Consider the following 55262-nt stretch of genomic DNA (forward strand, 5'->3'; position numbering starts at 1 on the left):
ATGACCTGGTCCGCGGCCGCTTCCAGCAGCCCGCGGGCTAGCGTGGCCTGCGTGGGGGCGCGAAAGCCGATGGAGATGGTCATGCATCCGTCGCCCGCCGCGACGCCGTCGTGAGCGGCCTGGGGCGGCAGGTAGAGCATGTCGCCGGGGGCCAGGACGGCCGTCTCCTCGGGCTCGAAGCGGCTCAGGATCTTCAGCGGCAGGCCGGGCTCCAGGGACAGGTCCTTCTGGCGGCCGTAGCGCCATTCGCGCTCGCCCGCTGCCTGCAGCAGGAACACATCGTAGCTGTCGAAGTGCGGGCCCACGCCGCCGCCATGGCTGGCGATGCTGATCATCACGTCGTCCAGGCGGGCGTCGGGGATGAAGCGGAACAGTTGCATCAGTTCGGACGCGGCATCGCTGTGGAGGTCCACGCTCTGCACCAGCAGGGTCCAGTCGCCTTCGTCGTCCTTGGGCAGGCGCGCGAAGGGGCCATTCTCCATCTGCCATTCGCCGTTCTCGCGCCAGATGAGGCGCGATTCCACGTCGTCGCGGCGCGCGAGTTTCTTGATGGCGGCGATCGTGACGGGCGGTTTGAAAGCGGGGATAGCCTGCCGGATCAGCAGAGGCTTGCGCTGCCAATAGCGGCGCATGAAGTCATTGGGACTCTGGTTGCCCAGCAGCGTCAAGGGTTGGTCGAGGTTCATTGGAGGTGCTTCTTCAAGCGGTAGAGGGCATCCAGCGCTTCGCGCGGGGTGAGGCTGTCGGGGTCGATGCTGCCAAGTTCTTCGCGCAGGGCGTCCAGCGCCTCGAAGGCGTCGGAGCGTTCGGCGGCGGCATCCGCCTGGGCATCGGCCTCGGCCGCTGCCGAGAACAGACCGAGCTGCGGGGTGGGCGCGCCCTGGGCTTCCAGACGCTCCAGTTCGCGCGAGGCCTGGCGGATCACGGCGGCGGGAACGCCGGCGCGCTGGGCCACCTGGATACCGTAGCTGCGGCTGGCGGGGCCTTCGCGCACTTCATGCAGGAACACGATGCCGCCCGCGGATTCGGCGGCGGCCAGGTGTACGTTGGCGGCGGCCGGCTGCTCGGCGGGCAGGCGGGTCAGTTCGAAGTAGTGCGTCGCGAACAGCGTCAGCGCGCGGTTGTGCGACAGCAGGCGGCAGGCGATGGCCCAGGCCAGCGCCAGGCCGTCATAGGTCGACGTGCCGCGGCCGATCTCGTCCATCAGCACCAGGCTGTTGGGCGTGCTGGCCGACAGGATGGCGGCGGCCTCGGTCATTTCCATCATGAACGTCGAACGCCCGCCGGCCAGATCGTCGGCCGCGCCGATGCGGGTGAAGATGCGGTCGATCTTGCCGATGCGCGCGCGCGCCGCGGGCACGAAGCTGCCGATGCGCGCCAGCAGCACGATGAGAGCCACCTGGCGCATGTAGGTCGATTTACCGCCCATGTTCGGGCCGGTGATCAGCAGCATGCGGCGGGCGGGCTCCAGGCGGCAGCCATTGGGCGTGAAGCGTTCGATCGCGTGCTCGACCACGGGATGGCGGCCGGCGTCGATGTCGATGTCGGCCTGTTCGGACAGCTCGGGCGCGATCCAGTCATGGCGGCGCGCATGGTCGGCCAGGGCGGCCAGCGCGTCCAGCTCGGCGAGCGCGGCGGCGCAGTCCGACAGCGGGCGCACGTGCTCGGCCAGCACGTCCAGCAGCTGTTCGAACAGCCATTTTTCGCGGGCGAGCGAACGGTCCTGCGCGGACAGCACCTTGTCTTCCCAGGTCTTGAGTTCGGGCGTGATGTAGCGCTCGGCGTTCTTCAGCGTCTGGCGGCGGCGGTAGTCTTCCGGCACCTTCGCCGTCTGGCCCTTGGTGACTTCGATATAGAAGCCATGCACGCGGTTGAACTCCACGCGCAGGTTGCTGATGCCGGTGCGCTCGCGTTCGCGGGCTTCGAGTTGCACCAGGAAGTCGCCGCCGTCGGCGGCGAGCGCGCGCAATTCGTCCAGTTCAGCATCGAAGCCCGCGGCCAGCACGCCGCCGTCGCGGATGGCGACGGCAGGTTCGGCCGCGATGGCGCGCACCAGCAGCGCGGCCAGCGCCGGATCGACGGACAGGTGCGAGACCAGTTCGCCCAGCCTGGGCGAGTCGGCCATCGGTTCGACCTGGTCGCGCAGCGCGGGCAGGGCCTGGAGCGCGTCGCGCAGGCTGGCGAGTTCGCGCGGGCGCACCGAGCGCAGCGCCAGGCGCGTGGCGATGCGTTCGATGTCCGGGAAGGCGTTCAGCGCGCCGCGCAGGGATTCCAGCAGGCCGGCCGAGCCGAAGCCGGCCGCGCCGAAGGTCTGCTCGACGTCCATGCGGCCGGCCAACAGCGCGGAGATGGCTTGCTGACGGGCCTGCGCCTGCTCGTTCTCGCGCAGCGGATGGTGCAGCCAGCGGCGCAGCAGCCGGCTGCCCATCGGGGTGCGGCAGCCGTCCAGCAGCGAGAACAGCGTCGGCGAGTCTTCGCCGGACAGCGTCTGCGTCAGTTCCAGGTTGCGTCGCGTGACCGGGTCCAGCAGCACATACTGGCCGGGGCGCTCCGCGGACAGGCTCTGCACATGGGCCAGGGCCTGCGACTGGGTGCGGGCCGCGTAGCGCAGCAGGGCGCCCGCGGCGCAGACGCCGGCCGGCATGTCTTCGACATCGAAGCCCGCCAGTGTGTCGGTTTTGAAATGCGCCAGCAGGTGGGCGCGCGCGCTGTCCGCTTCGAAGTGCCAGTCGGGCACGCGGGTCCGGGCGCTTTCGAACGGGAAATCGAATTCCGCGCTATCGGCGCAGATGACCTCGGCCGGCGCAACGCGGTGCAGTTCCGATTCCAGCTGGGCCGGCGCGCATTCGGTCACGCGGAACTCGCCGCTGGCGAGGTTCAGCCACGCCAGCCCGGCGCGCGGCGCGCGCGCGGAGCCGGTGATGAACGCGGCGGCGAGGGCCCGGTCGGCCTTGGCAGGCAGCAGCGCGTCGTCCGTCAGCGTGCCGGGCGTCACGATGCGCACGATGCGGCGCTCGACGGGGCCCTTGGAGGCGGCCGGATCGCCGATCTGCTCGCAGATGGCGATGGACTCACCCATGGCGACCAGGCGGGCCAGGTATTGCTCCATGGCGTGCACGGGCAGCCCGGCCATGGGGATGGGAATGCCGTTGGACGACCCGCGCTTGGTGAGCGTCAGGTTGAGCAGGCGCGCGCCGCGTTCTGCGTCTTCGTAGAACATTTCATAGAAGTCGCCCATGCGGTAGAACAGCAGCAAAGGACCTGCCTCCGCCTTCAGGCGGAGGTATTGCTGCATCATGGGAGTGTGGCCCGAAAGGGCGTCGGCGGCGGAGTGTGGCGTTGCTGAATTCATGCCCGTGATTGTATCGGGCGGGCGAGCGGCTGCGGGCGCCGGTGGTTTTTTCGGGGCCGCGGCGCAGTCCGGAACCGCCCGCGGCACGATGCGCCCGGGAGGCTTGCAGCCGCTGGACGCCGGCGGCACAATCGCAGCGCGCGGCCCTGTTATTGCCGCCGGAGCCGTACAGAAATGCAGGATTTCCCCGTACTCGCGGCGCTGGACGCCAGCGTGCGCGTCACCATCGCCAGCGGCGCGCACCAGGCCGAGTTCGCGCCGGATGGCGGCGGCCGCCTGACGCGCCTTTCCACGGGCGGGCACGATTGGATCGTGCCGCTGACCGCCACCGAATGGCCGGCGGCGAAGTGGCCGCGCGCGGGGGCCTATCCGCTTGCGCCCTATGCCAACCGCATCCGGGACGGTGTATTCACCTTCGACGGCGCCAGGCACGTGTTGGCGTCTTTGCCCGGCCGGCCGCATGCGATCCATGGCGCGGGCCTCTATCAGTCCTGGCGGGTGCGCGACCACGCCGAAGACCGCGTCGATCTGGTGCTGGAGCAGCCGGCCGGCGTGCTGGGCTGGCCCTGGGCGTTCGAATGCGTGCAGCGCTACCGGCTCGACGCGCGCGGCCTGAGCGTGGCCCTGGCCATCGTCAACCTGGGCCACGCGCCGATGCCCTTCGGCCTGGGGCTGCATCCGTACTTCACGGCGCAGCGGGTCACGCTGCACGCGCGGCGCCTGTGGCCCGCGGATGCGGACGGCATGCCGGCAGGCAGCCAGACCGGGCATGTGCGCGAGCTGCGGCGGTCGGCCGAAGGCTGCGATACCTACCTATCGCAATGGGAAGGGCGCGCCACCCTGCACTGGCCTGACGGACACCAGTTGGCGCTGCATGCCGACCCGGCTTTTGCGCACCTTGTGGTGTATACCGCTCCAGGCGCCGATTTCCTGTGCGTCGAGCCGGTGACCAATGTGGCGGACGCCTTTAATCTGGCAGCGGGCGGCGACACGCGGACCGGCATGCGGGTACTGGAGCCCGGCGCGCGTTTCAGCGCGACCGCCTTGCTGGGCTTGGCCGTGCCCCGCGCGGCGCGCGGCTGAGCGGCGGGGCAAGGACGCATGCAGTGCTTTGAAAGCGCCGCCGCCTGCGGCGATAATCCGGGCAATCCAAGTCTAGGGAGTCGTTACGTGAAAAAGCTCAGCACCGAACAATTGCAGGCCGCTGCCGAGACGCTGCGCCGGGTGCAGGCAAGGATGGCCCGGGCCGGCAACCTGCCGCTTGGGCCCACTATCTACGCCTGCGCCAAGGGATTCCGCCGCAACGTGCCCGACTACGTCTGGTCGTGGCTGTCTGGCCTGCTGGCGCCGCACAAGAGCCTGTCCGCCTGGATGGATGCCCACCAGCCGGGCTGGCGTGATGGCAAGACGCCGGCCGCCGCGGTCTACGCGCGCAGCGAGAACGGCTGGTTCGAATGGCTGATCGCCGAACTGGAAATCGAGATCAAGGACCCCCACGCCCGCGCCAGGCGCGAAGGGCAGGGCTAGGCAGGAAGCCGCGCTCAGGCGCGCTCGGCGCCCGAGCGGCGCAACAGGTGGAACAGCAGTTCCAGCGTGGCGGCCGCGAGCAGGGCTGCCAGCACCGACCCCAGCACCATCGTGTCCCACATGCGGGGAGGCCCCACGCGGAATTGGATCGTGTCGAAAACCAGGCCCGCGGTGATTCCCGCGACGGCGGCGGCCTTCCAGCCTTGCAGCGGGGCGAGCCTGAGCATCAGCAGGGTGAAGGCCACCATTGCCCACAGAATGGGTTCAAGCATCTGGCCGAAAAGGTGATCAAGCAGAGGAAACTCCCTATGGCGTTGCGCGCAGACGAGTTTTTACTGCTTTCTTTCCGCAATTGCGAGATGCCCCGCCCATGCCGGGCGGGGCGCCGCCGCAGGCCTGGGGCTAGAACCCCTCCAGCACCACCTTGCCCCGCGCTTTGCCGCTTTCGATGAACGCGTGGGCGCGGCGCAGGTTTTCCGCATTGATCTTGCCGTAGTGTTCGCCCAGCGTTGTGCGCAGCGTACCGTTGTCGATCAGCCGGGCCGCCTGGTTCAGCAGCTCGTGCTGGGCGATGAGGTCGGGCGTATCGTGCAGGGGCCGGGCGAACATGAACTCCCAATACAGCGACGCCGACTTGGCTTTGAGCAGCCGCACGTCGATGGCGGCGGGATCGTCGATCAGGGCGACCCTGCCTTGCGGCGCGATCGCTTCGGCGATCTGCGGGAAGTGCTGGTCGGTGTGGGTCAGCGCGGCGATGTCGCTGACATGATCGAAGCCGATGCGCTTGAGTTCCTCGGTCAAGGGCTGGGTGTGATCGATGACGTGGTGCGCGCCCAGCTCGCGGACCCAGGCCTGCGTCTGCGGCCGGGACGCGGTGCCGATCACCGTCAGGCCCGTCAGTTGGCGGGCCAGTTGCACCAGAATCGATCCCACGCCGCCGGCGGCGCCGATGACGAGCAGGCTGCGCTGGCTGGGGGCGCGGTTGTCCAGCACGCGCAGCCTGTCGAACAGCAATTCCCATGCGGTGATGGTGGTCAGCGGCAGCGCGGCGGCCTGAGCGAAGTCTAGGCTGGCCGGCATCGCGCCCACGATGCGCTCGTCCACGGCGTGCAGTTCGCTATTGGCGCCGGGGCGGGTCAGCGCGCCCGCGTACCAGACCCGGTCGCCGGGCTTGAACAGGCTGGTTTTGGCGCCGACGGCCCGCACAACGCCGGCGGCGTCCCAGCCGATGATCTCCGGCTGGCCGTCCTTGGGCTTGCGGTTGGCGCGGATCTTCACGTCCACCGGGTTGACGGAGATGGCGCGGACCTCTACCAGCAGGTCGCGGTCGCCGGGAACGGGATCGGCGGCGGTAATGTCTTGCAGAGCCTCCGGGTGATCGGCGGGCAGGTTCTTGAAGTAGGCGATGGCTTTCATGGAGGGCACTCGGGCTAGGGTCAAAGGATGGAGCGGACGACGCCGCCGTCCACGCGCAACGCGGCGCCGTTGGTGGCGGAGGCCTGGGTCGAGCTGGCATAGACGACCATGTTGGCCACTTCTTCCACCGTGGCCAGGCGGCGCAGCAGCGACGTCGGGCGGTGCTGGGCGATGAAGTCGCGTTCCATGTCGTCCTGCGTGACGCCTTGCTCCTTGGCCATTTCGGCGAAGAAGTCCGCCACGCCTTCGGAGCGCGTGGGGCCGGGCAGCACGGCGTTGACCGTGACGCCCGTGCCCGCGGTCAGTTCGGCCAGCCCGCGCGACACGCCCAGCATCGCCGTCTTGCTGACGCCGTAGTGGATCATTTCGGCGGGAATCTGCACCGCCGATTCGCTGGAGATGAAGACGATGCGGCCCCAGCCGGCGGCCAGCATGCGGGGCAGGTAGTAGCGCGACAGCCGCACGCCGCTCATGAGGTTCACGTCCAGCATGTACTGCCAGTCGTCGTCGGTGATTTCCGTGAAGGACTTGGGCGCGAAGTAGCCGGCATTGTTGATCAGGATGTCCACGTCGGGATGCGCGGCCGAGATCGAGGCCGCGCCGTTGGCCGTGGCCAGGTCGGCCTGGACGGTGCTGATTTGCGCGGAGGGAAGCTGCCTGGCGATGGTTTCGGCGGCCTGCGCTAGCTTGGTGGCGTTGCGGCCATGCAGCACGACCTGCGCGCCCGCCTGGGCCAGGCCGAAGGCAATCGCCAGCCCGATGCCGCCGGACGATCCGGTGACCAGGGCTTTCTTGCCGTTGAGTTCGATGTTCATGCGGTGACTCCTTGCTTGTCGGGAACAGAAGCATGATTACCCAGTCCGCGGCGATGAAAAACGGGCTAGCATCGCAGTCAGTTTCAAACATTCGTTGAAAATGAGACCAGGCATGGTGCGGTTCGAGGACCTCAAGATCTTTCTGGCCGCGGCGGACCAGGGCAGTTTCTCGGCCGCGGCGCGCGAACTGGACCTGACGCCGGCGGCGGCCAGCGCCGCGCTCAAGCGCCTGGAGCAGGCCCTGGAGGCGCGGCTGTTCGTGCGCTCCACGCGCAGCCTGAGGCTGACGGGCGACGGTGAACGCTACCTCGAGTACGCCCGTTCGGCCATTTCGACGCTGGAAGCCGGCAAGAACGCCGTGGCGCGCAGCAAGACGGAGATCTCGGGCGCTCTTTCCGTGTCGATCCCGTCGGACCTGGGCCGGCACGTGCTGCTGCCCTGGCTCGACGAGTTCCAGCAGCGGCATCCCCGCGTCAGTTTCCAGGTGCGCATCAGCGACCGCCTGGCCGATCTGTACCGTCAGCCGGTCGACTTGGCGGTGCGCTACGGCAAGCCCAGCGACTCGGGGCTGGTCGCCCTGCCGCTGTCCGAGCACAACCGCCGCGTGGTCTGCGCCTCGCCCGCCTATTTTGCGCGCCACGGCATGCCGCAGGCGCCGGCGGACTTGCGCCGCCACAACTGCCTGTCGTTCGTGCTGGGTGAAACGCTGCATGACCGCTGGAGCTTCCTGCGCCCCGACGGCTCCACCCTGACAGTGCCGGTCAAGGGCGATCGCGTGGGAGATGACGGCGAGCTCGTGCGCCGATGGGCGCTGGCGGGCCACGGCGTGGCCTACAAATCGCGCTATGACGTGCTGTCGGATCTGCGCGCGGGGCGGCTCGTCGAGGCTTTGGCCGACTACACCAGCGAACCGTCGCCGCTGTACCTGCTTTGCGTGCACCGCATGCTGCTGTCGCCGGCCGTCCGGCGCCTGCGCGAATTCCTGCAGGAACGCTTCAGGCAGTTCGAGGCGGGCTAGCGCCGCCACCCGACGGCACGCGGTACGGCTCAATGGTGCGCATGGCTGGCCCGGTTGGCCGCGCGGGTGCGGGCCGCTTTCTTGGCGGCTGCCGACCGGCCGGCGGCGCCCTTGGTCGCGGCGCCTTTACGGGCCGCGGCCGAACGGGCTGCCGCGCTGCGCTTGGCGGCGGCGGTGCTGGCCTGCCGGGACAGCGCCGAACGCGACGCGGGCTTCGTGCCCTCACGTTTCAGCGCGGTCGTGGTGGACCGGGCGCGGGTGGCGGATTTGGCATGGCCATCGCTGGCCGCCCGGCTGTCTTGCGCGGCTTTGCGCTTCGTGGCGGTGCTCGCCTTCTTGGGGGCGGGCAGCTTGACGCCGGCGCGGCGGGCCTTGGACAGGCCGATCGCGATGGCCTGTTTGGTGGATCGGACGCCGTGCTTGCCTTCGCGCACGTGTTCGATTTCCTCGCGGATGAACTCTCCCGCCTGTGTGGACGCGGATTTGCCCTGACGTTTGTCGCGCGCCGCTCGTTCCAGGGTTTTTCGTTCAGGCATGGCGATACCTCCTTGCTTGCGTTGCGGAAACCCGCTCCGCCTGCGCCGAGTCCGGCGCGACGGAACTCGTAACACCACTCTAGCGCCGTGGGCGTATGCTGTGTGTTCGAATGGATTGCCGGTCGTAAGCGCCGGAACATCGCCGCCAGGCCGACGATTCACGACTCACCCCCCTTCGCGGAGACGAGCTATGTCGAATCATGTCTACAAGCAAATCGATTTGGTGGGTTCATCCACCAAGTCCACCGATGACGCCATCTCTCAAGCCATCGAGCGCGCATCCGAGACGCTGCGCAATCTGGATTGGTTCGAGGTCACCGAGGTGCGTGGCCACATCAAGGACGGCAAGGTGGCGTACTGGCAGGTCGGCTTGAAGATCGGCATGCGCCTGGAGGGGAACAGCTGAGTCCGCGCCGCTGCTTCTTTCTTGCGCATGCCTTCCAAGTGATTGTCGGATAAGGGCTTTTCCGGCTTGTTAGCGGACTGTTCATAGGCTTGTCCACATTCAGTGGGGACAAGCGGGGCGTGGTCTTGGCGCGCGCTTGGCCGCTCCGCCGGCAGGCGGGCGAACAGGCGGTGTTGCGCGTTTCTTGCCCGACAGTTCCAAGTCATTGGCCCGTAAGGCTTTTTGCAGGCTGCCCGCAGGCTGTCCTCAGGCTTATCCACATTTCCCGGGGACAACCGGCCTGCCGCGCAACGGCGTTTGAGCCTTTCTTGACCACCCCTTGCAGGCCATTGATCTGCAAGGGGAATCCCGACCTGCCCTCATACTGTCCTCATGCTTTTCCACAGAACGCGGGGACAAATCCACATGGGCGGCGGGCGCGCCCCCAATGCGCCTGCGCGGCCGGGGTTTTAGTGGATAAGTGCGCCAAAAGTCATCCAAAAGCAGGATTGCGCATTTTTTGACCGGCCCTTGCAAGTGCTTGCTGCGACAGGGGATTTTGGGTCTGCCCCAAGGCTGTCCTCAAGCTTCTCCACAGTTGGCGGGGATAAGTGGCCCCGCGCCATCGGCGCGGGGCCACGGTCGGATCTTGGATCGCGCGGTGTCCGACGCCTGTGCAGTCTCCGACATCTCGGCAGTGTCTGACACCCTTACGAGACGCTTACCCAAGCTGAAGCCAGTGCTTCCGGGTGTCTGACACCAGCATCGTTCCCGGGGTGTCTGACACCAAGTCTGGTTCCTGGCCCGCCAGCCACGTCGGGTGCCTGGGATGCGCGGGTCCACGATTGCGGTCCGGAGCCTTCGCTCCGGACTTCCCCTGCGTCATCCTCGTCCGCCTTCGGCTCCCTTCGGATTCCCTCGGGCTTATCGACGCCCCGCGCATCTCAGGCCCTCGCCGCGTCCGGCTCGGGCGGCGTGATTCCTCGGCCGCCGGGGCGGTTGGTGTGCTTGGGTTTTAGCCAGCGGCGGTTTGGCCGCGGACGATCTCGCGTCGCCCGCCCCAGGCCGGCCGCGCGGGCGGCCTTTTGGGGCTTACGCGGTTGCTTACGGTCGAGGTTGCTGTTGAGGTTGCTGTTGCTGTTGAGGTTGCTGTTGCTGTTGCTGTTGAGGTTGCTGTTGCTGTTGCTGTTGCTGCGGTTGCGGTTGTGCCTGTGCCTGCGCCAGGCTCGAAACGATCGGTTCTTCACGCGCGGCCGTTTCGGCCTTGATGATGCCCTGAATCGAGCAAGTGTCTGACACCCTTACGAGACGCGCGTTCAAGTTGATGCCAGTGCTCCCGGGTGTCTGACACCCGGCCCAGTTCCAGGCCCGCCAGCCACGCCGAGTACCTGGTCCACGCGAGCCGCCTCGTGGCGTTTGCGCGATGTCTTGCGGTCGCAGGCGGACCTGCCGCGACCCGCTCAGCGGGCGTCTCCCATGTGAGCGCATGCGCGCACTGCACAAAAAAAAGCCCCCCGACGTATCGGGGGGCTGGATCGCCTGGAGGTAGGGCAGGCGATCTCTGCCGGCCGGAGCGGCGCTCCTGGCCGGCAGCGGCGGCGATCAGGCGTTGAACTTCTTGACCCAGTCCACGTAGCGGTCGATCCAGCCTTGCAGGAATTTGCGCGTGCCTTCGTTGGTGATGTTGTACTGGTCGTCGATGAGGCCTTCGGTGTACTGCAGGAACACTTCCGGCGTGGTCAGGACGTTGGCGCCTTCGGCGGCCAGGATGTTGCGCAGGTGCTGCTGCATCAGGGCGGTGCCGGCGGCGCTGGGCGAGGTGCCGAGCAGGCCGACGGTCTTGCCCGTCCAGGAGTTCTGGCCCCAGGGGCGCGAGCCCCAGTCGATGGCGTTCTTGACTGCGGCGGGCAGCGAGCGGTTGTGCTCGGGCGACACGAACAGAATGCCTTGGGCATCGGCGATCTGCTGTTTGAGCTTGGCGGCGGGAGCGGGCAGGTTGTTTTCGTTGTCCTGGTTGTATAGCGGCACGTCGCCCAAGCTGACATAGTCGAACTTGAAGTCGGCGGGCACCAGCTTTTCCAATGCACGGGCCAGGCGCAGATTGAACGAAGCGGCACGCAGGCTTCCGACGAAAACAGCGATCTTGTAGGTGCTCATGGGGCGCATGCTCCAAGGGGGAACGGGAATGTCAGTGTAGACCTGTCCGCACTGCTGCTCAATCACAATGCCGCATATGTTTATCCGGGACCATGACGCGCTGATGTCAGCATCCCGGTCAGGCCGGCGCGGCCCGGCGTCCCGGGGGAAAGCCGCGCGCCCTGGATGACCACACGATGCCCAGGGCCAGGAGGGCAAGGGCGGCCAGCGCCCAGGGAAGCGTCCGGGGGCCCGAGCTTTCCAGCAGCAATCCGCCGGCGATGCCGCCGCCCGCGACGGCCAGGTTGAAAACCGTCACCAGCATGGATTGCGCCACATCGGCGCCATCTCCCGCGTTGTCCGCCAGGGCGGTCTGCAGCAGGGTCGGCGCCCCGCCAAAACTCAGGCCCCAGGCGGCAATGCCGCCCAGGACCAGCGCTGGCGACGAATTGGCAAAGCCCAGCGTGCATGCCGCGATCGCGAACAAGGCCAGGCTCGCCAGCGTCAGCGCGCGCAACCAGCGATCCACCAGCAGCCCGGTTGCCCAGATCCCGGCCAGGGACGCCAGTCCGAACAGCAGCAGCATGGCGTCTACCCGTTGCCCCAACCCTGCGGAGGCAAGGAAGGGAGCGATGTAGGTATAGAGGATGTTGTGCGCCAGTATCCAGGCCAGCAGCGCCAGCAGCACCGGGCGGATGCCGGGCATCGTGGCGATGCGCCGGATGCTCAGGCGTTGCCGTGCCGGCTGTCCCGCGAAATCCGGCACCGCCAGCCGTATCCAGGCCAGCAGCAGCAGCGACAGCGCCGACATGATCCAGAACACCCCGCGCCAATCGAGCAGCGTTCCCAGCCAGGTTCCCAGCGGCACGCCGATGCAGAGCGCGATGGGCTGGCCCACGCCGGCAACCGCGAGCGCCCGGCCCTGCAGGCGCGGCGGCACCATGCGCCGGGCATAGCCGGCCAGCAGCCCCCACACCACGCCCGCTGCCATGCCGGCGACAAAGCGCGCCGCCAGCGTGACGCCGTAGTGCCCGGACATGGCGGTGACCGTGTTGAACGCCAGCAAGCCGCCGATGGCCGTCAGCAACAAGGGGCGCCGGTTCCAGCTGCGGGTGGCGGCGACGACGGGGATGGCCGCCAGCACCGATCCGAGGGCGTACACGGTCACCAGTTGGCCCGCCAGCGCCTCGGAGATGCCGAGTCCCCGCCCAATCTGGGGTAGCAGGCCTGCGGGCATGGTTTCGGTCATGATGGCGAGAAAGCCCGCCATCGTGAACGCCAGCAACTTCCATACCGGCAGGCCCGCAGGCCGGGCGGAGCCGGCCGTCATGTTTGCTTGAGTGCTCATCTGTATCGCTCCCGGACCGTTCACACGAGATAGGACGCGGCCATGTCCTTGTCGCCATGCCCGGCGGCGGCCGCGCGGTCGAAGCGCCATAGCGACGCCTGTGCCGCATCGAGCTGTACGCCGGCGTGCGCGGCGGCGTCCACCACCAGCCGCGCATCCTTGGCTGCATTGGCGATGGAAAAGCTCGGTGCATAATCACCGGCCAGGATGGCCTTGGCCTTGGCCTGGAAGTAGGCGCTGTCCATCGGGCCGCCTGTCACCACATCCACGACCAGCGCCGGATCGATGTCCAGCCCCTTGGCGAGCGCCAGGCTCTCCGCCAGCCCGTGAGTCAGGGCGAAGGCCCAGTTGTTGAGCGCCAGTTTCAGGCGGCTGCCGGCGCCCGGCTGCTCCGATACCCAGACGGTGCGCTTGCCGATGGCGTCGAAGAGCCGCGCCGCGGTGTCCCGGTGCGCCAGCGGACCGGACGCCAGAATGATCAATTGCGCCAGTTCCGCGGGCTGGCGCGTGCCTTGCACCGGAGCATCGTAGAACACCAGCCCCAGTAGTTCGGCCAGGGCTGCCAGCGTGGCGATGGCTTCGATTCCGACGGTGCTCGACTGCAGCCAGATCGTGCCTGGCCGCAATGCGGGCGCGGCGGCCTGCATGACGCTGTCCACCGCGGGGCCATCCTTGAGCGCCGTCACCACGACCTCCGCGTCCCGCACCGCGTCCGCCGGGCTGGCGCATGCTTCGATACCGTCCGCCGACAGCGCCTGCGCTTTGGCCTGACTGCGGTTCCAGGCTCGCACCGCGAAACCGCGTTTGTGCAGATTGCGGGCGATTGGGGCGCCGATGAGGCCGGTTCCCAGGACGGCGACGATGGGCAGGTTTTCCGAGTTCATATGCATTCCTTGAGAGGATCAGGTTTAGTGGAACGATCGTTCCTGAAAAGAGAAAATAAAAGCCCGGGGCCTGCGCGGATGCGCAGCGGCCCGGGCCCGACTACAAGGCCGCCAGCGCGACGTCGATCACGTCCGCCAGGCACTGGCGCCGTTGCGGCGCAGAGCTGCCTTTGCCCAGCACCCTCATGCCTTGCATGGTGTTCACGAAGAAGCGCGCCAAGGCGCGCGGGCTCTTGGCCGTGGAGATTTCGCCGGCTTGCTGGCCGCGTTGGATCAGCTTCTCCAGCGCCTTTTGCAGCCGCAGGAAATTGTGCGCCACCAGATCCGCCACGGCCTGGTCGTGCGCGGCGAGTTCCAGCGTCGCGTTGGCCACCAGGCAGCCGCGCCGTTGCGGATCGTCCAGTTCGCTGTCCGCCACGCCCTGCAGCAATTGCCGGATCAGCGCCCGCGGCTGGCCGGGGCCCGACAGCAGTTCCACATTGGCGGCCGTGATCGCCGAGTAGCGTTGCAGGGCCTGCTGATACAGCCCCTGCTTGTTCTCGAAGGTGCTGTAGAGGCTGCTGCGCGACAGGCCCGTGCCTTCGACCAGGTCTTGCACGGAGGTCGCGGCATAGCCACGTTGCCAGAACACCCGCATGGCGGCGTCGGCAATTTCGTCGGGTTCGAATTCCTTGGTGCGCATGAATACCACTTGATTGGAATGATCGTTCCCGAACTCTATCGCCTGCGCCGGCAGGCAGTCAAGCGGGATGGGTTTCCTGCGGTGGGGAAACCGGGCGCAGATCGATGCGCGGTACGCGCGAATGGAACCGTCCGCACCGCAATGGTGCGAAATGCCGGGAAGGTCACCAGCAGGGTGTGCGGCGTGGTGCATGGCATCCACCGCGCGGAAGGCGGCGTTGCGCCGCCACGGGGGGGAAGTGTCCACGACGCTCCTGGCACGCGGCTTGCTTGGGGTTAACACTGCATCACAAGTTGCGCGCCGTTCCAGGAGTTCCGCCATGTCCAGTTCCGCCATTTCCGCCCCGGTCACCCTGTTGGTCACCCGGCATATCGCACCCGAGCGCTATAGCGATTTCCTGTCCTGGATGCGGCAGGGAGAGATCCTGGCCGCCGGCTTTCCGGGGTTCCTCGGATCGGGGGTGCTGCAGCCGCCGGAAGGCGGGGACCAGTACCAGGTCGTGCTGCGCTTTGCGGACGCGGCCAGCCTGGGCCGTTGGGAAAAATCGCTGCCGCGCCGCATGTGGCTGGAGCGCGGGGCAGCGCTGGTGCACGCCAGCCACGAGCGCCGCGTGAACGGCACGGAAGATTGGTTCGCGCCTCGGACCAGCGCGCCGCCGCGCTGGAAACAGGCCGTCAGCATCTGGCTGGCCTACTTCCCGGTGCTGCTGGTGTTCTCCATCCTGGCCAGCGAGCCTTTGAGCCTGCTGCCGGTGTTCTGGCGAGTCCTGATCACCAGCGTGGCCCTGACGCCCGTCATGGTGTTCGTCTGCATGCCCCTGGTCGCGCGCATGCTGCAACGCTGGCTGCGCGCGGGCTGAAGCGGAGTTCGCGCTGGCCCGCGCGCTGGCGGCGCGGGCCGGCCTCAGGCCGCGCGAGCGTCGCGGGTGGAATACAGGCGGTGCAGCGTGATCTCGCGCACCGCCGCCTGGCTGCCCTGGATGTGGGCGCGCAGCAGCGGCACCGCGCGCGCCGCGTCACCCGCCAGCGCGGCGTCGAGTATCGCGGCGTGTTCTTCGTAAGTCTTGCCGATGCGCTCGGGTTGGGTGAAGTCCAGGCGGCGCACGATGCGGATGCGTTCCGTCGCGGCGCGATGCACGCGCGCGATTTCCGGGTTGCCGGCCGCGGCGACTAGATCGATGTGGAAGCGTTCGTCCAGATCCGCCAGGCGATCGCAGTCGCTGGAGCGGCTGCTCTCGTCCACCAGCCAGGTGTCGGCCAGCGGACGCAGCGCGCGCTGCCGCTCGGCGGCGTTGGCGCAGGCGCAGAGCGCTTGCACCGCAGCCGCTTCGAGCACGCTGCGCAGCTCGTAGAAGTGGTCCAGCGTGTTGAAGTCCAGCGGCTTGACCAGCCAGCCATTGCGCTGCCGGACTTCCAGGTAACCTTCGCGTTCCAGGCGGAAGAGGGCTTCGCGCACCGGCGTGCGGCTGACTTGCATACGGTCGGCGATCTCGGTTTCGGTGAAGCGGTCGCCGGGCGCCAGCCGGAAGTCCAGGATGTCCCGCTTCAGCGTGCCGTAGGCGGTGTCGGCGAGGGTGCGCGGTATGTCGATGATGGCGTTGAAGGCAAAGGACGCGTTTCGGTCGATCATGTGAGGCTCCTGGTCGGCATGGGAGATGGCGCTGGTGGACAAGCTTGCATACCAGGCATCAAGCAAGCGCCGTGCCAAGTCGTTTTTGGGCGGCTCCGCCCGCGGCGCGCAAGCGGCCGGCCTCGGCCTGGTGCCGCGCGCGATCTGTTTTGGTGCATGGCGCACCATCGAAGGGGACGCAACGCCGCCGGACGCCGCGGCGGGCGTTATGGCGGTAGCATGTGGGCGGGCCGGCGTGCGCCGCTCCGATGCTCCACGACATTTCGCGACGCTTCGCCGCGTCGTACCGCGATGAATACCCGCTTTGTTGAAGCCTTTCTTTGGTTGGCGCGCCTGGGCAGTTTCCGGGCGGCCAGCGACCGCCTCCACATCACCCAGGCGGCGGTGGCCAACCGCGTCGCGTCGCTGGAGGAGGACATCGGCGCGCGTTTGTTCGCACCCCGCGTGCCGGCTGAAGATGGTGCCTTCCGCAACCGAAGGAACCTTCCGTTTTCCGCCCATGAGCACGCATACCGAATCTTCCCTCCCGCCCAACGGCCTGCTGTTCGTCGCTTCTGACGTCGACGCCGCCGACGAGGCCGATTTCAACCGCTGGTACGACCGCGAACACGTGGAAGAGCGCGTGCGCATCCCCGGCTTCCTGTCGGGCGCCCGTTATCTGTCGCGCGATGGTGGCCGCAAGTACCTGGGCCTGTACCGCACGGAGTCGCTGGCCGCTTTCACCACGCCTGACTACCGCCAGGCCTTCGAGCGCCAGACGCCCTGGTCGGTGGCCAACCTGGGCCGAATGCGCGATCCCATGCGCCGCGTGTGCGCCATGCAGGCCGTGACCGGCTTCGGCAGCGGCAGCCAGATCGTCGTGCTGCCGCTGCCGGGCGCCGCAGGCGGCGATGCGCTGATCGCCCGGGCGCGGCGGGCGGGCGCCGATCTGGCGGAGTCGGACGGCTTCGTCCAGTCCTATCTGCTGGTGCCGGATACGGGGCTCAGCACGCCGCTGCCGCGCGAATCCACCGAAAACCGGCAGCTGGCGCCGATATTCATGGTCGAGGCCAGCACGGCGCAGGCGGCCCAGGCGCTGCGCGGCCGGGCCGCCTCTGCCTTCAAGGCCAGCCCGTCGGACGCCTGGCTGTTCGAACTGGGCTGGAAGCTGAACGCAGCAGACTTGCGCTGAGCGCCTTGCCTGACGGCATCACATAGATTGAAACAGGGGAATCCCATGGCTGAAGAAACGTTGTACGGCGGCGCGACCGTCAAGACCGCGGCCGCGCCCGACAAGATGCGGCGCCTGGCCTTGGCCAGTTCGGTCGGCACCACGCTGGAATGGTACGACTTCACGAATCAAGGAAGTGCTGGGCCGGCATTGGCGGCAATTGCTGATCGCGGGCGGCTCGCGCATCGGCTCCGACGTGCTCTACGCGCTGGTGGTCGTGTTCACGCTGACGTATGTAACGACGGTGCTGCACCTGTCGCGTCCGATGGCCCTGGCCGCCACCACGCTGGGGGCCGCCCTGAATGCCATCGCCGTGCCGCTTTGCGGGCATCTGTCCGACCGGATCGGCCGGCGCCCGGTATACCTGGCCGGCGCGGTGCTGGGCATGGTCTGGGCGTTCGTGTTCTTCGTGCTGATGGATGCGGCGCACCCTGTCGCCATCTGCGCGGCGGTGGTGGTGGGGCTGCTGATCCACGCCCTGATGTACGGCCCGCAAGCGGCCTTCGTTACCGAGCAGTTTCCCGGCCGCGTGCGCTACGCCGGTTCGTCCCTGGCTTATACGCTGGCCGGCATCGCGGGCGGCGGGTTCGCGCCGCTGATTATCGCCAGCCTGTTCAAGACCTGGAACTCGACCCTCGCGATCTCCCTGTACGTGACGGCCGCGCTGGCGCTGACCGCCGTGGCGGTGCTGGCGGCCAGCGAAACGGCCAAGTCGCCGCTGAAGCGCTGAAACGCTGAAACAGGGCGGGCAGGCCGGCCTCCGGGGGCCGGCCTGCCGCTGCGTATTGTGTGGAGGTAAACCCGCCCGGAGGCATTCAAAGGAATGTCAGGTATCTGACTTTATTCTGAACAACAAACGAAAATTGTTTACACTCTCATCCTCAAAATTCGAGGATGAGGGGGCCGCCGTGGGGGCGGGCTTCGTTCCTGTTACGGGAGAAAGTCGATGCGCAAGTTGCTATTGGGAGCGGTGCTGGCCGCTGCGGTATTCGGAGGAACGGCCCAGGCGGCCGTCGAGCCCAAGGCCGTGGTCGCCACGTATTCGGACCTGGCGCTGGCCGGTTACGAAGATTCGCTGACTTCCGCCAAGGCGCTGCGCAAAGCCATCGATGCGCTCATCGCCAAGCCGAGCGCCGACACGCTCAAGGCCGCGCGCGAAGCCTGGCTGGCGGCCCGCGTGCCGTACCAGCAGACCGAGGCCTATCGCTTCGGCAACCCCATCGTCGACGACTGGGAAGGCCGCGTGAACGCCTGGCCGCTGGACGAGGGCCTGATCGACTACGTCGACGCGTCCTACGGCACCGAGAACGACGAGAACGCCTACTACGCGGTCAACGTCATCGCGAACTCCAAGATCTCGGTGGGCGGCAAGACGGTCGACGTCAGCAAGATCACGCCGCAGCTGCTGTCCGAAGTGCTGCACGAGGCCGACGGCAACGAAGCCAACGTGGCCACGGGCTACCACGCCATCGAATTCCTGCTGTGGGGCCAGGACCTGAACGGCACCGGCGCCGCGCCGGCCGACCGCAAGGGCACCCCGCAGGAGCGCCACTCGGGCAACCGTCCCTATACGGACTTCGATCCCAAGCAATGCACGGGCGGCCATTGCGAGCGCCGCGTGGAGTTCCTGAAGGCCGTCACGGACCTGCTGGTGACCGATCTGGAAGAGATGGTCGGCAACTGGAAAAAGGAAGGCGCCGCGCGCAAGGCCGTCGAGGAAGATCCCAAGGCGGGCATGATCGCCATGCTGACGGGCCTGGGCAGCCTGTCGTACGGCGAGCTGGCCGGCGAACGCATGAAGCTGGGCCTGATGCTGCACGATCCCGAGGAAGAGCACGATTGCTTCTCGGACAACACGCACAACTCGCACTACTACGACCAGATCGGCATCCGCAACGTCTACATGGGCTCCTATACCCGCATCGACGGCAAGACCGTCTCGGGCGCCAGCCTGTCCGAATTGGTCAAGGCCAAGGACCCGAAGCTCGACGCTGAAGTGCGCGCCAAGCTGGACGCCACGGTCGCCGCCATGCAGGCCATGAAGACGCGCGCCGAAACGGTGGAAACCTACGACCAGATGATTGCCGACGGCAACAAGGAAGGCAATGCCGTGGTGCAGGCCGCCATCGACCGCCTGGTCGACCAGACGCGCAGCCTGGAGCGCGTGATCGCGCTGCTGGAATTGGGCAAGGTGGCTATCGAAGGTTCCGACAGCCTGGACAAACCCGACGCCGTATTCAAGTGAAATTCGCATTAGCCGCCGTACTGGCGGCGTCGGCCCATGCCGTCGCCGCCGCAGCACCCGCAGCACCCGCCGCGCCCGCGGGGCGCGACGATCTGACGTCCGAAGACCTGAAGCGCGTAACCGCCATCACCGCGCCCACGCGGGATTTTTCGAAGGCCGAGACCTTCGAGACCATGCAGGCCGGGGCGGCTACCACCAATAAACTCATCAACGCCGACATCTTTTCCCAGCCTTCGGCCAACATGAGCTTCGAGGGGCGCCAGGAGTTCCAGGTCGGCAACGGCCTGTTCCGCAAGGACTGGGTGTCGTCGCCCGCCTCCACGCAGGCTTCGGACGGGCTGGGGCCGCTGTTCAATGCGCGGTCCTGCCAGGCCTGTCACACCAAGGACGGACGCGGCACCGTGCCCGGGTTCGATCCGCTGGAGCGCACGGACGCCGTGGCGCTGCTGCTGCGCCTGGCCGTGCCGCAGGGGCCGGACCGCGGCCACCCCAAGCTCGCCGCGGGCGAGATCGCCTCCTTGCCGGAACCGGTCTATGGCGTGCAGCTGCAGAACTTCGCGGTTGCCGGCCTGCCAGCCGAGGGGCGCATGGAGATCGAGTACGAACCGGTGCCGGTGGCGCTCAACGGGGGCGAGACCGCGACCTTGATGAAGCCGACGTATCGTATCGAGAACCTGGGCTACGGTCCCATGCGCGCCGACACGCAGGTCTCCCCGCGCCTGGCGCCGCCCATGATCGGGCTGGGCCTGCTCGAATCCATCCATGAAGCCGACATCCTGGCCAACGTGGGGGCGGACAAGCGCGACGGCATCGTCGGCAAGGCCAACTGGGTGACCGACGTGCGCACCGGCGCCCGCGTGCTGGGCCGTTTCAACCTGAAGGCCGGGCAGCCTACGGTAGAGCAGCAGAGCGCCGCCGCCTTCTCGAACGACATGGGCCTGTCGACGCCACTGTTTCCCAAGCACTCCGGCGATTGCACGCCCGCGCAGCAACAATGCCTGGACATGCCGCATGGCGCGCAGCCGCGTTTCGGCGCGGAAGAGGTGCCGGGCAAGCTGATGGACTTCGTCACCATCTATTCCACCAACCTTGCCGTGCCGCAGCGCCGCGACGCCGATGACGCGCGAGTTCTGGCCGGCAAGAAGCTGTTCTACGAAGCCAATTGCGTCGCCTGCCACGTGCCGAAATACGTGACCAGCCGCAACGCCAAGCAGCCCGAGCACCGCTTCCAGCTGATCTGGCCCTACACCGACATGCTGGTGCACGACATGGGCGACGATCTTGCGGACGGCGTATCCGACGGCGAGGCCAACGGCCGCGAATGGCGCACGCCGCCGTTGTGGGGCGTCGGCCTGACCAAGACCGTGAATCCCAACGCCACCTGGCTGCACGACGGGCGCGCCCGCAGCTTGCTGGAAGCCGTGCTGTGGCATGGCGGCACCGCCAAGCCCGCGCGCGACCGCGTGGTGGCGATGACGCCCGAAGAGCGCGCCGATCTGATCCGTTTTCTGGAGTCGCTGTAATGGTCGCATTCGCCAAGCAAGTGTCGAAACTGGCGGTGGCCGCCGCACTCGCCGGATCGCCGGCCTGGGCCGCGGGCGCCGGTTTGCCCGCCGATCTGGGCGAGCGGCTGGCGCGCGACTATGCGCGCCCGGCCGCGGCCAGGATGGTGGACGCCGCCACGGCGCTGGACGGCGCGCTGGGCGGCTGGTGCGCCCAGCCGGGCGCGGCGGGGGCCGCTCGCGTCGGCAAGGCGTTCGAACAGTTGGCGCTGGCCTGGTCCGGCGTCGAAATCCTCCGCTTTGGACCGCTGGTGCAGGCCAATCGCTATGAGCGCCTGGCCTTTTGGCCCGACACGCGCGGTGTGATGCCCAGGCAGGTGCAGGCGCTGATCGCCGCCCAGGACGAGGCGCTGCTCGCGCCTGGCGCGCTGGCGGGGCGCAGCGTGGCGGTGCAGGGGCTGCCCGCGCTGGAATACGTGCTTTACGGCGAGCCGGCGCTGCTTGAGCAGCGCGCCGCGCCGGGCTTCGCCTATGCCTGCGGCTACGCCCGCGCGGTCGCCGCGAACGTCACGGCCATTTCGCGCGACGTGGCGCAGGCCTGGAGCGCCGAAGGCGACTTCGGCCGCCAGTTCGCGCATCCGCAGGCGCGGAACGATCTTTACCGGGATCCCCAGGAAGTGGCGGCCGAGGCTATGAAAGCCTTGTCGACCGGCCTGCAGTTCGCGCGCGATGTAAAGATCGTGCCGGTGCTGGGAGAGAGCGCCGCGGCGGCGCGCCCCAAGCGTGCGGCGTTCTGGCGCAGCAAGCTATCCACGCGCCTGCTGGCCGCCAACGTGGACGGCCTGAAAGCCTTTTACCTGGCGGGCGCCTATCCCTTGCCGGCGGGCGACGCCTGGATGGATGCGTCGGTCCAGGGCGAACTCGCCAGCGTCGCGCAAACGCTGCGCGCCGTGCCGGTTCCGCTGGAACGGGCGCTGTCGGACGAGGACGGGCGCCGGCTGCTGACGCTGGCATCCCTGACCCTCAAGAATGCCAAGGCCATCGTCGACCAGGACCTGGCGCCCGCCCTGGGCGTCATGATCGGATTCAATGCGCTCGATGGTGATTGACCGGCGCCGCTTCCTCTCGCTGGCGGGCGCGCTGGGCCTGGCGCACGCGGCGGCGCTGGCCGCAGCGCCCGAGGAGGGCGCTGCCCTGTACCTGAGCGCGCGCAAGCGCGGCGGCCGCGACGAAGCCGTGCTGCTGGATGAAGCGGGCGGCGACCGGCTGGTAGTGCCGATGCCCGCGCGCGGCCACAGCTTCGCCATCGATCCCGCCGGCCAGCGGGCTGTCGTGTTCGGGCGGCAGCCGGGTTTCTTCGCGCTGGCGTTTTCCTTGCGGGGAGACGGCGGCCCCCAGCCCCTGCCGCTGCATGATGAGCGGCATTTCTTCGGCCATGGCGCCTATGTGGACGGCGGCCGCCTGCTGGCCGCCACCGAAAACGACTTCGAGGCGGGGCGCGGCGTGCTGGGGCTCTACGACGCTTCGCCCGGGGGCGCCTACCGCCGGGTCGGCGAGTTCGATACCGGCGGCATCGGCCCGCACGAGGTCGTGCTGATGCCCGACGGCAAGACGCTGTGCGTGGCCAATGGCGGCATCCTGACGCATCCCGACTACGGCAAACTGGAACTCAACCTCGACACGATGCAGCCGTCGCTGGCCTATATCGACGCGGCCAGCGGCACGCTGCTGGAAAGGGAAGCGCTCGCGCCCGCGCTGCACCGCCTGTCCATCCGCCATCTGGCGTTGGCCGCCGACGGCAGCGTCTGGTTCGGCTGCCAGTACATGGGGCCCGCGGCCGACCGTCCGGCGCTGGTGGGCCGGCACCGGCGCGGCGGGCGGCTGGAATTGTTCGAAGGGCCGGCGCAGGCGCTGCGCCAGATGCGCAACTACGTCGGTTCGGTCGCGGTGGACGCGGCCGGCGCCGTCGTGGCGACGTCGAGCCCGGTGGGCGGGCAGGTGATCTATTGGGATGCCGCCAGCGGCCGCTGCCTGGGCACGACCGAACTCGCGGACGGCTGTGGCGTGGCGCCGGCCGCGGACGAAGGTTTCCTGCTCAGCAGCGGCCTGGGCGCGATGCTGCGCGTCGACGCCACGGGCACGGAAAAGAAACCGGTGCTGGCGCCGTCGCGCGAGGTGTCCTGGGACAATCATTTCCGCAAGGTTGCGGCGCGGGCCTGAGCCGCCTTCTTACAAACCTTGACACAACAGGGCCGCGACGCGGCCCTTTGCGTTGACCGCATCTGATAAAGTTTTCGGTCGTTTTTTTCCAAGCCCCGGCGCCCGGCATCCGGCAGCCCGGCGCCCGCAACTTTTTCGCAGGAGATTCCATGGAAGAGGCCTTGAAAGAATTTAGCACCTGGGGTCCCAGGCTGGTGGACCTGGGCACCAATCTGCTCGTCGCCCTGCTGATCCTCATCATCGGCTGGTGGGTATCGTCCCTGCTCGGCGGCTGGGTGCGCCGGGCCGCGTCGCGGTCCAGCAAGATCGATCCCACGATCATCCCCATGTTCTACAGCACCGTGGTCTGGACGGTGCGCATCTTCACGGTGATCGCGGTGCTGGCGCGCTTCGGCGTGCAGACGGCCAGCCTGATCGCCGTGCTGGGCGCCGCTGGCCTGGCCGTCGGCCTGGCCCTGCAAGGCACGCTGCAGAACATCGCAGCCGGCATCATGCTGCTGATCCTGCGCCCCATCCGCGCCGGCGAATACGTGGCGCTGAGCTCCGGTTCGGACGGCACGGTGGAAGAGGTCGGGCTGTTCCTGACGCGGCTGGTCCAGGTCGATGGCATCCACCTGACCTTGCCCAATAGCACCGTCTGGAACGCCACCATCACCAACTACAGCCGCAACAAGACGCGCCGCCTGGATATCCCCGTGCCCGTGCGTTACGGCGACGATCTCGGCGTGGTGCTGGCCAAGCTGAAGACGCTGGTGGATGCCAATCCGGACGCGCTGAAGGATCCCGAACCGCAGGTGAAGGTGTTCGACTACAAGGAGAACGGGATCATCGTCAACGTGCGGGTGTGGGCCGAAGCCAGCAAGTACTGGGATCTGCGCTGGGGCCTCTACCAGCAAATCCGCAGCGCGCTGGAGGAGGCAGGCTTCCAGCCTCCCATCCCGCTGCGTGAGATCCAGAACCCGAAGACGGGCGCGGCCGCCTGAACGCGGCGCCTCGGCGGGCATGAAAAACGGGCGCCTTGGGCGCCCGTTTTTCATTTTCCGCGCAAGTGAGGCGCGTTGGGTTCCGGGTCGCTGGCGCCGTCCCCGAGAGGGGCGCCGCGCCAGCGGGTAAGGGGTCAGGCCTGTATCGCCAGGCGCGCCAGTTCGGCCTTGATCCAGCCGGCGATCTCGCGCTGGCGCTGGGCCGGCATGCGGTCGATGATGGCGGTGACGCTGACCGCGAGCTGCGGGGCGCCCTGGACGTCCAGCAGCGCGCAGCCCACGCCCAGGGCGCCGCGCACCGCATGGTTGCCGACGACGGAATAGCCGCGCGCGCGGGTGTTGTCGATGAGCCGGTACATTTCCTGCGGCGTCATGCCGCCGTATTCGTCCAGGCGGCCGGAATTGCGCTCGACGATGCCGCGCGCGACGTCGTCGGGCAGCGCGGCCAGCAGGGCCATGCCGCCGGACCCCACCCCCAGCGGCTGACGCTTGCCCGCGTAAGTGGCCAGGATCTGCACGGGGTAACTGCCGATCTCGCGATGCAGGCTGATCGAATCGTCATCGTCGCGCACCACCAGGAACACGGCGTCGCCCGTGCGGTCGGCCAGGCGGCGCAGCACGGGCAGCAACTGGCGCACGCGCGGGTCGCGCGAACGCGTGTCTGGGTCCACCGCCAGCTGGGCACGGTATTTCTTGGTGCCGGCCACGGGCAGGACCAGGCCGGCATCCAGCAGGGCGGCCAGCAGACGGTAGATGGTGGGGCGCTGTATGCCCGTCAGGCGCGCGATATCGGTCACGCTGAGGCCATCGGGACCCTGGTCCCGCAGGGCGGCCAGGACGGCCAGTCCACGCCGCAATGTGCGTGGGCCTGCGGCCGCGGCATCGCTGTCTTGCATGCAAATCTCTGAAAACTAGGGGTTATTCCGGAACGGTCAAGGGAAAACCATTGTCCGTACCGTGGACTCTACCTTGATGTGCCGCCCGTGTATAGCTCAGAATGCGTCATCCAATAATTCGAATCGTCCATTTCATGGACAGTACCTGCACGGAGACACTATGACTACAGGTCACAAGCCTGGACTGCGGCGTTTCGCCGCCACTCTTCTGGCTACCGCCGCAAGCGCATTCGCGATGGGCTCCGCCCACGCCGCCTATCCCGACAAACCCGTACGCATCGTGGTCGGCTTTTCTGCCGGTGGCACCACCGACGTGATCGCTCGCATTATGGCCAAGGAACTGACCGAGAGCCTCGGCCAGTCGTTCGTGGTCGAGAACAAGCCCGGCGCCGGCAGCAACATTGCCACCGACCAGGTGCAGCGCGCCGCGCCGGACGGCTACACGCTGCTGTTCGTGGCCGTGACCAGCGCCATCAACCAGACGCTGTACAAGAACATCAACTTCGACCTGACCAAGGATTTCACGCCGGTCGCGCTGGGCGCCAAGGTGCCGAACATCCTGGTGGTGAATCCCCAGGTGCCGGTGAAGTCGGTGCAGGAACTGGTGGAATACGCTAAGAAGAACCCCGGCAAGCTGGCGTTCGCGTCCTCGGGCAGCGGCACCTCCATCCACATGGCGGGCGAGCTCTTCAAGATGCAGACCGGCATCGACGTGCTGCACGTTCCGTACAAGGGCAGCGCCCCGGCCGTGACCGACCTGATCGGCGGCCAGGTTCAGTTCATGTTCGACAACATGCCTTCGTCCTGGCCGCACGTGCAGTCGGGCAAGCTGCGCGCCCTCGCGGTGACGACGGCGGAACGTTCCAAGAGCGCTCCGGACCTGCCCACGATGAAGGAATCGGGCTTCGCCAACTTCGACGTGTCGTCGTGGTTCGGCCTGATCGCCCCGGCCGGCACGCCGCCCGAGGTCGTGAACAAGCTGAACGCAGCCATGGTCAAGGCGCTGGACAAGCCCGAAGTGCAGAAGAGCTTCGAGAGCCTGGGCGCGGTGGGCGTGAAGACGACGCCGGCCGAGTTCGGCCAGTTCATCAAGTCGGAAGTGGAAGGCTGGGCTCCGGTGGTCAAGGCCTCCGGCGCCACAGTAGACTGATCTTCGCGTCCCGGGCGGCATGCCGCCCGGAGACCGATGCGTGGGGACGGGCTGATGCCTGTCCCTATTTTTTTGCGCCACGTTTGCCGGGCTGGATCGAAGCGGGGGCGGCCTATTGGGGTTTACGCGGCGTCTTGCGGCAGAGGATGTTCGTCCGCATTGCGGCCGCGGTCCGTCAGTGTCTGACACCCTTACGAGAAACGCTTTCACGCTGAAGCTGGTGCGTCAGGGTGTCAGACACCCGGGGGCAGCAGGCGCGGTCTGAGCGAGCATCTCGTACGGGTGTCAGACACTGGCGGGTGGGGTGTTGTCAGACCCCCCGGGCATTGCGGCCGCGGTCCGTCAGTGTCTGACACCCTTGCGAGACACGCTTTCAAGCTGAAGCTGGTGCGTCAGGGTGTCAGACACCCGGGGGCACAGGCGCGGTCTGAGCGAGCATCTCGTACGGGTGTCAGACACTGGCGGGTGGGGTGTCGGACACACGGGCATTGTGGCTGCGGTCCGTCAGTGTCTGACACCCTTACGAGAAACGCTTTCAAGCTGAGGCTGGTGCGTCAGGGTGTCTGACACCCGGGGGCAGCAGGCGCGGTCTGAGCGAGCATTTCGTGCGGGTGTCAGACACTGGCGGGTGGGGTGTCGGACACTTGCGGACGGCTTCTCTTGGGGGCTGGGCGACCCCGCAGCGCGGGGGCCCTCATTTTTTCTTCAGCATCGCGGTGCAGACGCCGCGCATCATGTCGACCTCGTCGCGGCTCAGGCTCAGCCGGGAGTACAGATGGCGCATGCGGGGCATGAGCTTTTTGGGGTGGGCCGGATCCAGGAACTGGACGCCGATGAGTGCCTCTTCCCAGTGGGCCAGAAAGGCCTGCACCGCCTCGCTGGAGGCCGGGGCCGCGCCGCGCGCCGGTTCTTGCGCGGTCGAGGCGGGCAGGAGGGGGGCGCCTTGGGCCACCAGCAGCGCGTAGCGCAGCTCCCAGGCGGCCAGCTGCAGGGCCTGGGCCACGTTCAGCGAGCTGTACTCCGGATTGGCGGGAATATGGCAGATGCGGTGGCACAAGGCGATCTGGGCATTGGTGAGCCCGGCGCGTTCGGTGCCCAGCACGATGGCGGCGACGCCTTCGGCGGTGTCCGCCAGGTGGCCGCGCGCAAGTTCGGCCGCCTGCCGGATGTCGCAGGGCGGCGGGCCCAGGTCGCGTACCCGGGCGGTCAGGGCGAAAGCCAGCGTCACGGGGCCCAGCGCTTCTTCGAGCGACCCATAGACCCGCGCGCCTTCCAGCACGTCCAGCGCGCCGCTGGCGAGCGCCACGGCCTCCGGCTGGCTGGTTACATCCGGAAATTTGGGCTCCACCAGCACCAGTTCGGAAAAGCCCATCGTCTTGATCGCGCGGGCCGCCGAACCGACGTTTCCGGGGTGGCTGGGGTTCACCATGATGAACCGAACACGTGAAAATGCTTGAGTCATTTAAAATGGCACGTTTGGCTTAGTGCCTTCCTGGTTTTTTGGGTCGATTTCCCCGGTTGGGGCAAGGGCGGCCCCGGGGCGCGGCAAGCGGCCTATCATCAAGCCAACTCATCGCATTCGTACGGAATTTTATGCACCCGATGCTCAACATCGCCATCAAGGCGGCCCGGCGTGCCGGCACCATTATCAACCGTGCCAGCATGGATTTGGAACGACTCAGCGTGGCTCGCAAGGGGCCGCGGGATTATGTCACGGAAGTCGACCGCGCCGCCGAGGAGTCCATTGTCGAGACGCTGCGCGCCGCTTACCCGGACCATGCCGTCCTGGGCGAAGAATTCGGCCTGCAGGGCCCCGACCAGGCCGAATTCCAGTGGATCATCGATCCCCTGGACGGCACCACCAACTTCATCCATGGCCTGCCCAACTACGCCGTGTCCATCGCGCTGACGCAGCGCGGCCAGGTCACGCAGGCGGTCATCTATGACCCGTCGCGCAACGAACTGTTCACGGCAAGCCGTGGCAGCGGCACGTTCCTGAACGACCGCCGCGTGCGCGTCTCGGGCCGCACCCGCTACCACGACGCGCTGCTGGGCGCCCACTGGCCGAATTCCGGCGACCTGGAACAGGGCTCCGCACGTTTTCGCCAGATGGCCGAAGGCAGCACGGGCGTGCGCCGCCTGGGCGCCACGGTGCTGGACCTGGCCTATGTCGCCTGCGGCCGCCTGGACGGCTTCTGCGGCGTCGGCCTGAAGCCCTGGGACCTGGCGGCGGGCAGCCTGATGGTGCTGGAAGCCGGCGGGCTGGTTGCCGATTTCGACGGCGAGCAGGGCTGGATGGATACCGGCAACGTGCTGGCCGCCAGCCCGAAGATCTTCACGCAGATGCTGGCCGCCCTGAATCCGCCGTCGGCGGCATGAGGCCGGGCGCTTCCGCCTAAAAAAAGCGCCCTCGGGTGACCGAGGGCGTTTTTTTGCGTGGCCGGCGCTCAGGACGCGGCGTCGCGCACGGCCAGTCCGCCGTCCGGCAGCGCGAACCAGGCACGCAATCCGTGTTCGCGGATGACGACGTCGGCGGCCTCCAGCGGCATGTAGGAGAAGGCCGTGGACAGGGCGTCGGCCATGGTGGCGTTGGGCGCCATCACGGATACGCTGCGGTATAGCGGCCGCGCGCGTCCGGTGCGCGGATCGAAAAGATGGGTGAATCGGCCGCCGGCATCGATGGCCGTGCCATAGCCGCCGGACGTGGCCAGGGCCTGGTTGCGGATGCGCGCGGTGGCGAGCAGGCGGGCGGGGTCCTGCGGATCGGCCAGCCCGACCTGCCAGTCGGCTGGCGCGCTCCGGCTGTCCATGCCCTGTATTTCGCCCATATCCACCAGGGCCCGTTCCAGCCCGCCCTGCTTGAGCAGTTCGGTGACCCGGTCCGTGATGTAGCCCTGCGCGATGCCGTTGAGCGTGATGCCCATTCCCGGCCGGCGTAATACGATGCGGCCGCTATCCAGCGCTATGTCTTCGTACGACACCCGCGTCAGCGCCTGTGCGACGGCGGCCGCCGGCGGGCCGTCGGGATCCGCGCCCGGCTGCGCGAAATGGGCGGCATACAGCTTCCACAGGGGCTGCACGGTTGGATCGAAGGCGCCGCCCGTCAGCCTGCCATACCGCTGGCTGACGCTGAGCAGCCGCAGCAGGTCGGCCGGAGGGTTGTCGAGGAATCCCTGGCGGTTCAGGACCGAGAGGGCGCTGTCGTCGCGGTACAGGCTGAAGATGCTCTCCAGGCGGCGTAGCTCCTGCAGCGATTGCGCGATCAGGCGCTGCGCTTCCTGCGGGTCCGGGTGGTACAGACGCAACTCCGCGTCGGCGCCCAGGGCGACGCCCTGCCACGTGGTCGGCGCGATCGACGCCGCTGCGCGGCGCGCGGGAAAGGGGGCGAGCGCCAGCGCGGAAGCGGCGGCGGCGATGCCGATGAAGCGGCGGCGGGTAGGGTTCATGGCGATAGGCCTGAAAAAGTGGCGGGAGCCGCGCGGCGCCGGGCTATTGGGCGAAGACATAGGCCTCCGGCACGTCGGCGAAACTGACGACCCGGCCGCCGTGGGTCTGGGCGAAGGACTCGGCATCGGCGCGTTGCGAGAACGGCATGGCGTCCTCGGCGCCCATGCCGCCGATGAACCTGCCTTCGATGACGTAGACGGCCTGGCGCGCGTCGATCCAGGCGGCCGGATCCGGCGCGCCGTCCGGGCCAGCCGTGGACATGTCGTTGACGTAGATGGCGCTGATGGTTTTGGGCTCTTCGGGCAGCAGGGTGTAGGCGAAGACCTGCTTGATCGACGAGAACCAGACGGGCGCCGCGCGTCCCGTGAGAAAGAGCTGGCCCTTGGGGCCGTTGTGCTCGTTCAGGGTCATGCCGCAGTAGTGGCCGACGGATTCCGCGGTCACGGCCTGGGGCGGTGGCGGAGGGGCCTCGGGACCCGAGCCGCTGCCGCAAGCGGCGGCGAGCAGCACGGTGGCGAGGGCAAGGGCAAGCCGCAGGCGTCTCATAGCTGTTTGTTCCGGAAAGCCGCCGTCGCCAGCAGGAAAGGAACCGCGATCCACAGCAGCAGGGCGGTGATCAGCGCGGCCAGCGGCAGGCTGGCCTGGTCGCTCACTCCCGCCATGCCGGCGTACAGCGAAATGTTCTCGAAGCCCGTTAGGTTCAGCAGGCGGTAGACGTCGGAGGGGTTGAGCAGCAGCAGCGTGTTGAGCAGGCCCGGGCTGACGTGGCGTCCCTGGTCCGCCGCCAGGACGCCCAGCAGCGCCATGTCGTAGATCACGACGAAGAACAGCCAGACGCCGAGGGCGATGCCGGCGGCCGTGGCGCGCTCGCGCACCAGCGTGCTGATCAGGTAGCCCATGGCGAGAAAACTGGCGCCCAGCAGCACGCTGGCGCCGATCAGCAGGGCGAAGGGTTGCCAGGCGCTGGCGTCCAGGTCGCCGTAGGCCCATTGCAGCGCCAGTCCGGCCGAACCGTAGCCGGCGCCCGTGGCCAGCGCCAGGATGGCCAGGTGCCCGATGAACTTGCCCACCAGCACCTGCCAGCGCGACACGGGGTAGCTGAGCAGCAGCGCCATCGTGCCGCGGTCGACCTCGCCGACCACGGCGTCATACGCGAGCAGCATGGCGATGAGCGGAACCAGGAAGATCGACAGGCTGGACAGGCTGACCACGGTGACGGTCAGCGGTTCGGCCTTGACCGTGCCGGTCGGCGAACTGCCCAGCAGGCCCAGGGCAAGCGCCAGCGCGCCCAGCAGCAGGGCGGTCGCCAGGACCCAGCGGTTGCGCAGCCCGTCGCGGATTTCCTTGCCGATGATGGTGCCTACCGCGTTCATACGTCTTCCCGTTCAAGCAGATGTGCATAGATGTCGTCCAGGCCCGGCACCTGGATGTCCAGGTCGTGGATGTCGGACGATATGGCGCCGATGCTCCGGATCGCCTCGATCTTGTCGTGTTCCTGGCAGGCCAGTTCGTACCGGCCCGCCTCGATGCGGCGCCAGGCGCCGGGCGGCTGGGCGTCCGCCTCCGCGAGGGTCAGGCGGATGCGGATCGGCAGGCCGGTCGAGCGCCGCAGCGCCGACATGGCGCCGTCCGCGATCTTCCTGCCGGCCTTCATCACCACGATGCGGTCGGCATGGCCGGCCAGCTCGGACAGGGCGTGCGTGCTCAGCAGGATGGTGGCGCCGCCCGCGCGCAGTTCGTGCACGACGTCGTAGAACATCAGGCGCGAGGCGGGGTCGAGCCCCGTGGTGGGTTCGTCGAACAGCAGGACACGGGGCTGGCCTAGCAATGCCTGGGCCAGCGCCAGGCGCTGGCGCATGCCCTTGGAGTAGCCGCCTACGCGCCGCCGCGCCGCGCCGGAGATACCCACCTTCTCGAGCAGCGCGGCATTGCCCGACAGCGGCTGGCGCTTGAGCCGGGCGTAGAACGCCAGCGTTTCCTCGCCGGTCATGGACGGGTGCAGCGCGACGGTTTCGGGCAGGTAGCCGATCCGGTTGCGCAGGCGCGCCGCGGCGGGGCTGTGCGCGTCATGCCCGAACAGCGCGACGCGGCCGCGCGTGGGGCGGATCAGACCCAGGATGAGCTTGATCAGCGTGCTCTTGCCGGCGCCGTTGTGGCCGGCCAGCGCGACGCACTCTCCTTCGCGCAGCTGCAGCTCCAGGCCATCGATGGCATGGTGCGCGCCATAGTGCTTGCTGACGCCGGACAGCGTCACAAGGTCGGTATTCATGGGGACTCCTTGGAGCGGTCGGCGGCCCGTTGCGGGGGCTGCATGAGCGGGGCGCTGTCGATGACGCCGCCGGGCAGGATGGCGGGAAACTGCGACTGCGCCCAGCGCACGACGGTGATCGCGGGGCTGTTGAGCAGGATCCGCGCCGCGGGCGCGCGCCACAACAGCTGGTCGACCACGTCGTTGGGCCGGTAGGCTGTATCGGCGATGCCGTCGCCGTCCAGGTCGAAGGCGGTGTTGTCGCTCCAGTAGTTGCCGCGGCCGTTGACGGACCAGTCCAGCGTCCGGGTGCTGACGTACTTCACTTGGTTGCGGTTGTTGATGAATGCGTTGCCGGAGATCAGGTTACCCTCCGAACCGGCGGTGAAATGCACACCGATGTCGCAGTTGGAAAACTGGTTGTCCTGGAACACGTTCCGGTTGGCGTTGTAGATGAACACGCATTTCGCGGCGCGGTCCACCGAGTTGTTCGTGATGCGGGAATGGTTGGCGTAGTTCAGCATCAGGCCTTGCTCGCGGCTGTCCAGCGCCACGTTGTCCCGCACGATCAGCCGGTGCGAATACATGATGGCGTAGGCCACGTCCGTGCCGGTCGAGACATTGCCGCTGATCTCGCTGTCGTTGGTGTACATGTAGTGCACGGCATAGCGCAGGTCGTGGAAGCGGTTGCCGCTGAACGTGTTCTGCTTGCTGGTGTTGACGAAGATGCCGTCGCGGCCTGCCGAGATGTCGTTGTCGAGGACCCGCGTGCCCGGGGTGTTCCAGAGCGTGACGCCGTTGCCCCGTTCCGCCACCCTGAGTTCCTTGTTGCCTACGATGCGGTTGCCGCGCACCATGGCATCCGAGGGCCCCCAGACGTGGACGCCTACCAGGTTGTCCAGGATGTCATTGGCTTCCACCCGCGCGCGGTGCGCCGTGCGGTCCAGGAAGATGCCCGCGTCCATGTCGGACAGGCTCAAGCCCGAGCGGGTGACGGTCAGGTGGCGCAGGGATACGTCCTCCGCCTTGATCCAGAGGGTGCGCCCCTGGCGCGTGCCGGCAATGACCGCCGAGCGGTCTTCCGGCCCTTCCAGGGTCAGCGGCTTGTCGATGACGATGCCGCCGGCATAGGTGCCCGGGGCCAGCTTGAGCACGTCCCCGGCCTGGGCGGCCGCGACCGCCTGCGCCAGGTCGGAACCCGGGGCGAGCGCGTGCACGGCCGCCCCCGCGGCGCCGGGCAGCGCCAGGGCGAGGGCTGCCAGCGCGGCGCGGGCGGCCCTCCCACCGCCGCTCGTCAGCATTGCGATGAACATCATGGAGGCTACGCGGTCTTCTTGGGGTGAACGATCATCTGGCCGGACATTTCCATGTGCAACGCGTGGCAGAACCACTGGCAGTAGTACCAGTACACGCCCGGACGATCGGCCGTGAACGTGACCGACGAGGTGGCCTGGGGCCCGATTTCCATGGCGATGCCGTGGCCTTCGAGCGTGAAACCGTGCGTCAGGTCTTCGATCACCTCCATGTTCGTCACCACCACGGTGACCTCGTCGCCCTGGTTCACCTCGAACTTCTTGAGGCTGAACATCGGAGCGACCGCCATCATGTACACGCGCACCTTGTTGCCTTCGCGCACCACCTTGGCGGCATCGTCGAGCGAAACGCCGTCCTTCTTGGCCATCTGGCGGGCGTCTTCCCACATGGGGTCGTCGCGCTTCCAGACGCTGAGCGGATGAACCTTGGAGCGGTGGACCAGGCACATGTCGTGCGGCTCGGCGAAGCTCGGGCCGTCGTGCACCAGCTTCATTTCGTCGCCGGAAATGTCGATGAGCTGATCGTTCTCGGGCTTCAGGGGGCCCACGTTCAGGAAGCGGTCCTTGGAGAACTTGTTCAGCGACACCAGCCACTTGCCGTCGGCTTCGCGGGTTTCGCCCATCGTGGTGTGGTTGTGGCCGGGCTGGTAGTGCACGTCCAGCTTCTGGATGATCGGGTCGACCTTTTCACCCTTGAACGCGCGCTTGGCCTTGTCGATGTTCCACTTGACCATCTGGCTGTCGATGAACAGCGTGGTGTAGGCGTTGCCGCGGCCGTCGAAGGCCGTGTGCAGCGGGCCCAGGCCGAGCTGGGGTTCGGCCACCACGCAGTCGCGCGGCTTGATCTTGTCGTCGAACAGGTCGTCCAGCGTGCGCACGTCCAGCACCGTCACGGTGGGCGACAGCTTGCCGTTGAGCACCACGTGGATGCCGTCGGGCGCGGCGTTGCAGCCGTGCGGCGAGTTCGGCACGGGGATGTAGCGGGTGTACTTGGACCCGTGGCGGCCGTCGATCACCGGCACGCCGCCCATCATCTTGTAGTCGCCCTTCTTGACGGCTTCTTCGATGCGCTTGATGTTGAACACGACGACCCAGTCCTGCTCGTTGGCCGACATTTCCTCCACCGTGACGCCCTTCTCCGAGTTGTAGCAGGTGGAGAAGGAATACTTGCCCTGGTAGTCGGCGTCGCCATTGTCCAGGTTCCCGTCGACCAGCACCTGCCAGGCAACCTTCATCGTGTCGCCGTCCAGCGCGGTGTAGACGGCGAAGAAGTTCTTCTTGGGATCGTCGAGCACCTTGCCGTCATTCGGCAGCGGCGAGATATGTTCGCCGTTGGCGAAGACATAGCCGGTGCGCGGATAGCGCTGCGGCCGCAGGCCGTGCACGCCCGATACGTTGGGCAGCTCGGTGATCTTGTCCGTCTTCATCACGTCGAGCCGGATGCGGGCGACGCGGTTATTGGCCTTGTCGTTGATGAACAGGTAGCGGCCGTCGTAGGTGCGGTCGGTGAACGACAGGTGGGGGTGGTGGGCGTCGCCGTTCAGGAAGACGCCGCCCTTGTCCTTGAGGTATTCGCGGGTTTCGGGCGTCAGGCCTTCGGTGAGCACCTTGCGGCTTTCGTTCGTGCGGCCCCAGCCGGTGGCGCTGCAGTGGTTGAAGACCGGGATGCGGACCAGTTCGCGCATGGACGGCAGGCCCAGCACACGGACTTCGCCCGACTGGCCGCTGGAGTTGAAGGCATAGTATTCGTCCAGCTCGCCGGGCCCGACGTGGCCCAGGACCCCGTTGGCGCCGGCTTTCGCGTCCTTGCCGTGCGCGGTGGAAATCTGCGCGCCCGCCACCAGGCCAGCAGCGCCGGTGATGGCTGCGGTTCCGAGGAAGCTGCGGCGGGTAAGGCCAGCCTTTTCGGGATTCTTGTCGGACATGGATAACTCCTTGATAGGGACGGCGGCTGGCGCCGTGGTGTAAAAGCGGGTCCCGCGCCGCGCCCGCCGGGCGGGTGGTCTGCTCCAAGTAAAGGTTTCGCCTTGGAGCGGCCCGGCGGCCGCGGCGGGGGGTCAGGCTTCGGGTTGCGTGTTCGGGTTCGGTGCGCGGTGCATGACGATCGGCTGCTCGACGGGTTCCGCCGGCGGACGGCGCCGTTCCCGCTTGGCCTTTTTCTGGATCAGGTGCGGACACTTCTGATCATGGTGGTAGAGCATCTGGCAGTGCAGGCACTGGATGCACTCGTTGGGGTTGATCTCGCCGGTGGGGTCGATGGCCTGGACCGGGCATTCGAGGTTGCAGCGCTGACAGGGATTGCCGCAGTCGCGGTAGCGGCGCAGCCAATTGAAGATACGCAGCCGGGCGGGGATGGCCAGCGCGGCGCCCAGCGGACAGAGGTAGCGGCAGAAGAAGCGCTCCACGAACAGGCCGGCCGCCAGCACGGCCAGGGCGAACACCACGAACGGCCAGTAGCGGACGAAGCGCAGGATGATCGCCGTCTTGAACGGCTCGATCTCGGAGAGCTGCTCGGCCAGCGCCAGGTCGTACAGCGAGAAGCCGAAGAGCAGGAGGAAGATGACGTACTTCAGCGTCGACAGGCGCTGGTTCACGCCATGGCTGATCTTGACCTGGCGCACGCCCAGGCGCTTGGCGACGCGGTTGGCGAGTTCCTGCAGCGCGCCGAACGGGCACAGCCAGCCGCAGAACGCGCCGCGGTTCCAGAAAACCATCGAGATCGCGGTGGCGCACCACAGGATGAACACCAGCGGATCCATCAGGAAGTATTCCCAGCGGAAGTCGCTGCGCAACGCCGAGAAGAAGGTCAGCACGTTCACGATGGACAGCTGGGCCTGGCCATACCAGCCGATCCAGAACAGCGCGAACGCCAGGAACGCCAGCCGCAGGCGGTCGTGCAGCAGCGGGCGGCTGGTGAGCTGGTCCTGGAAGAAGAAGATGCCCACCAGCACCAGCAGCGCCACGGTCAGGACGGCGACCTGGCCGGCCTTGCCGCGCCAGATCTGCTTCCACAGCGCCGGCGCGGGGTCGTCGGCGGGGGCGGCCTGGGCTGCGGCAGGGGCGGCCGCGGAAGCGGCGGCCGGCTGTGCGCCCTCCGCGGGCCGGGTGTAGGCCTGCGGCAATTCATAGGCCAGGTCGAAGGTGACGAACGCCTTGTCGTTGACGCTGAGCACGCGCTGCACCATGAGCTGCAGGCGCCAGGGCGCGACGGGGTCGAGCGAGGCGTCGTCGGGCACGACGAACAGCGCCACCTCGCGGAACGCCGGCGCTCCCTGCGCGGCGATGTCGGCCAGGCGCTGGTGGTTGCGGTCCCGGAAGCGGAAGCTGCTTTCGTCCTGGATGACTTCGATGCGGTCGAAGATGCCGCCGCGCACGTAGCCGGAACCCTTGAAGGAATAGGCGCCATTGCCCGCCACCAGCACTGCCTGCTGGCCGGGCTTGAGCCTTTCCTTCAGGCGCTGCCATTCCGTATCGCCCAGCAGGCTGCGGCCGATCGCCGGCACGCTGACGAGCGCGGCGTAGAGGTCGATGAAGGTATCCGCGCCGGCGGCCTCGGTGCCCGCCGCGGCGTCGTTCCTGCCGGATTCCCGGAACGCCTTGTTGACGTCCTCGGGCATCAGGCGCAGGTTGCGCACCGCGCCGGCGTCCAGCAGGGCCTGCCAGGATTGCGTCGTATCGTTGGTGTCGTCCACGACGCGGGCCGCGATCCGTGCCGCCTGCTGCGTGGGGGCCGCCGTTTTGTCGATGCCGTAGGCGCGGGCGACGGCAATGGCCGAACGCGTGATGCTGTCGCCGATCACCATCAGCGTGACGGTCGCGCCGCTGATGATGTCCACCGGGGGCGGCGCCCCGTGGCGGGGAGGGGACTCGACGAAATTGAGGCCGACGTAGCCACTGATGAAATGGTCCACCTTGGCCTGCGGGATGCCGATGAGCACGATGGGCTCATGGTGCTCGACGAGCTTGGCGCCCATGATGCGTCCGTCGTTCGCCAGGGCGACCAGCACGTCGATGGGCTTGCTGGAGTAGCCGCGCGTGTTGACGACGTCGGACGTGAGGTAGACGAAGCCCAGCTGGCGGCCGCCCGCATAGACCTTCGCGGCCATCGGCTTGCCGGCGGGCGCGTCGACGCGGTCGGCGCCGGGGAAGAGCTCGCCGATCGGCGTGGCTCCCAGGAAATCGGGCAGACGCTGCGCCTGTGCGATACCGGCGCTCAGCGCGTATAGCAACAAGGCAAGAAATACCGCCTGAATGAACCGAGTGAACCCTAGCCCCGCCGCTGTGCTGCCTTGCATGCTCGAACTCTTTTTGTTTGCAATTGTTTGCAGGCATCCTACGAACTTGCCGGGCCCTTCGTATTGCGGTTTGTCAATGGGCGTCATTTCGGCGCGGGCGCCGCGTCAATAGCCCTACGCTGTTTGGGGATTTCCCGGTTTTTGGGCGTATGAACGAGGCGGCCTTGATGTCCGTCAATAAGACGGTTTGCGCGGCGTCCTAGACTTGTCCGTGGCGGCAGCGACGCAGGCATGTGCCTCGCTCGAGTCGAATGGCCGCCTTGATTACGGAGAGTCTCCATGCTGGCAAAAGCCACACTAGCCATCGTTCTGTCCGCAGCCAGCCTGCCCGTGCTGGCCGCTCAATGCGAAGCAACCATCGAAAGCAACGACGCCATGCAGTACAACCTGAAGGAAATGGTCGTCGACAAAAGCTGCAAGCAATTCACCGTGCATCTCAAGCATGTCGGCAAGATGGCCAAGGTCGCCATGGGCCACAACTGGGTGCTCTCGAAAGAGGCCGACAAACAAGGCGTGGCGACGGACGGCATGAACGCCGGCCTGGCACAGGATTATGTCAAGGCAGGCGATGCCCGCGTCATCGCCCACACCAAGGTCATCGGTGGCGGCGAGTCGGATTCGGTGACGTTCGACGTGTCCAAGCTGACCCCGGGCGAGGCCTATGCGTACTTCTGCTCGTTCCCTGGCCACTGGGCCATGATGAAGGGCACGCTCAAGCTGAGCAACTGATCGGTCCCTAGCAGCGGATACCGGCCCTGGGCCGGTTTTTTTTGCCTTCAGCCGCCCCGGCGGGCGGAAAAATGCCCTGGTTCCTATGGTCTAAACCGCCTGCGTTTCAGGCGTACGGAGGGGGCGCGTCACCGGCGTGTCACGGATTTTCCATGTACGATTACCGGTCGTGTAACTTCTGGAGCTCCTGATGGAGTGGCTGCTGGACCCCACAGCGTGGGTCGGCTTGCTTACCCTGGTCGTCCTTGAGATCGTCCTGGGAATCGATAACCTTATTTTCATCGCCATCCTGGCGGACAAGCTGCCCCCTGCGCAACGCGACCGCGCGCGCATCATGGGCCTGAGCCTGGCGCTCATCATGCGTCTGGGCCTGTTGTCGGTCATGTCATGGCTGGTCACGCTGACCGCCCCCCTGTTTTCCATCGGCCCGCTGTCATTCTCCGGGCGCGACCTGATCCTGATGATCGGCGGCCTGTTCCTGCTGTTCAAGGGCACCATGGAACTGCATGAGCGCCTCGAAGGCAGCCAGCACGGGGGCTCCTCGGGGCCGCGCGTGTACGCCAGCTTCTGGGTGATCGTGACGCAGATCGTGGTGCTGGACGCGGTGTTCTCGCTGGATTCGGTCATTACGGCTGTCGGCATGGTGGACCACCTGGCCATCATGATGATCGCCGTCGTCATCGCGATCGGCATCATGCTGCTGGCGTCCAAGCCGCTGACGCGCTTCGTCAACGCCCACCCGACGGTGGTGGTGCTGTGCCTGGGCTTCCTGCTGATGATCGGCTTCTCGCTGCTGGCGGAGGCGTTCGGCTTCAAGGTGCCCAAGGGCTACCTGTACGCGGCGATCGGCTTCTCGGTGGCCATCGAGGCCCTCAACCAGGTGGCGCGCCGCAATCTGCTCAAGCTGGACGCGCGCCGCCCCATGCGTGAGCGCACTGCCTCGGCCGTGCTGCGCATGCTGGGCAAGCGGCCGCCGGCCGACGAGCCCGACCTGCCCAGCGCCGACGGCCCCGCCATTCCGGCGTTCGGGGTCGAGGAGCGCAATATGGTCAGCGGCGTGCTGACGCTGGCCGAGCGCTCGATCCGCTCGATCATGACGCCCCGCACGGACGTGTCCTGGATCAATATCGACGACGACCCGGAAATCATCCGCAGCCAGCTGACCGAGGCGCCGCACAGCTTCTTCCCGGTCTGCCGCGGCTCGCTGGACGAAGTCCTGGGCATCGGCCGCGCCAAGGACCTGGTGGCCGACCTGATCACCGAGGGCCGGGTGCGCCGCAACCGCCTGCGCGACCCGATCATCGTGCACGAATCCATTGGCATCCTGCGTCTGATGGACACGCTCAAGCGCTCGCGCGGCCAGCTCGTGCTGGTGGCCGACGAGTTCGGGGCGATCGAGGGGCTGGTGACGCCCATCGACGTGTTCGAGGCGATCGCGGGCGAATTCCCCGATGAAGACGAACTGCCCGACATCGTCGCGGATGGCGACAATACCTGGAAGATCGACGGTGCGGCCGACCTGCACCACGTCGAGCAGGTGCTCGATACCGAAGGCCTGGTCGACGACGCCCAGGACTTTTCCACCCTGGCGGGCTACCTGCTGTCGCGCTTCGGGCACCTGCCCAAACCCGGCGATGTCTGCGAATATGAAATCCATCACGACCATTTCCGCTTCGAGGTCCTGGAAATGGACGGCCGCCGGATCGCCCTGGTGCGCGTCGAAAAGCGGCCCCAAGAACTGCATGCCGACGACGCCTCCCTTGCCAACGACTAACTGGACCGACTACGCATCGTGACCGAAAACGCGCTATACCTGATCAAAGCTTTCGTCCTGGGCGTCATCGAGGGCCTGACGGAATTCATCCCCGTATCCAGCACCGGCCACCTCATCCTGGTGGGCGACTGGATCAACTTCCAGTCCAGCCAGGGCAAGGTCTTCGAGGTGGTGATCCAGCTGGGGTCGATCCTGGCCGTGATGTGGGTCTTCCGGGCGCGCCTGCTGCGGCTGGTCCGCGGCACGCTGACCGGCGTGCCCAGCGAGGTGGCCTTCACCCGCAACCTGATCATCGCCTTCCTGCCGGCGGCCGTCATCGGGGCGATTTTCATCAAGTCGATCAAAACCATCTTCTACCATCCCGGCGTGGTGGTGGTAACCCTGGTGCTGGGCGGCCTGATCATGCTGTACGTGGAGCGCAAGACGCACCATACGCCGGGCGACCAGCCGGGCGCGGCCGACGACACGGCCTCCGACGAGCGCGCCACGGCCCGCACGCTCGAGCAGATTTCCTGGAAGCAGGCGCTAGGCGTGGGCGTGGCGCAATGCCTGGCCATGATTCCGGGCACTTCGCGTTCGGGGGCGACCATCATCGGCGGCATGATCGCAGGCATCCAGCGCAAGACGGCAACCGAGTTTTCGTTCTTCCTGGCCATGCCGACGATGCTGGGCGCCGCGGTCTATGACATGTACAAGAACATGGACCTGCTCACCCAGAACGACCTGGCGGGCATCGCGGTCGGCTTCATCGCCGCCTTCCTGAGCGCCATGGTGGTGGTGCGCGCCGTGCTGCGCTTCGTCGCCAACCACACCTACCGCGTGTTCGCGTGGTACCGGATCGTCTTCGGCGCCGTGGTCGCGGCCTGGATCTTCACCCGCTGACGGCAGCCGCAGCCGATCCCAAGTAAAAAGGGCCTCGCTGATGTTGCGAGGCCCTTTTCATTACGATGCTTCCAGGTCGTAGAACTGCAGACCGTCGCGGTCGATGACCAGCCAGCCGCCGCGCGGCGGCGTGACGTGGTCGCAGTCCCAGTCGGGCAGTACCCAGCGTTCGCACTTCCTGCCGTCGACGTCCAGCACGTGGCGGGCGGGGCGGTGCGTATGGCCGTGCACCAGCACGCGCACGCCCGTATCGCGGAAGATGCCTTCGATGGCCGCGGCGTTGACGTCCATGATTTCCATGGATTTGGCCTGGTTGGCCGCCTGGCTTTCGCCGCGGGCCTGTTGCGCCATTGCCAGCCGCTCCGGAATGGTCTTGGCCAGGAATTCGGCCTGCCATTGAGGATTGCGGACCATCTGGCGGAATTGCTGGTACGCGGCGTCGTCCGTACAGAATTCGTCGCCGTGCGTGAGCAGGACCGGACCGAAATCCGTTTCCAGCAGCGCGGGCTCGGGCAGCAGCCGGGCGCCCAGCGCCGTGGCGAGTTCCTCGCCGATGAGGAAGTCGCGGTTGCCGCGGCCGAGCCACACGGGAATGCGCGCGGCGGTGCCCCGGAGCGCCGTCAGCGCCGTGGCAAGCCACGGCGGCGCGGCGCGGATCACGTCGTCGCCGATCCAGGCATCGAAGATGTCGCCCGGCAGCAGCAGGGCGGCAGCTTCTTCCTGCGCCGCCTGCAGAAAGGCCAGAAAGGCCTCCGAGGTGGCCGGCGTGGCCGGCCCCAGGTGCAGGTCGGACGCCAGCCAGATAGGGCCGGACAGGCTGATCTTATTCAAGAACTTCGGCCTTCTCGATGATGACGTCTTCGTTCGGGACGTTCTGGTGGAAGCCCTTGTTGCCGGTCTTCACGCCCTTGATCTTGTCGACGACGTCCGTGCCTTCGGTCACGGTGCCGAACACGGCATAGCCCCAGCCATTGGGAGTGGGGGCCGTGAAGTTCAGGAAGTCGTTGTTGGACACGTTGATGAAGAATTGCGCCGTGGCCGAGTGGGGATCGCTGGTGCGGGCCATGGCCAGGGTGTACTTGTCGTTCTTCAGACCGTTGTTGGCTTCGTTTTCGATGGGGGCGTGGGTCTGCTTCTGCTTCATGCCGGGTTCGAAGCCGCCGCCCTGGATCATGAAGCCATCGATCACGCGATGGAACACCGTGCCGTTGTAGAAACCTTCCTTGACGTAGGTCAGGAAGTTTTCGACGGTCTTGGGAGCCTTGGCGGCATCCAGGGTGATGACCATGTCGCCTTGGTTCGTTTGAAGCTTAACGCGGGGGTTGGTGCTCATGGCTTTTGTGCCTTCAGAGGTAGAGGTGGAGGAGGAGGCCGCCGGGGCGGCGCTGACGAGCGCCGGCGCGAATGCGGCCAGCGCGAACGAGCACGCCGTCAGGCGCAGCAGGTGGAGAGGAGAAAATCGGGACATCATTTGCCTTGTTTATCCTTCAACATGGTTTCGACTTCGCGGGCCTTGTCCTTCATGCCGGGCACGCCGTCGGCGGCGGCCTTCTTGTAGGTGCGCAGGGCCTGCAGGAGTTGCAGGTCGCCCAGGTTGGCGCGCGCGGCGGCGTAGCCCGGATCGGCGCGCAGGGCCATTTGCAGGGCATCCTCCGCTCTTTCGAGTTCGCCGCGGCCCGCATATAGGGCAGCCAAATTGTTCCAAGGTTCCGGAAGCTCCGGGAACCGGGTGGTCATTTCGGTGTAGACGTCGATGGCCTCGTTCGTGCGGTGCAGGGCCGCCAGCGCGCGCGCGTGCTGGAACATCAGCTGCACGTCGGTGCCCCGCTGGTCCTTGATCTCGGCCTGGCGCTTTTCGATCAGCGCGAGCGCTTCTTCGTTGTCGCCGCGGTTCAGCAGGCGCTCGATGTGCGTGGTGACCTGCGAAGGCGAGGGGATCAGGCGCGTATCGACGCCGGGCTTGATGGCTTCCAGCAGGTTGGCCAGCCCCTCCCAGCCGCCTTCGGGCGGGATGGGATCCAGGGTGGTGCGGCTGGCGTTGGGGTTTTCACCTGCGCCGCCGGCCATGGACTGGGCAAGAGGGGCTCCAACCGGCGCGCTCGCCAGGGTCAGAGCGAGCAGGGCGACGCGAAAGCGCGGCTTGATAGTCACGTGGTCATCCGTTAAAAGTCGTGGCGGGTCATCGCTTACGCGCGCGACCGGGCCGCTTGCTATACTTGACGACCACCATTTTAGCCCTGGTTGGGTTTTGGCTCGACATTGGGCAAGAGGTCCGGCAAGTATCGCCGGAAATGCGGTCCCGGAAAGATGATCCCGGGGCTGGGGGTGATGCAGGGTGTGATGCGGGATCCGGATGCAGGATCCGATCCGACCCGGCGGCACGCGTCGAGGGTATTTTCCTTCGACGGCAACTTTCCGCAACCGCCACGGAACATTTAGACAAAGCCGAACAGAGCGCCATGCTGCAAATCTACAACACGTTATCGCGTACCAAAGAACCGTTCAAGCCGGCCCAGGCTGGCCAGGTGCGCATGTACGTGTGCGGCATGACCGTCTACGATTTCTGCCATCTGGGCCATGCCCGCATGCTGGTGTCGTTCGACGTGGTGCAGCGCTGGCTGCGCGCCAGCGGCCTCGCGGTCGATTACGTGCGCAACATCACCGACATCGACGACAAGATCATCCGCCGCGCCGTCGAGACCGGCCGCCGCATCGGCGAGGTCACCGAGTTCTACATCGACGCCATGCACGCCGACGAGCGCGCGCTGGGCGTCGAGACGCCAGACCGCGAGCCCCGCGCCACCCAGTACGTGGGCGAGATGCTGGACATCATCGGCAAGCTGGAGCAGAACGGCCTGGCCTACCAGGCCGAGGACGGGGACGTGAACTACGCCGTCCGCGGCTTCGCAGGCTACGGCAAGCTCTCCGGCAAGACGCTGGACGACCTGCGCGCCGGCGAGCGCGTGGCCGTGGGGTCGGCCAAGCGCGATCCGCTGGATTTCGTCCTCTGGAAGTCCGCCAAGGCCGACGAGCCGGCCGACACCAAGTGGGAATCGCCCTATGGCCTGGGCCGTCCGGGCTGGCACATCGAGTGCTCGGCCATGAGCAAGGCCCTGCTGGGGCTGCCGCTGGACATCCACGGCGGCGGTCCGGATTTGAAGTTCCCGCACCACGAAAACGAAATCGCCCAGACCGAAGGCGCCTTCGGCGGCGCGCTGGCCAACATCTGGATGCACTGCGGCCCGCTCATGGTCGACTCGGACAAGATGTCCAAGTCGCTGGGCAACTTCCGCACCATCCGCCAGACCGTTGCGCTGGAAGATCCCTCGGCCGACCAGGCTACCTATCGCGTCAACCCGCGCGAAGCGGAAATGGTGCGCTTCTTCATCGTGCGCAACCACTACCGCAGCCCGCAGAACTACACACCGGACAACCTGATCGACGCGCAGAACGCGCTGGACCGCCTGTACCAGGCACTGCAGAACGTGCCCGCCGACGATCAGGGCATCGACTGGAACGAGCCCCAGGCCCAGGCCTTCAAGGCGGCCATGGACGACGACTTCAACAGCTCGGGCGCGGTGGCAGCCTTGTTCGAACTGGCCTCCGAGGCCAATCGCGGCAAAAGCGCGCGCAGCGCCGGCCAGATGAAGGCGCTGGCGGCCCTGCTGGGCCTGCTGCAGCAGGATCCGGCGGTCTATTTCCAGTCGCCCACCCGCTATTCGGCGGCCGCGATGGAGCACGGCGAGCGCCGCGCGCTGGACGCCGAGGCCATCCAGTCCCTGATCGACGCGCGCGCGGCGGCCAAGGCCTCCCGCAATTTCGCCGAGGCGGACCGCATCCGCGCGGAACTGCGCGAGGCCGGCATCGAGCTGGACGACAAGCCGGGCGGCCTGACGCAATGGCGTCGCGCTTGAGCCGCCAGGATACGCCCGCCATGTCCACCGCCGATCTCGACATTCCCAAGCCTGAATATTGGGAAGCCGCCGTAGCCCACCTGATGCGGCGCGACCGCATCCTGAAGAAGATCATCCCCCAGCACCCGGAGGTCTGGCTGACTTCCCGCGGCACGCCGTTCGTGACGCTGGCGCGGGCGATCATCGGGCAACAGGTGTCTCCCAAGGCGGCCGATGCCGTCTGGACCAAGTTCATCGACGCCGTGGGCAAGCGCCCCACGCCCGTTGCCGTGCTGCGCGTCGGCCTCGAAGGCATGCGCGCCGCCGGCCTGTCCCAGCGCAAGGCCGAGTATGTGCTCGACCTGGCCGTGCATTTCGGCGAACGCCGGGTGCACCCGGAGAAATGGGCGGCCATGGACGACGAAGCCGTTATTTCCGAGCTGGTTGCCATCCGCGGCATCGGACGCTGGACGGCGGAGATGTTTTTGATTTTCAATCTGCAGCGGCCTGACGTTCTGCCGCTGGATGATCCTGGGTTGCTCAAGGCAATCTCGCTACACTATTTCAGCGGCGAGCCTGTCTCTCGCTTCGAGGCTCGCGAAGTCTCGTTGGCGTGGCAACCCTGGCGTACCGTGGCGACCTGGTATCTGTGGCGCAGTCTGGAACCGACCCCGGTCCAATACTGACGCACGCCAGGCAGCCCATCTACGGAACCACACTACATGCGCAATACATTTCTGGAATTCGAACAACCGCTCGCCGAGCTTGAAAACAAGATCGAGCAGCTGCGCTACGTGCAGGCCGATTCGGCGGTGGACATCTCCGACGAGATCGGACGTCTGCAGCAGAAGAGCCAGACCTTGGCCAAGGAAATCTACGCCAAGCTCACGCCCTGGCAGACGGCCCTGGTCGCCCGCCATCCCCAGCGTCCCTACACGCTGGATTACGTGCGCGAAATGTTCACCGACTTCCATGAACTGCACGGCGACCGCATGTACGCCGACGACCAGTCCATCATCGGCGGCCTGGCGCGCTTTAACGGCACGCCCTGCATGGTCATCGGCCACCAGAAAGGCCGCGACACCAAGGAGCGCGCCGCCCGCAACTTCGGCATGCCGCGTCCGGAGGGCTACCGCAAGGCTCTGCGCCTGATGCGCCTGGCCGAGAAGTTCGGCATTCCCGTGTTCACCTTCGTCGATACCCCGGGCGCCTATCCTGGCATCGGCGCCGAAGAGCGCGGCCAGTCCGAAGCCATCGGCCACAACCTCTATGCCATGGCCGAGCTGAAAGTGCCCGTGATCTGCACGATCATCGGCGAAGGCGGCTCGGGTGGCGCTCTGGCCATCGCCGTGGGCAACGCCGTGCTGATGCTGCAATACGCGACCTACGCCGTGATTTCGCCGGAAGGCTGCGCGTCCATTCTGTGGCGCAGCGCCGAAAAGGCCCCGGAGGCCGCCGAAGCCCTGGCCATTATCGCTCCCCGCCTGAAGGACCTGGGCCTGGTGGACCGCGTGGTCAACGAGCCGGTGGGCGGCGCCCACCGCGATCCCCGCGTCATGGCCCGCCTGCTGCGCCGCGCGCTGGGCGACGCCCTGCGCCAGCTCCAGGGCATGACGCCCGAAGAGCTCGTGGAGCAGCGCGTCCAGCGCCTGCTGTCCTACGGCGCCTTCCAGGAAGTGCGCGCCTGAAGCGGCCCCAGGCGCCGGCACCGTGCCGGCGCATCGGCCACGCGCCACGCGCCATCCCATCATGACCGCCCGCCAAGCGCCCGATGCCCCCGATCGGGCCGAGGCGGGCGCGTTTCATCCGCTTCCCCTGTCTCCCGATCTCGCCGGCGCTTTGCGCCGCGCGCTGCTTGCCTTGCCCGAACGCCCCGAGCGCGTGGGCGTGGCGGTGAGCGGCGGGGCGGATTCGGCGATGCTCGCCGTGCATGCGGCCGCGGTGGGGCGCGAGCTCGGCATCGGCATCGCGCTTTTCCACGTGCATCACGGCCTGATGGCCGATGCCGACGAGTGGGGGCGGCAGGTGCGCGCCCTGGCGGGCCTGCTGGCGCTACCCGTGTTCGAGGCCCGCGTCCAGGTCGAACTGGCGGGGGGCAAGGGCATCGAGGCGGCCGCCCGCGATGCCCGCTACGCCGCGCTGGCGCAACTGGCGCGGGGCCAGGGAACGAGCCACGTGCTTCTGGCCCATCACCGCAACGACCAGGCGGAAACCGTGATCCTGCGCCTGCTGCGCGGCACCGGGCTGTCGGGCATGGCGGCCATGGCGCCCGTCTCGCAGCGCGACGGCGTGGCCTATGTGCGGCCCTGGCTGGACATCGGCCGCGAAGCCATCCTGCGGGCGGCGGAGGCCGTCGAGGCGGCCTGCGGCTGGCGCCCGGTGCAGGACCCCACCAACGCCGACCCCCGCTACACACGGGCGGCCCTGCGCCAGTTGCTGGCTCCGGTGCTGGATGCCCGTTGGCCGGGCTGGCGGGCCATCGTGGTCAGGCATGCGCGCCACATGGCGGATGCGGCCGAGATACTGGATGAGGTGGCGCGCGAGGATTTCGCGGCGCTCGAGCCGAGCCCGGACGGGGCCAGCTTCTCGCTGCGGGCTTGGCGCGGCTTGTCCGAGGCGCGGCAGGCGCATGTCCTGCGCCATTGGCTGGAGCGCAACGGCGCCCGCATGCCTACCGACGCCCGGATGAGGGACCTGCTGCGCCAGCTGCGCGGCTTGCACAGCCTGGGCCATGACCGCCAGCTGCGGGTGGAGCAGGCCGGCCACGTCATCCGCTGCCACCGGGGCAGGGTCTGGGTGGAGCCCCGGGAGCCCGGTGCCGCGGCGCATACGCCGGGAAATTCTCCAGATTAGCCGCTGCATGGACGGAAAATTGCGCAAACTGCGCAAAATTTTACCGTCGCGCTAGAATATACGGCTTTGCCCGTCAACCTTTTGCGGCGGGTCCCCAGCCAGAGTACGAGATGTCCCTGATCGTTCACAAATATGGCGGTACTTCGATGGGCTCGGTCGAGCGCATCAAGAACGTGGCGCGCCGCGTCGCGAAGTGGCACGCTGCCGGCCACCAGGTTGTCGTTGTCCCGTCGGCGATGGCGGGCGAAACCAATCGCCTGCTTGGCCTGGCGCGCGAGATTTCGCCGCAGCCCGACTCCCGCGAGCTCGACATGATCGCCGCCACCGGCGAGCAGGCCAGCAGCGGCCTGCTGGCCATTGCCCTGCAGGCCGAAGGCGTGCCGGCGCGCAGCTACGCAGGCTGGCAAGTGCCCGTGCGTACGGATTCGTCCTACACGAAGGCGCGTATCAGCTCCATCGACGACGCCCGCATCCGCGGCGACCTGGACGCCGGCCGCGTGGTCATCGTCACGGGTTTCCAGGGCGTCGATCCCGAAGGCCACATCACCACGCTCGGCCGCGGCGGTTCCGACACCTCGGCCGTGGCCGTGGCGGCCGCCATCAAGGCCGACGAATGCCTGATCTACACCGACGTGGACGGCGTCTATACGACCGATCCGCGCGTGGTACCCGAAGCGCGCCGCATGGCCGTCGTTTCCTTCGAGGAAATGCTGGAAATGGCGTCGCTGGGTTCCAAGGTCCTGCAGATCCGTTCGGTTGAATTCGCCGGCAAGTACCGTGTCCCGGTCCGGGTCCTGTCCTCGCTGACCGACCCGCTTATCCCGCTCGAAGAAGAAATGGTTTCGGGCACGCTGATTACTTTTGAGGAAGACGAAAAAATGGAAGCCGCCGTTGTCTCCGGCATCGCCTTCAGCCGCGACGAAGCCAAAATCACCCTGCTGGCCGTTCCGGACAAGCCCGGTATCGCCTTCTCGATCCTGGGTCCGGTCGCCGCCGCCAACATCGACGTCGACATGATCGTGCAGAACCAATCCGTGGCTGGCACGACGGATTTCTCGTTCACCGTGAATCGCAACGAGTTCGCGCGTGCCGTGGACCTGCTCAAGCGCGAAGTCATCCCGGCCGTGGGCGCGCGTGAATTGTCCACCGACGAGAAGGTCGCCAAGGTCTCCATCGTCGGCATCGGCATGCGCTCGCACGTGGGCGTGGCCAGCCTGATGTTCCAGACGCTTTCGCAGGAAGGCATCAACATCCAGATGATCAGCACCAGCGAAATCAAGACCTCGGTGATCATCGACGACAAGTACATGGAATTGGGCGTGCGCGCGCTGCATAAGGCCTTCGGCCTGGACCAGGCGCCGGTCGAAAAGGCCTGAGTACAGGGCTTCGGCACGAATTTTTTTTCGATGGCGGCCCCTGGGTGGGCATGAGTGAAAAAAGTCGTGCTAGAATCTCGTTCTCTTCGGAGATGTGCCCGAGAGGCTGAAGGGGCTCCCCTGCTAAGGGAGTATGTGGCTAAAAACTGCATCGTGGGTTCGAATCCCACCATCTCCGCCAGATTCTCTCCAAGCCGGTTTCGGCCAGCCTGGAGATAAAAAACCCGCAATCGCGAAAGCGATTGCGGGTTTTTTCATTGGGGCGCCGGCGGGCGCATTGGAGCCGGTGCGCATGCCCGAACCGGCATGAGAGAATTCCCCTTTCCCCTCTTTGCGCCGCCACCTTGAAACACCTGCTCGCCACACTCGACCAGCGGGATGATTTCGATGAAATCATCGATGTGCGTACGCCGCTCGAATTCGCCGACGATCATATTCCTGGCGCGATCAACGCGCCGGTGCTGAGCAACGAAGAGCGGGCCGTGGTCGGCACGCTTTACAAGCAGGTCTCGCCGTTCGAGGCCTCGCGGGTGGGCGCCGCGCTGGTGGCGCGCAACATCGCGGCGCATCTGGACACCACTTTCGCGGACCGGCGGCAGGGCTGGCGTCCGCTGATCTACTGCTGGCGCGGCGGCACGCGTTCCGGCTCCATGACGACCATGTTCAACATGATCGGCTGGCGCGCGCGGCAGCTCGACGGCGGCTACAAGGCCTATCGCCAGGCAACGCTGGCGGCGCTGGAGCGCCTGCCCGGCGCCTTGCGCTACATCGTGCTGGTGGGGCCGACCGGCAGCGGCAAGACGCGTTTGTTGAATGCCCTGGCCAGGGCAGGCGCACAAACGCTGGACCTGGAGCAGCTGGCCTCGCATCGCGGTTCGCTGCTGGGGGCGTGGGCCGGCGTTCCCCAGCCGTCGCAAAAGGCATTCGATACGCAGCTCGCGCAGGCATTGCACGGGTTCGATCGGTCGGTTCCGGTGTTCGTCGAGGCGGAAAGCCGCAAGATCGGCGCGGTCGCCTTGCCGGCGGCGCTGCTGGCCGCCATGCACGCGAGCCCGTGCGTCGAGGTCAGGTCCAGCCGCGAAGACCGAGCCGCCTTTCTGCTGCAGGACTACGCGCAGCTGTTCGACGATCCCGGGTCCCTCAAGGCGCAGCTGCAGCGCATGGTCGGCCTGCACAGCCGCGAGCGCGTGGTGGGCTGGCAGGCTCTGGTCGACCAGGGCGCGCGCGTGGAGCTGGCGCGAGAGCTGATAGACCGGCACTACGACCCGGCCTATGCCCGCAGCTGCCATGCGCACTTCGCGCAATTGCCCCAGGCCCTGCGCCTGGACTTCCGGCCCAACGACGTGGACGTCGTGGAGCAGGCCAGGGTGCTGCTGGCCCGGCTGGAATCGATGGATGCCGGCGCCTAGCCGCGCTCAGTCGATGCGCACGCCTGTCATGTCGACGAGGTTGCGCCAGTTCTTCACTTCGTCTTCCTGATAGGCCTTGAGGTCCGCGGGGCTGCCTGCGGCCGGGGCCATGCCGATCTGCGTGGCGAGCTGGCGCAGTTCCGGGGTGGCAAGCACCTGGTTGACCTCGGCGTTGAGGCGCTCGACGACGGGCGGGGGCGTGTCGCGCGGCGCGAACATCGCGAACCAGACCACGAGCTCGTGCTTGTCCAGCCCGCTTTCGGCCACCGTTGGAATATCCGGCGCGAACGAGGCCCGTTGCGGGGTGGTGACGGCCAGGGCCCGGACTTTGCCCGCGGCAATCTGCGGCAGGCTGGGCCCGACGTTTTCGAAGGCATAGGAGATGCGGCCGCTCATGAGATCGGTCATCATGCCGCCCACGTTGCTGTAGAGCACCGTGGCGACGTCGACGTCCGCCATGCGCTTGAGCAGTTCCACCCAAACCCGTGCCGTCGTGTTGCTGGCGCCGAAGTTCAGGGCGCCGGGCTGTGCGCGGGCGGCGGCGATCAGCTCGGGCAGCGTGCTGGCTTTGGTGTCGGCATTGCCGATGAGGATCATGGGCAGCCGGCCCATCAGCGCGACCGGCGCGAAGTCCTTGATCGGGTCGTAGGGCAAACGCTGGTACAGGCTGGCGTTGGCGGCCATCGGGCCGTTGGTGCCCATCAGCAGGGTATAGCCGTCCGGCGCGCTGCGCGCGACGTAGGCGGCGCCGATGCCGCCGCCCGCGCCCGGCTTGTTCTCGACGGTGACGGGCTGCCCCAGCCTTTCGCTCAGGCCTTTGGCGACGCAGCGTGCGAGCGTGTCCGTCGCGGAGCCCGCGCCGAACGGAACCACCATGTTGATCGGTTTGTCGGGAAAGGCCGCGCTGGCGTTCATACAGGCGGCGCCCAGCAGCAGGAGCGCCGCCAATTGCTTCATCGTTCTGGACATATGCGGATCTCGGTCGTGAGGGTCAGGCGACGGTGGGGCCGGTGTCCTGCACCGTGGCGCGGCGCATCGAGCGGCGGTACTTTTCATCGAAGCCGGCGCCGCGATGCATGGTGCAGCGGTTGTCCCAAAGGACCAGGTCGTTGGTGCGCCAGCGATGCCGGTAGACGAATTGCGGTTGCGTGGCGAAGGCCATCAGCTCGTCGACCAGTACCCGGCCGGCTTCATCGCTCATGCCTTCGATGCGGCTGATATGCGAGGCGATGTACAGCGCGCGGCGGCCGGTGGCCGCGTGCGTGCGCACGAGCACCTGCCGCACCGGGGGCTGGCGTTCGCGCCAGGCGGGAGGGATCGAACCGACGTCGAAATCGGTCAGGCCGCGCGAGTGGAAATAGTCGTGCACCGCGATCAAGGGCGCCAGGCGCTCCTGCCTGGCGCCGTCCAGGGCCTCCCAGGCCGCCCGCATGTCGGCAAATTCCGTGGCGCCGCCGACAGGCGGAATTTCCTGCGCGGACAGCAGGGACACGCTGGCGGGCGTGTGCTTGAACGAGCTGTCGGTATGCCAGAGCTGGTTGCTCAGGTTGATCAGGCGGCGGATGTCGCCCGGGTCGAGAATGCCGCCGCGTTCGTCCAGATTGGAAATGTCGGACAGCTCCGCGTGGTTCAGCCGGCGCGGACGGTCGGCGTTATAGACCGAGGCGCCCACGGATATCTCCAGCGGTCCGAATTGCTGCGCGACGGCCAACTGCTCCGCTTCGTTCAACGGCTGCTCGGGCACGACCAGCACCGCGTACCGGTGCAGCGCGTCGCGCAGCGCGTCCGCGTCCTGGCTAGACAGGGACGCCCGCAAGTTGATATTGGAGACTTCGGCGACAAAGTCCGGGCGGACGGGTGTCAGTTCGATCATTTCTTCCCTTCTCCTTAGGCATGCCAGGGCTTGCGATTGCGCCCTGGTATGCTATTATTTTTCGACTATCGAAAAATATTTCTTCTATCGAAATAATCATGCCCAATATTCCGAGTGAGCAAACTTGGGGTTTACCCAAGGGCAGCGATCAATTCGTCGAGGCTTTCGCCCGCGGGCTGGCGGTCATCAGGGCGTTCGGCCCTGGCTATCAGTCGCTGACACTGAGCGAAGTGGCGGAGCGCACCGGCCTGACGCCCGCTGGCGCGCGCCGCTTGCTGTACACGCTTGTGACGCTGGGTTATGCGCGCAACGACGAGCGCCGGTTCAGCCTGGCGCCCGCGGTGCTGGAGCTGGGTTACGCTTATCTGTCGTCGCTGTCCTGGCGCGATATCGCGCGCCACGCGGTCGAGGAATTCATGCGCAATACCGGCGAGATCTGCACGGTGTCGGTGCTCGATGGCAATAACGTGGTCTATGTTGCGCGCGCCGAGATGCCCAGCCCGCTGTCGCGGCGCCTGGGTGTCGGAGAACGCCTGCCCACGCATGCCACTTCCAGCGGGCACGTGCTGCTGGCCGGCGCGAGCGCGGCGGAGCGCGAGGCCTTCCTTGCCAACGCTCCATTCGAACGGTATACGCAACATACGTTGATCGAAGCGGCGCCCCTGCGGCGTGCTATCGATGAAGCGGCGAGGGCGGGATACGCCGTGGCCAACGAGCAGCTGGAGCTGGGCATCTGCGGCCTGGCGGTGCCGGTCAAGGACGAAAGAGGCCGGGTCGTGGCCGCCCTGACCACCAGCCTGAACCTGGCCCGGCACGACTACGCCGAGATCCCCGGCAAGTTCTGCCAGAAGCTTCACGACACCGCGGCGCAGATCGGCAAGGCGCTGGGCTAGATATGCGAGCCGGGCAGGGGTGCCTGACTTGCGCGGTCCGTGAAATAACGCTATTATTCAAGGCTTGCTTTGAAACGCGCCCGTAGCTCAGCTGGATAGAGTACCTGGCTACGAACCAGGGGGTCGTAGGTTCGAATCCTGCCGGGCGCACCAATTCAAGAAAGCAAGCAGTGGTAAATCAGTGGCAGTAAAAACGAAGTAAAAGCAAAAACGAAGTAAAAGCGGCAAGATTTCTGATATAATTTTGCCTCTTTGCCGGAGCGCCCGTAGCTCAGCTGGATAGAGTACCTGGCTACGAACCAGGGGGTCGTAGGTTCGAATCCTGCCGGGCGCGCCAAGTTTCAAGTCATTGGACTTGGCCAATACAGCAAAGAAAATGGAAAGGCCTTTGATCTCGCATCGAAGGCCTTTTTGTTTTGCGGTGCGCCATGTTCAACGTACGGCTGGAGGCGCTTTCCAGAAACTAGAATCGGATAGTCACGCCGGCCATGGGGCCTTGCAGCACCGCGTCGAATTTGAAGCCGCCGCTGCTGTAATCCACGCCCAGCGCGCGATAGCCGATCGCGGCCGAGACGTTCTTGCTGATGTTGTAGCCGAGCCCGAGCCCCACATCCCAATCCGCCTCCGCGCCGCCCGCGCCGACCAGGCCCCAACCGGTCAGGTAGAACTTGGGGCTCAAGACGTAGTTTCCGCGCACGCCCACCAGGCCATCGACCCACGTGGCGCCCTCGCTGCGCGTCCTGCCGTTCAGATGCGCGCCCTTGAGCGTGATGTCCGTGTCGACCGACCAGACTCGCAGGCCCGCGACGACGTCCAGTTGGTGCGGCGAATTTTCCAGGACGGAGTAGCCCGCCCCGATGAGTCCGGCGAAGGTCGACGTCTTCACGTCCGCGCTGGTGGCCAGCAGGCCGAGCGGGGTATCCCCCTGCGAGCCGATCTTGGTATAGATGAGGTCGCCGAAGATACTGTAGCGGCCTTTGCGCGCCTCGGCGATCAGCATGGCGCCAAAGTCGAGGTTGTCGAACAGCTTGTCGAAGTCCGCGTCGACGTCGATGACGAACTGGCGCCGGTGGGACACCTTGCCGGAAAGGCCGGCCGCCCAGAAATAAGGCGTGGCCGAGAATTGCCATTCACTTGAAAGCGGGGTGCCCGCCGCGGTGGCGGCATCCGGTTCGGCGCCGAATCCGGGCGCGGCATAGAGCATTGCGCAAACCAGGCTGCCAGCGATTTTTTTCTTCATTGCAAACCCTCCCCAAGCGGGAGGCGCGAGGAATCGGATCTATCGCGCCTCCACGAGCGTAAAGCCGGCCTGATGCCTTCCGGGCGCAAGCTCGGTATCAGCTCACCCTTCGTACGGGAGGTATGGTCCAGGAGCCATTGATGATCGACGGATCGCTCTCGTTGGGCCAGTAAAGACGCATCATCAAGATGAACTTCCCCTTGGGCGCGGGCAGCCAGTTCGACTCCAGCTCGGGTCCAGGGGACTCATGCTGTATGAGCAGGTCGATCGAGCCGTCCGGCTTTGCCTTCAACGGTTGGCGCGCGCTGATCGAGTAGCGGTTCAATGGGTTGTCGACGAAGAAGTAGGACGCGTCGTACATCGTCAGCGACCAGAATCCGGAAACAGGAGGGGTGAGCCCCTTCTTGAAAGTCAGCACGTACTTTTCAGACCCGTTGTAGGCACGTTTGATGGCGCCGGTGTCGGACTTCAGCGACGTGGGGTAGATCGCGTCCTGCGGACGGTTGGCGCCGAGGCCGATCGCGGTGATCAGGGCGCGTTGAAGATAATTTGTCCCGTAAATGCCCGTTTTCGTCGTGAAGCCCCAGCCGTCGATGTCCTGGATATCGCCGTCGCTGGCTTTGAAGTGCGTCATGATCCGCCCGAAACCAACCTGGGGGACGCGCTTCGCAAGGGCTGGGTCGAGCTTGCTCTTGTCGAAATCCTGGCCGGGCACGATGCCTATCGACGCCAGCTTCGCCACCATGGGGCCATCCGCGGCGCTGGGCGGATTCCTTTTCAGCAGTTCGGCAAATAAAGTGAAGTATTCGACCGCATCCATATTGTTGACCTGGTCGCGGACCGACATTTTCATGTCGATCGCCGGATCGACCTTCCCCGCGGGCGGATTCCAGTCCTTGCCCCAGGCGCTGAGCGGGCAGAGCTTAACCTCGTCCTGCAGCTTGTGGACCTGGGCATAATCCTCGGGCGTGCCGGAACAGTAAATGCGGCCAAGCAGCCAGACGATGCTCGTTGGCGACTTGTACTGGACCATGCCCTGGGGGATCGACCCTTCCCACCCGGGGCCGGTCACCACGAAGGTCTGCTGGCCCGTGCCCGTTGTG

General features: G+C 66.9%; 51 protein-coding genes, 3 tRNA genes and 2 pseudogenes (2 of these 56 running past the window's edge). 28 read left to right on the plus strand and 28 right to left on the minus strand.

Annotation, left to right across the window (positions count from 1 at the left end; genetic code table 11):
* Together AGI3411_RS10045 and mutS are read right to left on the minus strand one after the other, a co-directional pair.
* On the minus strand, nt 1–686 hold the 5' portion of the coding sequence (locus AGI3411_RS10045; protein ID WP_129527220.1) for a ribosomal protein uL16 3-hydroxylase. It extends 508 nt beyond the left edge of the window; only the first 686 of its 1194 coding nucleotides appear in the window; the start codon lies at nt 684–686; the stop codon falls past the left edge of the window.
* A complete protein-coding gene (gene mutS / locus AGI3411_RS10050) occupies nt 683–3352 on the minus strand; it encodes a DNA mismatch repair protein MutS (RefSeq protein WP_425265332.1) in 2670 nt (889 codons plus the stop codon). Before mutS ends, AGI3411_RS10045 begins: the two co-directional genes overlap by 4 nt.
* A gap of 174 nt (nt 3353–3526) precedes the next feature.
* On the opposite strand from mutS, the gene AGI3411_RS10055 reads away from it, so the two are divergent.
* The gene (locus tag AGI3411_RS10055; protein ID WP_129527222.1) at nt 3527–4435 is read left to right on the plus strand and encodes an aldose epimerase family protein; all 909 of its coding nucleotides are present in this window, start codon (nt 3527–3529) and stop codon (nt 4433–4435) included.
* A gap of 87 nt (nt 4436–4522) precedes the next feature.
* Nucleotides 4523–4879 carry a hypothetical protein gene (locus tag AGI3411_RS10060; protein WP_129527223.1) on the plus strand — a complete coding sequence of 119 codons (357 nt, stop codon included), beginning with the start codon at nt 4523–4525 and terminating at the stop codon, nt 4877–4879.
* Between the two features lie 14 nt (nt 4880–4893).
* On the opposite strand, the gene AGI3411_RS10065 is transcribed toward AGI3411_RS10060, so the two are convergent.
* The 3 genes from AGI3411_RS10065 to AGI3411_RS10075 all read right to left on the minus strand — a co-directional run bounded on the left by AGI3411_RS10065 (nt 4894) and on the right by AGI3411_RS10075 (nt 7110).
* Nucleotides 4894–5151 (minus strand): hypothetical protein, encoded by a 258-nt coding sequence (locus tag AGI3411_RS10065; RefSeq protein ID WP_244240308.1) that lies wholly within the window; start codon nt 5149–5151, stop codon nt 4894–4896.
* Nucleotides 5152–5281: 130 nt separating this feature from the next.
* Nucleotides 5282–6295 (minus strand): zinc-binding alcohol dehydrogenase family protein, encoded by a 1014-nt coding sequence (locus AGI3411_RS10070; RefSeq protein ID WP_129527224.1) that lies wholly within the window; start codon nt 6293–6295, stop codon nt 5282–5284.
* 20 nt (nt 6296–6315) lie between these two features.
* Entirely contained in the window at nt 6316–7110 is a 795-nt protein-coding gene (locus tag AGI3411_RS10075) for an SDR family NAD(P)-dependent oxidoreductase (RefSeq protein WP_129527225.1), read from the minus strand.
* A 112-nt stretch (nt 7111–7222) separates the two neighbouring features.
* Here AGI3411_RS10075 and AGI3411_RS10080 point away from each other — a divergent pair, with 112 nt between their 5' ends.
* Entirely contained in the window at nt 7223–8128 is a 906-nt protein-coding gene (locus AGI3411_RS10080; protein ID WP_129527226.1) for a LysR family transcriptional regulator, read from the plus strand.
* A gap of 29 nt (nt 8129–8157) precedes the next feature.
* On the opposite strand, the gene AGI3411_RS10085 is transcribed toward AGI3411_RS10080, so the two are convergent.
* Nucleotides 8158–8664: a DUF6496 domain-containing protein gene (locus AGI3411_RS10085; protein WP_129527227.1), complete on the minus strand. Its 507-nt coding sequence runs from the start codon at nt 8662–8664 to the stop codon at nt 8158–8160.
* Nucleotides 8665–8854: 190 nt separating this feature from the next.
* Between AGI3411_RS10085 and AGI3411_RS10090 the strand changes: the two genes are divergently transcribed.
* Nucleotides 8855–9070 carry a dodecin gene (locus AGI3411_RS10090; RefSeq protein WP_043547296.1) on the plus strand — a complete coding sequence of 72 codons (216 nt, stop codon included), beginning with the start codon at nt 8855–8857 and terminating at the stop codon, nt 9068–9070.
* Between the two features lie 923 nt (nt 9071–9993).
* Here the strand turns inward: AGI3411_RS10090 and AGI3411_RS30085 are convergent.
* The 5 genes from AGI3411_RS30085 to AGI3411_RS10115 all read right to left on the minus strand — a co-directional run bounded on the left by AGI3411_RS30085 (nt 9994) and on the right by AGI3411_RS10115 (nt 14099).
* The gene (locus AGI3411_RS30085; protein WP_165359115.1) at nt 9994–10296 is read right to left on the minus strand and encodes a hypothetical protein; all 303 of its coding nucleotides are present in this window, start codon (nt 10294–10296) and stop codon (nt 9994–9996) included.
* A gap of 355 nt (nt 10297–10651) precedes the next feature.
* Nucleotides 10652–11206 carry an NADPH-dependent FMN reductase gene (locus AGI3411_RS10100; protein ID WP_129527229.1) on the minus strand — a complete coding sequence of 185 codons (555 nt, stop codon included), beginning with the start codon at nt 11204–11206 and terminating at the stop codon, nt 10652–10654.
* 118 nt (nt 11207–11324) lie between these two features.
* Complete coding sequence (locus AGI3411_RS10105; RefSeq protein WP_208748055.1) at nt 11325–12533, minus strand: MFS transporter; 1209 nt, start codon at nt 12531–12533, stop codon at nt 11325–11327.
* 20 nt (nt 12534–12553) lie between these two features.
* A complete protein-coding gene (locus AGI3411_RS10110; RefSeq protein WP_129527230.1) occupies nt 12554–13417 on the minus strand; it encodes an NAD(P)-dependent oxidoreductase in 864 nt (287 codons plus the stop codon).
* A gap of 100 nt (nt 13418–13517) precedes the next feature.
* Nucleotides 13518–14099, minus strand: coding sequence for a TetR/AcrR family transcriptional regulator (locus AGI3411_RS10115; RefSeq protein ID WP_129527231.1), 582 nt, complete (start codon nt 14097–14099; stop codon nt 13518–13520).
* A 319-nt stretch (nt 14100–14418) separates the two neighbouring features.
* On the opposite strand from AGI3411_RS10115, the gene AGI3411_RS10120 reads away from it, so the two are divergent.
* Nucleotides 14419–14958 carry an antibiotic biosynthesis monooxygenase gene (locus AGI3411_RS10120; RefSeq protein ID WP_129527232.1) on the plus strand — a complete coding sequence of 180 codons (540 nt, stop codon included), beginning with the start codon at nt 14419–14421 and terminating at the stop codon, nt 14956–14958.
* Nucleotides 14959–15002: 44 nt separating this feature from the next.
* Here AGI3411_RS10120 and AGI3411_RS10125 read toward each other — a convergent pair whose 3' ends face one another.
* Nucleotides 15003–15728: a GntR family transcriptional regulator gene (locus AGI3411_RS10125; protein WP_129527233.1), complete on the minus strand. Its 726-nt coding sequence runs from the start codon at nt 15726–15728 to the stop codon at nt 15003–15005.
* 291 nt (nt 15729–16019) lie between these two features.
* Between AGI3411_RS10125 and AGI3411_RS10130 the strand changes: the two are divergent.
* The 8 genes and pseudogenes from AGI3411_RS10130 to AGI3411_RS10165 form a co-directional block, all read left to right on the plus strand.
* Nucleotides 16020–16163, plus strand: a pseudogene (locus AGI3411_RS10130) (helix-turn-helix domain-containing protein); the annotation flags it as partial.
* Between the two features lie 64 nt (nt 16164–16227).
* Nucleotides 16228–16899 carry a DUF4286 family protein gene (locus AGI3411_RS10135; protein ID WP_129527234.1) on the plus strand — a complete coding sequence of 224 codons (672 nt, stop codon included), beginning with the start codon at nt 16228–16230 and terminating at the stop codon, nt 16897–16899.
* Between the two features lie 166 nt (nt 16900–17065).
* Nucleotides 17066–17668, plus strand: a pseudogene (locus tag AGI3411_RS10140) (MFS transporter); the annotation flags it as partial.
* 216 nt (nt 17669–17884) lie between these two features.
* The gene (locus tag AGI3411_RS10145) at nt 17885–19183 is read left to right on the plus strand and encodes an imelysin family protein (RefSeq protein ID WP_129527235.1); all 1299 of its coding nucleotides are present in this window, start codon (nt 17885–17887) and stop codon (nt 19181–19183) included.
* A complete protein-coding gene (locus tag AGI3411_RS10150; RefSeq protein WP_129527236.1) occupies nt 19180–20706 on the plus strand; it encodes a di-heme oxidoreductase family protein in 1527 nt (508 codons plus the stop codon). Before AGI3411_RS10145 ends, AGI3411_RS10150 begins: the two co-directional genes overlap by 4 nt.
* Entirely contained in the window at nt 20706–21794 is a 1089-nt protein-coding gene (locus tag AGI3411_RS10155) for an imelysin family protein (RefSeq protein WP_129527237.1), read from the plus strand. The genes AGI3411_RS10150 and AGI3411_RS10155 overlap by 1 nt, the downstream gene beginning before the upstream one ends.
* On the plus strand, nt 21784–22905 hold the full coding sequence (locus AGI3411_RS10160; protein WP_129527238.1) for a DUF1513 domain-containing protein: 1122 nt from the start codon (nt 21784–21786) through the stop codon (nt 22903–22905). Before AGI3411_RS10155 ends, AGI3411_RS10160 begins: the two co-directional genes overlap by 11 nt.
* Before the next feature lie 149 nt (nt 22906–23054).
* Complete coding sequence (locus tag AGI3411_RS10165) at nt 23055–23888, plus strand: mechanosensitive ion channel family protein (RefSeq protein WP_129527239.1); 834 nt, start codon at nt 23055–23057, stop codon at nt 23886–23888.
* Between the two features lie 134 nt (nt 23889–24022).
* On the opposite strand, the gene AGI3411_RS10170 is transcribed toward AGI3411_RS10165, so the two are convergent.
* Nucleotides 24023–24784, minus strand: coding sequence for an IclR family transcriptional regulator (locus AGI3411_RS10170; RefSeq protein ID WP_129527240.1), 762 nt, complete (start codon nt 24782–24784; stop codon nt 24023–24025).
* Between the two features lie 160 nt (nt 24785–24944).
* Between AGI3411_RS10170 and AGI3411_RS10175 the strand changes: the two genes are divergently transcribed.
* Complete coding sequence (locus AGI3411_RS10175) at nt 24945–25934, plus strand: Bug family tripartite tricarboxylate transporter substrate binding protein (protein ID WP_129527241.1); 990 nt, start codon at nt 24945–24947, stop codon at nt 25932–25934.
* A 694-nt stretch (nt 25935–26628) separates the two neighbouring features.
* Here AGI3411_RS10175 and AGI3411_RS10180 read toward each other — a convergent pair.
* A complete protein-coding gene (locus AGI3411_RS10180; protein ID WP_129527242.1) occupies nt 26629–27396 on the minus strand; it encodes an RNA methyltransferase in 768 nt (255 codons plus the stop codon).
* Nucleotides 27397–27527: 131 nt separating this feature from the next.
* Between AGI3411_RS10180 and AGI3411_RS10185 the strand changes: the two genes are divergently transcribed.
* The gene (locus tag AGI3411_RS10185; RefSeq protein WP_129527243.1) at nt 27528–28313 is read left to right on the plus strand and encodes an inositol monophosphatase family protein; all 786 of its coding nucleotides are present in this window, start codon (nt 27528–27530) and stop codon (nt 28311–28313) included.
* A 68-nt stretch (nt 28314–28381) separates the two neighbouring features.
* Here AGI3411_RS10185 and AGI3411_RS10190 read toward each other — a convergent pair whose 3' ends face one another.
* The 7 genes from AGI3411_RS10190 to AGI3411_RS10220 form a co-directional block, all read right to left on the minus strand.
* A complete protein-coding gene (locus tag AGI3411_RS10190; RefSeq protein WP_129527244.1) occupies nt 28382–29380 on the minus strand; it encodes an FAD:protein FMN transferase in 999 nt (332 codons plus the stop codon).
* A 43-nt stretch (nt 29381–29423) separates the two neighbouring features.
* Nucleotides 29424–29927, minus strand: coding sequence for a nitrous oxide reductase accessory protein NosL (locus AGI3411_RS10195; RefSeq protein ID WP_129527245.1), 504 nt, complete (start codon nt 29925–29927; stop codon nt 29424–29426).
* The gene (locus tag AGI3411_RS10200) at nt 29924–30754 is read right to left on the minus strand and encodes an ABC transporter permease (protein ID WP_129527246.1); all 831 of its coding nucleotides are present in this window, start codon (nt 30752–30754) and stop codon (nt 29924–29926) included. The genes AGI3411_RS10195 and AGI3411_RS10200 overlap by 4 nt, the downstream gene beginning before the upstream one ends.
* Nucleotides 30751–31650 (minus strand): ABC transporter ATP-binding protein, encoded by a 900-nt coding sequence (locus tag AGI3411_RS10205; RefSeq protein ID WP_129527247.1) that lies wholly within the window; start codon nt 31648–31650, stop codon nt 30751–30753. Before AGI3411_RS10205 ends, AGI3411_RS10200 begins: the two co-directional genes overlap by 4 nt.
* Nucleotides 31647–32945 (minus strand): nitrous oxide reductase family maturation protein NosD, encoded by a 1299-nt coding sequence (locus AGI3411_RS10210; RefSeq protein ID WP_129527248.1) that lies wholly within the window; start codon nt 32943–32945, stop codon nt 31647–31649. The genes AGI3411_RS10205 and AGI3411_RS10210 overlap by 4 nt, the downstream gene beginning before the upstream one ends.
* 5 nt (nt 32946–32950) lie before the next feature.
* Nucleotides 32951–34867 (minus strand): TAT-dependent nitrous-oxide reductase, encoded by a 1917-nt coding sequence (gene nosZ, locus AGI3411_RS10215; RefSeq protein WP_129527249.1) that lies wholly within the window; start codon nt 34865–34867, stop codon nt 32951–32953.
* Nucleotides 34868–34999: 132 nt separating this feature from the next.
* A complete protein-coding gene (locus AGI3411_RS10220; RefSeq protein WP_244240309.1) occupies nt 35000–37237 on the minus strand; it encodes a NosR/NirI family protein in 2238 nt (745 codons plus the stop codon).
* A 279-nt stretch (nt 37238–37516) separates the two neighbouring features.
* Here AGI3411_RS10220 and azu point away from each other — a divergent pair, with 279 nt between their 5' ends.
* From azu to AGI3411_RS10235, 3 genes are all read left to right on the plus strand, one after another.
* Nucleotides 37517–37966 carry an azurin gene (gene azu / locus AGI3411_RS10225; RefSeq protein WP_129527250.1) on the plus strand — a complete coding sequence of 150 codons (450 nt, stop codon included), beginning with the start codon at nt 37517–37519 and terminating at the stop codon, nt 37964–37966.
* A gap of 190 nt (nt 37967–38156) precedes the next feature.
* Nucleotides 38157–39740 carry a TerC family protein gene (locus AGI3411_RS10230; protein ID WP_129527251.1) on the plus strand — a complete coding sequence of 528 codons (1584 nt, stop codon included), beginning with the start codon at nt 38157–38159 and terminating at the stop codon, nt 39738–39740.
* A gap of 18 nt (nt 39741–39758) precedes the next feature.
* Nucleotides 39759–40622 (plus strand): undecaprenyl-diphosphate phosphatase, encoded by an 864-nt coding sequence (locus AGI3411_RS10235; protein ID WP_129527252.1) that lies wholly within the window; start codon nt 39759–39761, stop codon nt 40620–40622.
* A 60-nt stretch (nt 40623–40682) separates the two neighbouring features.
* Here AGI3411_RS10235 and AGI3411_RS10240 read toward each other — a convergent pair whose 3' ends face one another.
* The 3 genes from AGI3411_RS10240 to AGI3411_RS10250 all read right to left on the minus strand — a co-directional run bounded on the left by AGI3411_RS10240 (nt 40683) and on the right by AGI3411_RS10250 (nt 42773).
* On the minus strand, nt 40683–41453 hold the full coding sequence (locus AGI3411_RS10240; protein ID WP_129527253.1) for a UDP-2,3-diacylglucosamine diphosphatase: 771 nt from the start codon (nt 41451–41453) through the stop codon (nt 40683–40685).
* Nucleotides 41446–41955: a peptidylprolyl isomerase gene (locus tag AGI3411_RS10245; protein ID WP_042794482.1), complete on the minus strand. Its 510-nt coding sequence runs from the start codon at nt 41953–41955 to the stop codon at nt 41446–41448. Before AGI3411_RS10245 ends, AGI3411_RS10240 begins: the two co-directional genes overlap by 8 nt.
* Nucleotides 41956–42089: 134 nt before the next feature.
* Entirely contained in the window at nt 42090–42773 is a 684-nt protein-coding gene (locus AGI3411_RS10250) for a tetratricopeptide repeat protein (protein ID WP_129527254.1), read from the minus strand.
* Nucleotides 42774–43081: 308 nt separating this feature from the next.
* Here AGI3411_RS10250 and cysS point away from each other — a divergent pair, with 308 nt between their 5' ends.
* The 7 genes from cysS (at nt 43082) to mnmH (ending at nt 50153) form a co-directional block, all read left to right on the plus strand.
* Nucleotides 43082–44536, plus strand: coding sequence for a cysteine--tRNA ligase (cysS, locus tag AGI3411_RS10255; RefSeq protein WP_129527255.1), 1455 nt, complete (start codon nt 43082–43084; stop codon nt 44534–44536).
* A 20-nt stretch (nt 44537–44556) separates the two neighbouring features.
* Nucleotides 44557–45201: a DNA-3-methyladenine glycosylase family protein gene (locus AGI3411_RS10260; protein ID WP_129527256.1), complete on the plus strand. Its 645-nt coding sequence runs from the start codon at nt 44557–44559 to the stop codon at nt 45199–45201.
* Between the two features lie 36 nt (nt 45202–45237).
* On the plus strand, nt 45238–46203 hold the full coding sequence (locus AGI3411_RS10265) for an acetyl-CoA carboxylase carboxyltransferase subunit alpha (protein WP_129527257.1): 966 nt from the start codon (nt 45238–45240) through the stop codon (nt 46201–46203).
* A 151-nt stretch (nt 46204–46354) separates the two neighbouring features.
* The gene (gene tilS / locus AGI3411_RS10270) at nt 46355–47368 is read left to right on the plus strand and encodes a tRNA lysidine(34) synthetase TilS (RefSeq protein ID WP_244240311.1); all 1014 of its coding nucleotides are present in this window, start codon (nt 46355–46357) and stop codon (nt 47366–47368) included.
* Between the two features lie 110 nt (nt 47369–47478).
* Entirely contained in the window at nt 47479–48744 is a 1266-nt protein-coding gene (locus AGI3411_RS10275) for an aspartate kinase (protein ID WP_129527259.1), read from the plus strand.
* Between the two features lie 88 nt (nt 48745–48832).
* Nucleotides 48833–48925, plus strand: a tRNA-Ser gene (locus AGI3411_RS10280).
* Between the two features lie 163 nt (nt 48926–49088).
* On the plus strand, nt 49089–50153 hold the full coding sequence (mnmH, locus tag AGI3411_RS10285; RefSeq protein ID WP_129527260.1) for a tRNA 2-selenouridine(34) synthase MnmH: 1065 nt from the start codon (nt 49089–49091) through the stop codon (nt 50151–50153).
* A 6-nt stretch (nt 50154–50159) separates the two neighbouring features.
* Here the strand turns inward: mnmH and AGI3411_RS10290 are convergent, their stop codons facing one another.
* A complete protein-coding gene (locus AGI3411_RS10290) occupies nt 50160–51122 on the minus strand; it encodes a Bug family tripartite tricarboxylate transporter substrate binding protein (protein WP_165359130.1) in 963 nt (320 codons plus the stop codon).
* A gap of 22 nt (nt 51123–51144) precedes the next feature.
* The gene (locus AGI3411_RS10295; protein WP_129527262.1) at nt 51145–52026 is read right to left on the minus strand and encodes a TauD/TfdA dioxygenase family protein; all 882 of its coding nucleotides are present in this window, start codon (nt 52024–52026) and stop codon (nt 51145–51147) included.
* 98 nt (nt 52027–52124) lie between these two features.
* On the opposite strand from AGI3411_RS10295, the gene AGI3411_RS10300 reads away from it, so the two are divergent.
* From AGI3411_RS10300 to AGI3411_RS10310, 3 genes are all read left to right on the plus strand, one after another.
* Nucleotides 52125–52919, plus strand: coding sequence for an IclR family transcriptional regulator domain-containing protein (locus AGI3411_RS10300; protein ID WP_165359131.1), 795 nt, complete (start codon nt 52125–52127; stop codon nt 52917–52919).
* Between the two features lie 76 nt (nt 52920–52995).
* A tRNA-Arg gene (locus AGI3411_RS10305) sits at nt 52996–53072 on the plus strand.
* A gap of 107 nt (nt 53073–53179) precedes the next feature.
* Nucleotides 53180–53256, plus strand: a tRNA-Arg gene (locus tag AGI3411_RS10310).
* Between the two features lie 126 nt (nt 53257–53382).
* Here AGI3411_RS10310 and AGI3411_RS10315 read toward each other — a convergent pair.
* Together AGI3411_RS10315 and AGI3411_RS10320 are read right to left on the minus strand one after the other, a co-directional pair.
* Entirely contained in the window at nt 53383–54159 is a 777-nt protein-coding gene (locus AGI3411_RS10315) for a hypothetical protein (RefSeq protein ID WP_129527264.1), read from the minus strand.
* Nucleotides 54160–54256: 97 nt separating this feature from the next.
* A protein-coding gene (locus AGI3411_RS10320) for a DUF1254 domain-containing protein (RefSeq protein ID WP_129527265.1) crosses the window boundary here: on the minus strand, nt 54257–55262 show its 3' portion. It continues 437 nt past the right edge of the window; only the last 1006 of its 1443 coding nucleotides appear in the window; its start codon lies beyond the right edge, outside the window; the stop codon is at nt 54257–54259.

It is taken from the genome of Achromobacter agilis (assembly GCF_900496965.1).
Taxonomy (GTDB): Bacteria; Pseudomonadota; Gammaproteobacteria; order Burkholderiales; family Burkholderiaceae_B; genus Achromobacter; species Achromobacter agilis.

What these genes read in the sequence shown, in the direction of transcription:
- AGI3411_RS10180 (WP_129527242.1), bottom strand. Translation starts at nt 27,396, where the DNA reads ATGACTCAAGCATTTTCACGTGTTCGGTTCATCATGGTGAACCCCAGC.
- AGI3411_RS10090 (WP_043547296.1), top strand. Translation starts at nt 8,855, where the DNA reads ATGTCGAATCATGTCTACAAGCAAATCGATTTGGTGGGTTCATCCACC.
- AGI3411_RS10290 (WP_165359130.1), bottom strand. Translation starts at nt 51,122, where the DNA reads ATGTCCAGAACGATGAAGCAATTGGCGGCGCTCCTGCTGCTGGGCGCC.
- AGI3411_RS10245 (WP_042794482.1), bottom strand. Translation starts at nt 41,955, where the DNA reads ATGAGCACCAACCCCCGCGTTAAGCTTCAAACGAACCAAGGCGACATG.
- nosZ (WP_129527249.1), bottom strand. Translation starts at nt 34,867, where the DNA reads ATGTCCGACAAGAATCCCGAAAAGGCTGGCCTTACCCGCCGCAGCTTC.
- AGI3411_RS10210 (WP_129527248.1), bottom strand. Translation starts at nt 32,945, where the DNA reads ATGATGTTCATCGCAATGCTGACGAGCGGCGGTGGGAGGGCCGCCCGC.
- AGI3411_RS10265 (WP_129527257.1), top strand. Translation starts at nt 45,238, where the DNA reads ATGCGCAATACATTTCTGGAATTCGAACAACCGCTCGCCGAGCTTGAA.
- azu (WP_129527250.1), top strand. Translation starts at nt 37,517, where the DNA reads ATGCTGGCAAAAGCCACACTAGCCATCGTTCTGTCCGCAGCCAGCCTG.
- AGI3411_RS10075 (WP_129527225.1), bottom strand. Translation starts at nt 7,110, where the DNA reads ATGAACATCGAACTCAACGGCAAGAAAGCCCTGGTCACCGGATCGTCC.
- AGI3411_RS10195 (WP_129527245.1), bottom strand. Translation starts at nt 29,927, where the DNA reads ATGAGACGCCTGCGGCTTGCCCTTGCCCTCGCCACCGTGCTGCTCGCC.
- AGI3411_RS10175 (WP_129527241.1), top strand. Translation starts at nt 24,945, where the DNA reads ATGACTACAGGTCACAAGCCTGGACTGCGGCGTTTCGCCGCCACTCTT.
- AGI3411_RS10100 (WP_129527229.1), bottom strand. Translation starts at nt 11,206, where the DNA reads ATGAGCACCTACAAGATCGCTGTTTTCGTCGGAAGCCTGCGTGCCGCT.
- AGI3411_RS10065 (WP_244240308.1), bottom strand. Translation starts at nt 5,151, where the DNA reads ATGCTTGAACCCATTCTGTGGGCAATGGTGGCCTTCACCCTGCTGATG.
- AGI3411_RS10205 (WP_129527247.1), bottom strand. Translation starts at nt 31,650, where the DNA reads ATGAATACCGACCTTGTGACGCTGTCCGGCGTCAGCAAGCACTATGGC.
- AGI3411_RS10085 (WP_129527227.1), bottom strand. Translation starts at nt 8,664, where the DNA reads ATGCCTGAACGAAAAACCCTGGAACGAGCGGCGCGCGACAAACGTCAG.
- AGI3411_RS10300 (WP_165359131.1), top strand. Translation starts at nt 52,125, where the DNA reads ATGCCCAATATTCCGAGTGAGCAAACTTGGGGTTTACCCAAGGGCAGC.
- cysS (WP_129527255.1), top strand. Translation starts at nt 43,082, where the DNA reads ATGCTGCAAATCTACAACACGTTATCGCGTACCAAAGAACCGTTCAAG.
- AGI3411_RS10230 (WP_129527251.1), top strand. Translation starts at nt 38,157, where the DNA reads ATGGAGTGGCTGCTGGACCCCACAGCGTGGGTCGGCTTGCTTACCCTG.
- AGI3411_RS10220 (WP_244240309.1), bottom strand. Translation starts at nt 37,237, where the DNA reads ATGCAAGGCAGCACAGCGGCGGGGCTAGGGTTCACTCGGTTCATTCAG.
- AGI3411_RS10080 (WP_129527226.1), top strand. Translation starts at nt 7,223, where the DNA reads ATGGTGCGGTTCGAGGACCTCAAGATCTTTCTGGCCGCGGCGGACCAG.
- AGI3411_RS10110 (WP_129527230.1), bottom strand. Translation starts at nt 13,417, where the DNA reads ATGAACTCGGAAAACCTGCCCATCGTCGCCGTCCTGGGAACCGGCCTC.
- AGI3411_RS10170 (WP_129527240.1), bottom strand. Translation starts at nt 24,784, where the DNA reads ATGCAAGACAGCGATGCCGCGGCCGCAGGCCCACGCACATTGCGGCGT.
- AGI3411_RS10200 (WP_129527246.1), bottom strand. Translation starts at nt 30,754, where the DNA reads ATGAACGCGGTAGGCACCATCATCGGCAAGGAAATCCGCGACGGGCTG.
- AGI3411_RS10115 (WP_129527231.1), bottom strand. Translation starts at nt 14,099, where the DNA reads ATGCGCACCAAGGAATTCGAACCCGACGAAATTGCCGACGCCGCCATG.
- AGI3411_RS10070 (WP_129527224.1), bottom strand. Translation starts at nt 6,295, where the DNA reads ATGAAAGCCATCGCCTACTTCAAGAACCTGCCCGCCGATCACCCGGAG.
- mutS (WP_425265332.1), bottom strand. Translation starts at nt 3,352, where the DNA reads ATGAATTCAGCAACGCCACACTCCGCCGCCGACGCCCTTTCGGGCCAC.
- AGI3411_RS10135 (WP_129527234.1), top strand. Translation starts at nt 16,228, where the DNA reads ATGAGCACGCATACCGAATCTTCCCTCCCGCCCAACGGCCTGCTGTTC.
- AGI3411_RS10160 (WP_129527238.1), top strand. Translation starts at nt 21,784, where the DNA reads ATGGTGATTGACCGGCGCCGCTTCCTCTCGCTGGCGGGCGCGCTGGGC.
- AGI3411_RS10125 (WP_129527233.1), bottom strand. Translation starts at nt 15,728, where the DNA reads ATGATCGACCGAAACGCGTCCTTTGCCTTCAACGCCATCATCGACATA.
- AGI3411_RS10145 (WP_129527235.1), top strand. Translation starts at nt 17,885, where the DNA reads ATGCGCAAGTTGCTATTGGGAGCGGTGCTGGCCGCTGCGGTATTCGGA.
- AGI3411_RS10120 (WP_129527232.1), top strand. Translation starts at nt 14,419, where the DNA reads ATGTCCAGTTCCGCCATTTCCGCCCCGGTCACCCTGTTGGTCACCCGG.
- AGI3411_RS10165 (WP_129527239.1), top strand. Translation starts at nt 23,055, where the DNA reads ATGGAAGAGGCCTTGAAAGAATTTAGCACCTGGGGTCCCAGGCTGGTG.
- AGI3411_RS10055 (WP_129527222.1), top strand. Translation starts at nt 3,527, where the DNA reads ATGCAGGATTTCCCCGTACTCGCGGCGCTGGACGCCAGCGTGCGCGTC.
- AGI3411_RS10155 (WP_129527237.1), top strand. Translation starts at nt 20,706, where the DNA reads ATGGTCGCATTCGCCAAGCAAGTGTCGAAACTGGCGGTGGCCGCCGCA.
- AGI3411_RS10260 (WP_129527256.1), top strand. Translation starts at nt 44,557, where the DNA reads ATGTCCACCGCCGATCTCGACATTCCCAAGCCTGAATATTGGGAAGCC.
- AGI3411_RS10295 (WP_129527262.1), bottom strand. Translation starts at nt 52,026, where the DNA reads ATGATCGAACTGACACCCGTCCGCCCGGACTTTGTCGCCGAAGTCTCC.
- AGI3411_RS10190 (WP_129527244.1), bottom strand. Translation starts at nt 29,380, where the DNA reads ATGAACCCTACCCGCCGCCGCTTCATCGGCATCGCCGCCGCCGCTTCC.
- AGI3411_RS10315 (WP_129527264.1), bottom strand. Translation starts at nt 54,159, where the DNA reads ATGAAGAAAAAAATCGCTGGCAGCCTGGTTTGCGCAATGCTCTATGCC.
- AGI3411_RS10185 (WP_129527243.1), top strand. Translation starts at nt 27,528, where the DNA reads ATGCACCCGATGCTCAACATCGCCATCAAGGCGGCCCGGCGTGCCGGC.
- AGI3411_RS10105 (WP_208748055.1), bottom strand. Translation starts at nt 12,533, where the DNA reads ATGAGCACTCAAGCAAACATGACGGCCGGCTCCGCCCGGCCTGCGGGC.
- AGI3411_RS10275 (WP_129527259.1), top strand. Translation starts at nt 47,479, where the DNA reads ATGTCCCTGATCGTTCACAAATATGGCGGTACTTCGATGGGCTCGGTC.